The sequence below is a fragment of the Allobosea sp. UNC402CLCol genome, assembly GCF_000745475.1.
Lineage (GTDB): Bacteria > Pseudomonadota > Alphaproteobacteria > Rhizobiales > Beijerinckiaceae > Allobosea > Allobosea spartocytisi.
Genome location: NZ_JQJJ01000001.1, coordinates 56,449 through 111,612 on the forward strand (window position 1 = coordinate 56,449; position 55,164 = coordinate 111,612).

Sequence of the window (55,164 nt, forward strand, 5' to 3'; positions counted from 1 at the left end):
AGCCCGCGCCGGTCGGCACCGATCAGCACCGGCCGCATCAGCCTCGCGCCGTAATTGCGGCGCTTCGGGATCAATTCGACATGCAGGATGTCGCCATCCGCCAGCGGATCGGCGGTCATGACGCCATGCAGGAATTCATGATCGCCGACGCCCGGCAGGATCGGCCCCGTCTCGCCGGTATCGGCGCCGTTCTCCAGGAAGGAGGCCGCCGCGATCGCCGCCGCCGCGCTTGGCGAAAGCTCGGGTCGGGCCTGCGCGGCGATGGCGGCCATCGCCTTGTCGGCAATGCCGGCGGCTTCCGCGATCAGGGCGATCTCGGCCGGCGACTTCACCGCTCGGAGCAGGTCGCTCGCCCGCGGCAGATCGATGAAGCGCACATCCGGCAACAGCGCCGCGAAGCGGTCCCGCGTCGCGGCCGTGAAACCATAGGAGGCGTGGTCGGCGCCGATGCGGGCCTTCGCGAAGCCGCGACGGCGGAGCTCCTCGGCCATCACGGCCTGCGGCTCGGCCGTGTCCGGAAAGCCGACGACATCGGAAAACCAGCAGGCGTCGCGGCAAGGGCCGGCATCGAGCTCGCGCAGCACGAACCAGGGCTCGCCCTGGCGGGGCAGGAAGGCGGCGCGATACATCGTCTCCGAGACGGTGTAGCCGGTCAGCCATGCCAGGAACTCGGCATGGTCGACCAGCAGAAGCTCCGCGCCGGCCTCCGCCATCGCCGCGCGGGCCTTGGCCACCCGCGCGGCGAATTCCTCGCGCGGGAAGAGCGGGCTCACGCGACTTCGCAGATGTCGAGGATGGTCAGCATGTAGATGCGGACCATGTCGAGGAAATCACGGATCTCGACACGTTCGTCGGGCATGGTGTTGTAGCGCCCGCCCGGCCCGCAGACGATGCCCTCCATGCCGGCCTCGGCATAGAGATGGCCGGCATCGGTGCCGAAGAAGCCCGGCGGCTTGATCGCGCCCGTCGGCTGCTTCTCGCCGCGCACCGCCTCATAGGCCGCGTTGACGGTCCTGACGATGCGGGCGTCCTTGGCGACTTCGAAGGCCGGCATCGACTGATGCCCTTCCTTCTTCTCGATGCGGATCGACGTCTTCAGCCCCGGAAAGCGCTGTTCCAGCGCGGTAAGCTCGCGCTGCATGTCGCCGAGCGCACCTTCCTGCGTCTGGCCAGGCGCATAGCGGCCGGAGCCCTTGAGCTTGCAATAATCCGCCACCTGCGGCGCCCGCCACTCGTGCAGCTCCTTGCCGAGCGCGCCATGGACGACGCCGACATGGACGCGGTTGATCGATTCATGCTCGGGCGACGGTGCGCCCGAGAACGTCATGGCGTTCAGGCGCGGGATCAGGTCGCAGGCGGCCATGATCGCGTCGACCGCCTGCTCGCGCTTGGAGAGGTGGCGGGTATTGCCGGTGAGCTCGATCACGAAGGAGAAGGCGCAGGCATGCATGGTCACGGCCTGCACGTCGGTCGGCTCGCTGTTGACGAAATAGTCGGCGCGGATGCCGTTGCGGATCGCCGCGACCGTGCCGACGCCGCCCTGCAATTCGCCGACGACATAGGTCAGGATCACGTCGCCCTTCAGCTTCACCCCGGCATCGAGCAGCGTCTTGACCGCGCAGTAGGAGGCGGCGTCGCCCGCCTTCATGTTGGAGACGCCGATGCCGTAGATGAACTCGTCATCGACGAGGCCGCCCCAGGGATCGACGGTCCAGCCCTCGGTCGCCGGGTTGGTGTCGAGATGGCCGTTGAACAGCAGGCTCTTGCCCCCGCCCGTGCCCTTCCAGCGGCCGATGGCGTTGGCGCGGCGCCCCTCGTCGAAGGGCTGCTCTTCCGCCTCGATGCCCATCGCCTTCATCTGGCCGACGACGTGGCGGACCAGCGCCTTCTCGCCCTCGGTCTCCGAATAGCTCTTGTGCTTCGCCCAGTCCGAGAGGAGCGCGAGGCAGGCCTTCTCGTCGAGCGAATGGATCAGGTCGCGCGGGTTCATGGATGTGGCCTCTGATGTCAGGCAGCAGCCGTGGCCGGGGCAGGCACGGCTTCGAGCAGGGATTGGGTGTAGGGATGGAGGGGCCCGGTCGAGAGCGTCGCGATATCGATGAGATCGACGAGGTCGCCGCGGTACATCACCGCGATCCGATGGGCGATCTGGCGCACCAGATTGAGATCATGGGTGATGAAGAGATAGGCCGTGCCGAAGCGCTTCTGCAGGTCGACCAGCAATTCGACCACGGAGGCCTGCACGGAGACGTCGAGCGCCGAGGTGATCTCGTCGCAGATCACGAGCTTCGGCTTCGAGGCGAAGGCGCGCGCGATGGCGACGCGCTGCTTCTCGCCGCCGGAGAGCTGGTGCGGGTAGCGCTCGGCGTAAGCTGCCGGCAGCCGGACCTGCTCCAGCAATTCACCGATCTTCGCGCCGTCCCGCCTCGCCCCCGGCTCGCCATAGAGCGCGAGCGGCCGCGACAGGATCTCGCGGATGCGCTGGCGCGGATTGAGCGAGGAATCCGGGTGCTGGAAGATGATCTGGACGTCGCGGCGATAGGCCCGGTCCATGTCGGAGAGACCGGTGATGCGGCGGCCGGCGAAGCGGATCTCTCCCTCGAAACGGTTCAGGCCCGTCATCGCCTTGGCGAGCGTCGACTTGCCCGAGCCGGACTCCCCGACGATGCCGAGGATCTCGCCTGGCATCACCGAGAGGCTGACCTCGCGATTGCCGGTAAACTGCGTATTCGTCCGGCCGAGCAGGCTGCCGAGGAAGGGCTTGCGGCCATAGAGCACGCTGACCTTCTCGACCTCGACCAGCGGCTTGCCGGCTTCAGGAGCCTGCGTCTCGACCAGCCGATGGTCCGGCCGCGGCACGGCGGCGAGCAGCTTCTTCGTATAGGCGTCCTGCGGCCGGGCGAAGACCTCACTGAGCGCGCCCTGCTCGACGATCCTGCCGCGATGGATCACCGCGACCTTGGTGGCGATCTGCGAGACCAGCGCGAGGTCGTGCGAGATGTAGAGCGAGGCGACGCCGGTCTCGGCCTGCAATTCCTTGAACAGGTCGAGGATCTGCCGGGCGGTGATGACGTCGAGCGCGGTCGTCGGCTCGTCGAAAATGATGCATTCCGGCTGGCAGGCGAAGGCGGTGGCGATGACGACGCGCTGCTTCTCGCCGCCGGAAGCTTCGTGCGGATAGCGCCGCATCATCTGCCGGGGCACCTTGAGGCCGACATGGGCGAGGCGCTCCTCGCCCTCGGCCCAGGCCTGCTTCCGCGTCAGACCGCGATGGCGCACCAGCACTTCAGCCAGTTGCTCGCCGAGCGGCAGTGTCGGGTTGAGCGAGGTGCTCGGGTCCTGGAAGACCATGCCGATGCGCTTGCCGCGGATCGCATCGATCTCGGTCTCGGACGCCTTGAGCAGGTCTTGGCCCGTCAGGGCGACGCTGCCCGCCTCGCGCGCGCTCTGCGGTAGATAGCGCATGATCGCCCAGGCGAGCGAGGTCTTGCCGGAGCCGGATTCGCCGACGAGGCCGAGCACCTCGCCCTTGGCGACCGACAGGGATACGTCGTCGAGGGCGCGGGTGAAGCCGGCCGGCGTCGCGTAGTCGAGGCCGTAGCCGGCGATGTCGAGAATCGCACCCATCGCTCAGCTCCTCGGGTTCAGCGCGTCGCGCAGCCCGTCGCCGAGCAGGTTGAAGCCGATCGCGACCAGCGCGACGGCAAGGCTCGGCCACAGGATCATCCAGGCGCTCAGATGCATGAAGCGGCGCGCCTCCGAGACCATCAGCCCCCATTCGGAAGCCGGCGGCTGCGCCCCCAGCCCGAGGAAGGAGAGCGTCGCGAACAGCATCACCGCGAAGGCGACGCGGATGGTCATCTCGACGATGATCGGCGCCACCACATTCGGCAGCATCTCGCGCCCGACGATGAAGGCCGCGCTCTCGCCGCGCGCGATGGCGGCATTGACATAGTCCTGCTTGCGCACGGAAAGCGCGACCGAACGCGTCACCCGCGCCATGCCCGGCGCGAAGGCGAGCGCGATGGCGAGCAGCGCGTTGAGGCTGCTCTTGCCGAGCAGGTTCACGATCAGCAGCGCCAGCAGCAGGCTTGGGATCGACATGATCGCGTCGACGGTGCGCATGATCGCCTCGTCGCTGCGCCCGCCGAGAAAGGCCGAGACGGTGCCGATGACGGCGCCGACGAGCGTACCGAGCGCCGTCGCCAGAATGGCCAGGACGACGGTGGCGCGGGCGCCGTGCAGAAGCCGGCTCAGGATGTCGCGGCCGTACTGGTCGGTGCCGAGCCAGAACTGCGCGCTCGGCGGCTTGTAGCGCATCAGCGGCGCCATCTTCTCGGGATCGTAGGGCGCGAACCACGGCCCGACGATCACGACGAGCAGGATCAGGCCGACGATGACGAGGCCGAGCGCGCCCTGCGGCGAGCGCAGCATGCGCTTGAGGATCTCAATCATACTGGATCCTCCGGTCGAGCCAGGCGTAAGCGATGTCGGCGAGGAAATTGGCGACGGCATAGGTCGTCGCCATGATCAGCGCGCCGGCCTGGATCGAGGGCAGGTCGCGCGCCTGGATCGCCACGATGAGCTGGCGCCCGATCCCCGGCAGGGCGAAGATCTCCTCGACCACGATGACGCCGCCGAGCAGGTAGCCGACATCGAGCGCGACGATGGTGATGGTCGGCAGCAGCGCGTTGCGCAAAGCATGCTTGAAAAGCACCTGCCGCTTCGAGAGGCCCTTCAGCCGGGCGGCGCGGATGTAGTCGGAATGCAGCACGTCGACGAGCTCGGAGCGCACCATGCGCGAGACATGGGCGATCAGGATCATCGACACCGTCAGCACCGGCAGGACGAGATGCTTAAGCCCGCGCAGCGGGTCTTCGGTCAGCGGCACATAGCCGGTCGCTGGCAGCCATTGCAGCCAATCGGCCAGCACCAGAACGACCAGCGTCGCCGTGACGAATTCCGGCAAGGAGACGCCGATATAGGAGAGGAAGCTGACGCCGAGATCGGCCGCCCGGCCGCGGCGCACCGCCGCGACGATGCCGAGCGGGATCGCGACCGCCAGCATCAGCACGATCGAGAACAGGGCGAGCAGCAGCGAGCGGCCGAGCGCCTCGATCATCGCCGGTGCGACCGGCTGGCCGGTGCGCATCGAGACGCCGAAATCGCCGCGCACGACCCCGCCGAGCCAGTGCAGATACTGCATCCAGATGGGGTCGTTCAGCCCCATCTTGAGACGTAGCGCCGCCAGCGCGTCCGGCGTCGCGTTCTCGCCCAGCATCATGACGGCGGCATCGGCCGGCAGGATCTGGGTGATCGCGAAGACGATCAGCGACACGACGAGAAGCGTGTAGCCGATCAGCAGGATCCGCTTGAGGATATAGGCCGGCGACACGTCCGCTGCCCGTTTCCGCTCAGCCGCGCTTCGGCGCGTTGGCGCCGAGCGAGACGAAATCGAGCCGGTAGACCGAGCCGCGCGGATGGAGCTCATAGCCCTCCACCCAATCGCGCTGCCCCGCCAGCAGATCGAAGAAGGCCGGGATAATCGAGGGCACCTCCTCATACATCAGCTTCTGCGCCTCGGCGTAGAGCGCGCGGCGCTTGGCGTCGTCGACCGTGGTGCGGGCCTCGGAGACCAGCTTGTCGAAAGCGGCGTTGTTCCAGCGCGTCTCGTTCCAGGCGGCGTTGGAGGTGTAGAGCAGCGAGAAGATGGCGTCGGCCGTCGCCTGCATGTTGTAGAAGCCGACATAGAAGGAGCCCTTCTTCCAGACCTGGTCGAGATAGGTCGCGTGCGGCATGGTCTCGACCTTGATGTCGAAGCCGGCGGGCTTGGCCATCTCGCGCAGCGCGACGGCGAGCTGCGTGCGCTGGCCCGGCCGGTCGGAGGCGATCAGCGTCGCTTCGAGCCCCTTGGGGTAGCCGGCTTCGGCGAGCAGTGCCTTGGCCTTGGCGATATCAGCCTTCTTGGCCGGCAAGTCGGCATGGAAGCGATAGGCGGGGTTGAGCGGCGTGTCGTTGCCGGGCGAGCCGAAGCCTTCGGTCACGAAGTCGACCATCGCGGCGCGGTCGACGGTGAGCGCCAGGGCCTGGCGCACGCGGACATCGTTGAAGGGCTTCTGGTCGCAGCCGAAATTGACGTTGCAGAACTGGCCGGAGGCCAGGCGCAGCGCCTTGACGCCGGAGGCCTTCTGCAGCCGGCCGAACTCGGTCGGCGGCGTGGTGCCGAGCAGGTCGGTGTCGCCGGAGATCAGAGCGGAAGCCTCGGCGCTGACATCCGGGAAGACCAGGACCTCGATCTTGTCGAGATAGGGGCGGGCCTTGTCGTAATAGGCGTCGTTGCGGGTGACGACGACCTGTCGCTCCGGCTCGAAGGAGACGAGCTTGAACGGGCCGGTGCCGATCGCCTGGCGGTCGAGCTTTTCAAGGCCGCCCTTGATGACGGCGGCGGGAACGATCTTGGCGTTGAGATAGGCCAGCGTCACCGGCAGGTCGGCGAAGGGCGCCGAGAGCGTGAAGACGACCGTCGTCTCGTCCTTGGCGGCGACCTTCGCGACAGGCCCGATATTCTGGCGGGCGGGCGAAGCCGTCTTCGGGTCGAGGATCGCCTCGAAGGTCGCGACCACGTCGGCGGCCGTGCAAGGCGAGCCGCCATGGAAGGTCAGGCCCTTGCGGAGCACGAAGGTCCATTCGGTGAGATCGGCCGAATTCGTCCAGGACTCCGCGAGGTCGGGCTCCGCGCTCATATCGACCTTCAGCCGCGTCAGGCTCGAATAGAGCAATTCGGCGACGAGATATTCCGGGTTCACGCGGGTGACGAGCGGGTTCAGCTTGGAGACCGCCTGGTCGACGCTGACGCGCAGCGTGCCGCCGCGGCGCGGCGTCTGCGCGAAGGCCGGGACGCCGGACATCGCAAGGCCGCTCAGAGCGGCGGAAGCGGCGAGGAAATCGCGACGATGGATGCTCGGCATGGAACGCTCCTTCAGCTCAGGGACGGGCTCAGATCGGGATTGATGTCGGGCCGGAAATCGGCGGCGAGGTAATTCAGCACGGCCTGCGCCAGCGAGACGATGTCGCCGCTGGTGGTGTGCTCGCCCGGCGCATGGATATTGCGGGAGGGCCGGCCGAGGCCGCCGAGCAGGACTTCCCTGTGCCCGGTGGCGCGCTGGACCCAACCGAAATCGGAGGCGCTGGCAGCGCCCCAGCGGCGGAACTCCTCCGGCGCATAGCCGAAGCCGGAGCCGACCGCCGCCTGCCAGCGCGGCCAGTGCGGCCCGCCCGGATCGTCCGTCGGAGCGAGATGGCCGACGAGGGCCGTCTCGACGTTCAGCCCGGGGACCGAGGCGACGGCGCGCCTGATGGTCTCCTCGATCTCGGCCAAGGCGGCCTCGAAGGATTCTTCCGGCGCGTAGCGGCGGTTCAGCGTCATCTCGACAAGGGCGGGAACCTGGCCGCCTGAGGTGCCGCCCTTGATCGTGGCGACGTTGAGCTGTCCCGTGAGCGGCGGCTTGCCGGGCGGCGGCGGCAGAGCCGATGCGCGCGAGGCGATGCGTGCCTTCAGAGCGGCGAGTGCATTGAGCAGGGGCAGCGCTCCGTCCATCGCGTTGTGCCCGAGCCCGCGGCGGTTACCCTCGCCCGCATGAACGGCCTCGCCATGGATTCGCACCAGCAGGTTGAACAGCCCGAAGCAGCCGGCCCAGATCCGCGCCTCGGCGCTGCCGTTGAAGTTGACGATGTGGCCTTCGAGCCGGCCCTGCTCGGCGAGATAGCGGATGCCGGGATAGAGCCCGCCTTCCTCGTCGGTGCAAAGCAGCAGCATCGGGTCGTAGGCGAGCGGGACGCTGCAGGCTTCGGCCGCCCGCAGGGCCAGCAGCACCGCGGCGACGCAGCCCTTCATGTCGGCGGCGCCGAGGCCGATCAGGCACTCGCCCTCGCGCTCCATCCGCAGCGGATCGGTCTTCCAGCCGGCCGCGGCCGGCACGGTGTCGACGTGGAAATAAAGGCCGCAGACCGGCCGCCCGCTGGCGCGGCGGGCGATCAGATTGGTGCGCGGGCCGGCGGCCGGGCCGTGCGGAACCCGCCACAGCGCTTCCGGCACGGTGACGCGCTCGGTCGCGAAGCCGAGCGGCGCGACGAGCTCTTCCATCAGCGCGGCGAAGTCGTCATAGCCGAGGCCCGGCGGGAAGGAGGTGTCGACCGCGATCATCCGGCCGAGGTCCGCGATGGCGCCCTCGGCATGGGCCGAAATCCAGTCGCCGGCCTGAGCCAGCGCCGACGCATCCTGCCGCGGGGAGGTGGTCCCTGACATGCCTCAGCTCCGCCACGCCGCGCTTGTCCAGCGCTGGCACGATCTGCGATGGAACCACTGAAACGCCGCAGTTGGCTGCGCCATTTGCGGATCCTCTTCTTTCATATAAACTATATAGAAATAGGACCGAACGGCATGCCTTCTGTCAATGCCAAAAAACCGACGCGTGCTGCCGCCGGAACAGGCAACGGCGCCGATGGGCCGCCGATCCTGCCCAATTTCGGTGCCGGCGAGGCCGCTCCGCTCTATGAGCGCGTCAAGAGGCACATGTCGGAGGCCATCCTCGTCGGCGAATGGCCGCCCGGTATGGTGCTGCCCAACGAGACCGCATTGGCCCAGGGCTTCGGCATCGCTGTCGGCACGGTCCGCCGGGCGATGAGCGATCTGGTGGCGGAGGGCCTGCTCACGCGCCGCCGCAAGACCGGAACGGTCGTGACAGGGCGCACGCCTCATCACAGCCTGCGCTTCTTCTTCCAGTATTTCCGCCTGCACCGCGCCGATGGCAGCCTCGTGCGCTCGACGAGCCAGTTCCTGAGTATCGAGGCGCAGCCGGCGACGGAGGCGCAGGCCGAGGCGCTGCGGATCAGGACCGGCGGCGTGCTCAAGATCCATCGCATCCGTCAGGTCGATGGCCGCCCCGTGATGCATGACAAGCTGGTGATGGCGGAGGAAAGGCTGCCTGGCTTGCCGCGCGATCCTGCCGAGCTGCCGCCGCTGCTCTATCTCCATCTGGTGGAGCGCTACGGCATCCGGATTTCCGCCGTCCGCGAGCAGATCACGGCCGATCTCGCCAGCGACGAGGATATTGCGCTGCTCCAGCTCGGCGGCAGAGAGGCGATCCTGACCATCGACGAGGTCGCCTACGACCAGGCGGGCGTGCCCACCATCCTCGGCTGGCATCGCGCCACGACGGCTGCCCATATCTATGTCAATGAGGTGCGATAGGCGCGCGGTTCTGGCCCATTTGGAACGGGCGTGCAGCGCGGACTTTGACACCAACCCAATTTGTCCGGTTTGCTGACCGGCCGGCGAGCACCGGCATCGCTCTCGGATCAAGACGATTTCGCGTGACCTCGTGCCGCCGCAGCCTGTGAACACCAGCCCATGAAGATCCGGCAGATCGAGATATTCCGCTCCGTGATGGCGGGCGGGTCGACCATCGCCGCCGCCGCGACGCTCGGCCTGTCGCAATCGGCGGTCAGCCGCCAGCTCGCGCAGCTCGAGGAGGAGCTAGGCTTCGAGCTTTTCGAGCGCAGCAAGGGGCGCCTGCTGCCCCGGCCGGAAGCCTTCGCCCTGATGGACGAGGTCGGCGAATTGACCTCTCTCGTCGCGCGATTGAAGCGCTATACCGAGGATCTGCGGGCGGGCACCGTCGGCCAGCGCTTCCTCAAGGTGGCGGTGCCGCATTCCTTCATCGCGACGCTGATGCCGGAGGTGATCGAGACCTATCTGTCGCAGCGTCGCGACGCCTCGATCGAGCTGATCGGCGGCCATTACGACGCTATCGAGCAGATGATCCTGGCGCGCGTCGCCGATATCGGCTTCGTCGGCCTGCCGCCGCGCGACAAGGGCTTCGATGCCCGCGAGATCGTGCGCTCCGAATCCGTCTGCATCATGCCGGCGGGCCATCCGCTGGCCGCGAGGGCGAGCCTGACGCCGCGCGACCTGTCCGGGCATGGCATCATCATGCTCGGCCGCCAGCGGCCGGCGCGTCTCGCCTTCGAGCGGCAGTTGCGGCGAGCGGGCGTCTTCCCGATCGTGCGCATCGAGGTCCATTCGGTCGAGGCCACCTGCGGGCTGGTCGCGCGCGGGCTCGGAGTCGCCGTGGTGCCCGAGCTGATCGCCGGGCTCTATCGACATCTGCCGATCGAGCAGCGTCCCTTCAGCCCGTGCATCCACGGCGCCTACGGCATCGTCACCCTCAAGGGCGCGCCGATGTCGCGCTCTGCCGAAGCCTTCATCGAGATCCTGAAGAGCCGGCTGGAGGCGGAGGCGACGGCATAGCCCGATGCGCTTTGCGCATACGGTTGCGCGCGTTTCCGGCGCCGCCCATGGTCGCCGGGACACGTGAACGGCGATCACGCCGCCGTGCCGGACGCCGGGAGCCTTCGATGACCGTCTTCGTCATCCGACGATTGATGCAGAGCATTCTGGTGCTGGCCGCGACGGCCGTCATCGTCTTCATCGGCGTCTACGCCATCGGCGATCCGGCGGAGATGCTGATCGCGCCCGATGCGACCGCGGCCGAGCGGGCGCAGGTCGAGGCCTCGCTCGGCCTCGACAAGCCGCTCCCCGTCCAGTTCCTCGCCTTCCTGGGCAATGCGCTGCACGGCGACCTAGGCCGCTCCTTCGTGTTCAACCAGCCCTCGATCTCGCTGATCCTGGAACGCCTGCCGGCGACGCTGGAGCTCGCTCTGGTCGCGATCCTGATCGCGCTGGTGCTCGGCATTCCGCTCGGCCTGATCGCGGGCCTGAAGCCGCGCTCCGTCACCGACGAGACGATCATGACCGGGTCGATCCTCGGCTTCAGCCTGCCGAATTTCTGGCAGGGCATGATGCTGGTGATGATCTTCTCGGTCTGGCTGGGCTGGCTGCCCTCGAGCGGGCGCGGCCCGACCGGGCACATCTTCGGCATCGAGACCAGTTTCGCCTCCTGGGAAGGCATCCGCCACCTCATCCTGCCGGCGATCAATCTCGCCCTGTTCAAGCTGGCGCTCGTCATCCGTCTGACGCGGACCGGCGTGCGTGAGACCATGCCGCTCGATTTCGTGAAATTCGCCCGGGCCAAGGGCCTCACCGAGCGCCGGGTCGTGCTGGTGCATGTGCTGAAGACGATCATGATCCCGCTCGTCACGGTGATCGGCATGGAGATCGGCTCGCTGATTGCCTTCGGCGTCGTCACCGAGACGATCTTTGCCTGGCCCGGCATCGGCAAGCTCCTGATCGACTCGATCATGCGGCTCGACCGCCCGGTGGTGGTGGCTTACCTGCTCGTCGTCGTCAGCCTCTTCATCCTGCTGAACTTTGCGGTCGACGTGCTCTATTCCATCCTCGATCCGCGCATCCGGCTGGGGCGGAACTGATGGCTCTCGCGAAACCTGCCCTGTTCGCGGCGCTGCGCCCCGATGCCGACAGCCTGCTTGCCCGCTCGCTGGCGGGCATCCTGAAGAGCCCGAAGGCGACGATTGCCGCCTTCGTCTGCATCGCGCTCATCCTGACCGCCCTGTTCGGCCCGGCCCTTGCGCCGCAGGACCCTTACGATCTGTCGACGCTCGACATCCTGGATTCCAAGCTGCCTCCTGGCTCGGAGAGCATGACCGGTTCCGTCTACTGGTTCGGCACCGACGTGCAGGGCCGCGACATGCTCTCGGCGATGATCTACGGCCTGCGGACCTCGCTTCTCGTCGGTGTCCTCGCCGGTCTCGTGGCGCTGCTTGTCGGCACCGTGCTCGGCCTCTCGGCCGCCTATTTCGGCGGGCGCATCGACAGCCTGATCATGCGGCTGGTCGATTTGATGCTGGGCTTTCCGACGCTGCTCGTCGCGCTGATGCTGCTCGCCATTCTCGGGCAGGGGGTCGGCAAGGTCATCTTCGCCCTGGTGCTGGTGCAATGGGCGATGTTCGCGCGCGCCGTTCGCGCTGCGGCGCTGGTCGAGAAGGGCAAGGACTATATCGAGGCGGCGCGCATGCTGGGCCTGTCGCGGCCGCGCATGCTCTTCGGCCATCTCCTGCCGAACTGCCTCTCGCCGCTGATCGTCATCGGCACGCTCCAGGTCGCGAATGCGATCTCGGCCGAGGCGACTTTGTCCTTCCTCGGCATCGGCCTGCCGATCACGCAGCCCTCTCTCGGGCTGCTGATCGCCAATGGCTATCAGGTGCTGCTCTCCGGCCAGTACTGGATCAGCGTCTATCCCGGGCTTTTGCTGCTCATCCTCGTCTTCAGCATCAATATCGTCGGCGACCGCCTGCGCGAAGTGCTGAACCCCCGTCTGGCGGAGCGCTGAGCCATGACGCCGGTACTCGTCGTCGACAATCTCGAAACCCGGTTCGGCAGCGGTGCCGGCCTGGTCCGCGCCGTGGACGGCGTCTCCTTCAGCATCGATCGTGGCGAGATCCTCGGCCTCGTCGGCGAATCCGGCTCGGGCAAGTCGATCACCGGCTTCTCGATCCTCGGCCTGATCGAGCCGCCCGGCCGGGTCGCGGGCGGGCGCATCCTGTTCCAGGGCGAGGATCTGGTCGGGTTGCCGAGCGAGAGGCTGCGGCGCCTGCGCGGCAAGAAGATCGCGATGATCTTCCAGGACCCGATGATGACGCTCAATCCCGTGCTCTCCATCGAGACGCAGATGGTCGAGGCGGTGCTCGCCCATGACGCGGTCTCGTGGAAGGAAGCGCGCGAGCGGGCTCGCGACACGCTCGGCCTCGTCGGCATTCCCTCTCCGGAGGAGCGGCTGAAGGCCTATCCGCACCAGTTCTCCGGCGGCATGCGCCAGCGCGTCGCCATCGCCATCGCGCTGCTCCACCGGCCCGACCTCATCATCGCCGACGAGCCGACGACGGCACTCGACGTCACCATCCAGAGCCAGATCCTGTTCGAGGTGCGCCGGCTGGCGACGGAGTTCGGCATGGCGCTGATCTGGATCAGCCATGATCTCGGCGTCGTCGCCAGCCTCGCCGACCGTATCGCGGTGATGTATGCCGGCCGCATCGTCGAAACCGGCTTTACCGACGACGTGCTCGACCGGCCGGCCCATCCTTATACGCGCGGCCTGATGGATGCCTTGCCTGCCAATGCGGCGCGGGGCGAGAAGCTGCGCCCGATCCCCGGCCTGTCTCCCTCTCCGCTGGCACGGCCGGGCGGATGCGCCTTCCGCACCCGCTGCTTCGCCGCGACGGAGATCTGCCAGCAGGAACCCGTGTTGCAAGGCGGCGATCACAGCTTCCGGTGCCACCATCCGCTGCCGGCCGGAGTTGCCGCATGAGCGAGGTGCTGATCGAAGGGCGCGGTCTGGTTCGGCGCTTCTCCCGTGGCCTGGATGCGGCGGAGAAGCTCGCCAGGGCTCTCGGTGCCAACGTCTCCGAGGAGGTCGTCCATGCCGTGGAGGGCGTCGACATCGCCATCCGGCAAGGCGAGGTGCTTGGCCTCGTCGGCGAGTCCGGCTGCGGCAAGTCCACGCTCGGCCGGTTGCTGGCAGGGCTCCTGCCACTCACCGAGGGCAGCCTGCTCTGGCAGGGCAAGGACGTCGCCTCGCTGTCGCGCAGCGAGGCTCTGGAGATGCGCCTGGCCGTCCAGGTGATCTTCCAGGACCCGATGTCCTCGCTCAATCCGCGCAAGCGTGTCATCGATCTCGTCGGCGAGGCGCCGCGCGTCCACGGCCTCATCCGGCGCGGCGAGGTCGACGACTATGTCGCCGAACTGCTTGAGAAGGTCGGCCTCGACCCTTCCTACCGCAAGCGCTACCCGCATCAGTTCTCCGGCGGCCAGCGCCAGCGCATCGGCATCGCCCGGGCGCTCGCGGTGAAGCCGCGGATGATCGTCTGCGACGAATCGGTCTCCGCCCTTGACGTCTCGATCCAGGCGCAGGTCATCAACCTGTTCATGGATCTGCGCGAAGAGCTCGGCCTGACCTACCTCTTCATCAGCCATGATCTCAGCGTCGTGAAGCACGTCAGCGACCGGGTTGCGATCATGTATCTCGGCCGCGTGGTCGAGACCGCGCCGGCCGAGGCCTTCTTCGCCGCGCCGAACCACCCCTATGCGACGGCGCTGCTGCGCGAACTGCCCTCGGTCAAGGAGCGGCGGCGCAGCTTCACCCCGATCCGGGGCGAGATTCCCTCGCCGCTGCATCCACCACCCGGCTGCACCTTCCACCCCCGCTGCCCGCGCGTCTTCGCGCCTTGCGCCGAGGCCCGGCCGCTGCTGAAGCCGGTCGCCGAACGGCATCTCAGCGCCTGCCATCTCAACGACGCCCCGGCCGTGCCGCTGCCGGCCGGTGGCGCCTGAAGAGGAGAGTTCGATGACCCGCAAGCACCGCCTCGCCGCGCTCCTCCCGCTGCTGGCAAGCCTCGCCTCGCCGGGATCGGCGTGGGCCACCGACCTCGTCATCGGCACGGCGAGCGAACCCTCCGCGATGGACCCGCTGTTTTCCCGCACCGGGCCCAACCAGAACATCGCGATGCAGATCTTCGATCGGCTCGTCGAGACGGATGCGCATCTGGGCATGCATCCCAGCCTCGCCGAGAGCTGGGCGACGCTCGATCCGACGACCTGGCGGGTTACCCTGCGCAAGGACGCCCGCTTCCAGGACGGCAAGCCGGTCACGGCCGACGATGTCGTGTTCTCGCTGGAGCGCGCCCGCAACGTCCCCAACAGCCCGGCGCCCTTCTCCAACAACGTCTCGGGCGTGGCTTCGGTCAGGGCTCTCGATGCGACGACGCTGGAGGTGAAGACCGATGTCCCGACGCCCGACCTGATGGAGCGGATCGGCTTCGTCTACATCCTCGAAAGGGCCGCCGCCGAGGGCAAGAGCCTGCAGGACTACAACAAGGGCGAGGGGCTGGTCGGTTCCGGCCCCTACAGGTTCAAGGAATGGGTGCCGGGGGACCGCGTGGTCCTCACGCGCAATGACGGCTATTGGGGGCAAAAACCCGCCTTCGAGACGGTCACGATCCGGTTCATCGCCAATGACGCCGCCCGCGTCGCGGCCTTGCGCTCAGGCGCGGTCGACCTGATCGACGGCGTCCCGCCCGCCGATCTGCCGGTGCTGGAGAAGACGGCGGGCTTGAAGGTGCATGCCATCCCCTCGGCCCGGCTGATCTATCTGGCCCTCGACACGGCGCGTGAGGAAAGCCCCTTCGTCACCGACAAGGAGGGCAAGCCGCTGAAGCCCAATCCGCTCAGGGATCTCAGGGCGCGGCAGGCACTGGCCAAGCTGATCAACGTGCCGGCGATCGTCGAGCGCCTGCTCAACGGGGCAGGCGTCCCGGCCGGCCAGCTCGTGCCGGACGGCGTGGCAGGGTTCGATCCCGCGCTCCAGCCCGTCGCCTACGACCTCGCCGGGGCCAAGGCGCTGCTGCAGCAGGCCGGGCTGAAGGACGGTTTCGGCATCACCATCCATTCCTCGAACGACCGCTTCGCCGGGGACAAGGACATCGCCCAGGCGATCGGCCAGATGTTCGCGCGCGGCGGCATCAAGGTGAACGGCGTCGTGACGCAGCCCTACAACGTCTATGCCGGTGCCGCGAGCCGGCAGAGCTTCTCCGCCTTCATCTTCTCCTTCGGCACGACGACGCCGACCGCCGGCCCCGGCCTGCGCAACCTGTTCATGACCGCCGATCCCAAGGCCGGAACCGGCGGTTTCAACCGCGCGCGCTATTCCAATCCGGGCTTCGACAAGGCGCTGGCGGAAGCGCTGACGCAGTTCGACGAGGGCAAGCGGATCGCCGCGATCCAGGCCGCGACGAAGATGGTCTTCGCCGAGCTGCCGGTGGTCCCGCTCTACTGGCAGAAGATCGCCTGGGCCTCGAAGGCCAACATCACCTATGAGCCGAACATGGCCGAGGACACCTCGGCGGCGCGCGCGGGACTGGCGAAATGAGCACCTTGTCGATGAAGGGCGGTGCTTCGGCCGCTTCCGAACGCTCGCCTGCGGCGGAGGCTGCCGGCGATGTCGTGACGCTGAAGGACGTGATGGTGACGATGCGGGACGGCATCCGGCTCGCCACCGACATCCATCTTCCGGCGCGGGACGGCCGCGCTCTCCCAGGTCCTTTTCCCGTCGTGATGGAGCGCACGCCCTATGGTAAGGCCGAGCGCTCGCGCGCCGAGATCGGCCGCGGCGAGGCCAGCCCGATGGCGCGCTCCGACGTGGCCGCCCATTTCGTCCGGGCCGGCTATGCGGTGGTCTATCAGGATTGTCGCGGCCGCTACGGCTCGGAGGGCGAGTTCGTCAAATACGTCTCCGATGCCGAGGATGGCTACGACACCTGCGCCTGGCTCGTCGCGCAACCCTGGTGCAACGGCAAAATCGGCACGATGGGCCTGTCCTATGCCGCCCATACCCAGGCGGCGCTGGCCTCGCTGACGCCGCCCGGCCTTACCTGCATGATCCTCGATTCCGGCGGCTTCTCGAACGCCTTCCTCTGCGGCATCCGGCAGGGTGGTGCCTTCGAGCTCAAGCAGGCGACCTGGGCCTATAACCGGGCGCAGGAAAGCCCGGACGCGCTCGCCGACCCCGTCGTCGCCGCCGGCCTCGCGGCCGAGGACCTGCATGCCTGGTTCCGCGTGATGCCATGGAGCGAGGGGCGCTCGCCGGTGCGCTGGGTGCCCGAATACGAGACCTATCTGCTCGACCAGTGGCGCGCCGGGACCTTCGGCCCCGAATGGAAGCGGCCGGGGCTGTGGCTTGAAGGCTTCTACGACGCGGTTCCCGACATCCCGATCATGCTGATGTCGAGCTGGTACGACGTCTATGTGAAGACCACTTTCGACAATTTCGCCGGCTTGAGCGCAGCGGGCCGCCGCCACGTCAACGTCATCATGGGCCCCGGCCTGCACGGGAACCGCCAATCCACCTTTGCCGGCGACGTATCCTTCGGCGAGGCCGCGCCCTTCGACGGCAATGTCGGCACGAGCTGGCTCGATTTCCGCCGGCGCTGGTTCGATCGCTGGCTCAGGGACGAACCCAACGGCCTCGAGGCCGATCCCACCTTGCGCCTGTTCCTGATGGGCGGCGGCTCCGGCGAGAAGGACGCCGAGGGGCGGCTCGTGCAGGGCGGCCGCTGGATCGAGGCTTCGGCCTGGCCGCTGCTGGGCACGCAGCTGCAGGATTGGTATCTCCACGGCAATGGCGTGCTGTCGCAAGAGCAGCCGGCTCACGACGCCCCGCCCCTGAGCTATGATTTCGACCCGGCCGATCCGGTGCCGACCATCGGCGGCGCGCTGACGAGCGGCCAGCCGATCTTCGAGGGCGGCGGTTTCGACCAGCGCGAGGGGCCGCGCTTCTTCGGCTCGCGCGCTGCCGGCATGCCGCTGATCGCGCGCCGCGACGTGCTCGCTTTCGAGAGCTTGCCTCTGGAGCAGGACATGGCCGTGATCGGGCCTATCACGGTCGAGCTCTGGGTCGCCTCCGACGCGCCCGATACCGACTTCACCGCCAAGCTGGTCGACATGCATCCGCCCTCCGCGGACTACCCCACCGGCTTCGCGCTCAACCTGACGGACGGCATCTTCCGCTGCCGCTATCGCAACTCCTGGGAGAAGCCGGAGCCGATCGAAACGGAGGTTCCGTTCCGCATCACCATCGAGCCTTTCGCCACGGCGGCGCTGTTCAAGGCCGGGCATCGGATCAGGCTCGACATCTCCTCCTCGAACTTCCCGAAATTCGACGTCAATCCCAACACCTTCGATCCGGAAGGGCGGGGGCGCCGGCGGCGGATCGCCTGCAACACGGTCTTCTGCGACGGGCAGCGTGCCTCGCGGATCATCCTTCCGATCGTGCCGGTATCCTCGTTGCGCGGCCTGTCGAGCATCGCGCGGTGATGGGGAGCATGTTCGAGCGGCGCAGCCTCGGGCTTGCCTGACGAAATTCAGTCGGCCCGCCAATTGAGTTCGACGGCGCTGCGCCCGACCGTGCGGTTGTAGCGGATGGCGGCCTGGATCGTCTCCTCGATGCCGGGGCGGTCGGAGCTGCGCGGGCAACCCGTCGTCTCATGCGGCAGGCCTTGCTGCGTCAGCCAGCCTTCCCAGGCGCGCTCCAGGGCGTCGAGGCTCCGCCCTGTCTGGAAGGGCTGCGACAGGTAGAAGCGCTGCTCCCGATCCGAGCCGGCATAGCAGTAGCGCCAATCGGCTGCCCAGGCCGCCTGCGACGGCAGCAGGATGGCCAGCAGAACAAAAACGGCTCTCGCCGCGCCCCTGCGGCCATGCCCGGCTCTTTCGAACATCTTCGCCATCAGATCGTCCATGCTCATCGCCGTCAGCCCGCAGACCCGCGTGCAGGGCAGGTCTCGTGCCATGTCCCGCAGCCTATCGCGGCAACCGGACGGGCGTAGGCCTATCCGCGGGTTTGGCGGGTCGGGATGCCGATAACGAGGGGCCGGGCGGGAGCGTGGGCGACCTCTCGGGGAACGGAAGCATGGGATCGTGTCGGGCGTGATTCGACATTCCGTGAAGCGAGCATCCCAATTTGAGGCCCGGCGTGGCCAGGTGCGGCGCGATCGAAGACGAGATCGATCCGGTCGATGTCGGCTTCGCCCGATAGCGAACAGTCGGTCCGGCGTTTGCAGCAGCCCTCTGAGATGGCCATATTAGCGTGGCTTACTCGGCAAGATTAACGCGATCTCGACCGTTGCCCTTTGCCCTATAGAGGGCATGATCGGCTCGCTCGATTAAAGACGGGAGGCCTTCATCCTCCCGCGCAATCGCGACGCCAAAACTGGCCGTCGGGTGCGCCTCACCCGCTACGGTATCAAATGCGATTTGTTTAAACGCTGTTCTTATCTCTTCCGCCAATTGGTAGGCAGAGGCGCTCGCGTTCGAAGGCAACAGGATTGCGAATTCTTCACCACCAAGACGCGCCATGATCGCATCGCCGGGCGCCTTCTGCTTGAGAACCTCGGAAAACCTCCGAATGATCAGGTCGCCGCCGCTATGGCCGAATAGATCGTTGATCGATTTGAAGTGGTCGAGATCAGTAAGGATCATGGCAGGCGGGTTGCCGGCCGTCCGCTCGGCTAATGCTCTTAGTGCGCGCGGTTCGAAGCCGCGGCGATTGAACAATCCGGACAGGGTGTCGATCAGTGCATCAGTCTTGATTTCATCCATCACGTCGCTTGCAATAACCGCAAGCACACCAACAGCAGTCATCGCGCAGATAAGAGCATCGGAAATCGAAACGACAAGCCAGTAGGAATCTTCGAACCGCTCGCCGGAGGCCCCTGACGCGATCAGGAAGAGCGGGCGAAGAAGATAGCCTGCGCAAGATACGAGTAACAACCCGAGGAGCACCTGCTCGACCGGCGAGCGGCGCGGCGCCCTCGCGACATCCCACAACATCACGAGGCTGAGCAGGGCCAGCCCAGAATTGAGGACGATGACGCGGGCGAGCAGGTTCGGTTCGATGAACTGATAATAGTAGAGCGGTCCGAGCGTGATCGCAGCGATAGCAAGGAGAGCGCCGTAGCGAGGCTGTCGTAAGCGCCGATTGGACAAGCCGATAGAGAGCAGCATGATCGCGAACAGGAGGAAGATGTTCGCCGAATATCGCAAAACCGGATTTTCAAGGGAGAAGGCAAAGTAGAAAATGCCGAAGCACAGCGACCGAATCCCATAGGATAGGCCGAGCACCCCTATATATTTCAGGGCGCGATTGTTTCGCCATATCGTTAGCAGTGCGATACAGAATATCGCAGCCATACTCGTGTTCAGCAAACCTATGACATTGTAATAGTTCATAGATCCAATCAGAAACGAAAATCCGGAACCCGGCTCGCGTGATCGGAGAGGTTGCCATGATCCCGGTAAAGGCGAAGTGAACGTCATCCCAAAGTGAACGACCGCTATCGAGTGCAGCACCGAGGGCGTTGCGGGCCTTCACGTCGGGAGGATTGGCCGTCCCGAGGGAAAACCGGATGTCCTGTGCCTTCGGGGAAATCGTCTTTTCAACGACCCTCTCACCGAGCGGAATCGCCGTTGGAGCCCGCTGACTGACAACGGGAAGCGCCTATCCGGAGATTGGAGATGCCCCGGCTTTCAGCTCTGCCAGCGCGGCGGCATGCCCGAGAAAGGCAACGAAGCCGTCCACGGTGTTGCTGTAGCTCTCGAAGGTGCTGGGCTTCCGGCCAGTCGCCTGCGCTTCCTTCCACCAATCCGCAAGGATGCCTGTCAGGCTGGTCTTGCCGGCTGGCTTGGTAGTTTTAGGCTCCTCCGTTGGTTTCCATTCGGGGAACCGGGAAGCCCTCGGGGCGGGGCTATAGTCGCCCTCGGCATGCCGCTTGAGTTGCGCGGCGGCTTGCTCGGATGCTTCGCTGATGGCGACAAGGAGCCGCCCTCGGGGGCCGCTTCGATGTTGAGGCCATGTCGGGCCAGCAACTTATCCACCTCCGGACCAAGCCACTGCTCCAGCTTGCCAGCGTCGCGAGCCCCGCTCGATCCTAAGCCAGTGCTCCCGAACGGAAGGACTGCCGGGCTCGTCGGATAGTTCGGTTGTCAGCTCCAGATAGAAGACGCCGGCAAGGGCGATGACTTGCCTCTGTGCAGGGTTTCAGCCGGCAAGCGGAGCGCTCCCCAGTGCTTCTCGACCTCGGCCGCGATATTCGCGTGAAGAGCGCGGGCCTCGGTAGGGTCCTTTGTCCGGAGCGAACGAAGAGCCTCGCGTTTCCCAACGGTCGCCCGCAGGTCCTTTGGGACGACCCTGCGAAACCAATAGACGCCTGTTTTGGGATGCTTGAACGGCCGGGCCATTGCTAGGACCATGTGGATCACCCGGTTGTATAACTCGGGCGTCCACTAAGCCATTGATATCAGCTAAGGTGCTGACAAACCACCACTCTGGTAGATGAGTGGTGCCCAGGAGAGGACTCGAACCTCCACGCCCTTGCGAGCGCCAGCACCTGAAGCTGGTGCGTCTACCAATTCCGCCACCTGGGCAACGGCGGCTCGTTTACGGGGGGCTGATCGCGCTGTCAACGGCATCCGAAAAGAATTGTGTCGGCTTCGTCATGCGGCTGTTGAAAATCGCCGGTCCGCTGGGACCCGGCACCCGCCGGAAAGCCGGCTTTCCCGGCTCTAGGCCCGCGATGGACCATGCATCCGCATGCCGGCATGGCCGTTCTGCGCTGCATCGCCGCAAAAGGGATTTCCACTTTCGCGGAACATGATCTAGGAGGGCAGAAGCATTCTAAACGGAGCTTTCCCGATGGCCCTTCAAGCCCCGGCTCAGCAACTCGTCACGGTCTTCGGCGGCTCCGGCTTCGTCGGGCGCCATGTGGTGCGTGCCCTGGTCAAGCGCGGCTACCGGGTGCGCGTCGCCGTGCGCCGGCCCGATCTCGCAGGCTTCCTGCAGCCGCTCGGCACGGTCGGCCAGATCCATGCCGTGCAGGCCAATCTGCGCTATCCCGCCTCGGTCGCCGCGGCGGTCAAGGGTGCGGATGCGGTCGTCAACCTCGTCGGCATCATGAACGAGCGCGGCCGGCAGAGCTTCGCTGCCGTCCAGGCCAACGGCGCGCGCACTGTGGCGCAGGCCTGCGCTGCGGCGGGGATCGACCGGCTGGTGCAGATCTCGGCGCTCGGCGCCGCTGCCGAATCGCGCTCGGCCTATGCTCGCACCAAGGCGGAAGGCGAGAGCGCCGTGCGCCATATCGTGCCGCGCGCGGTCATCCTGCGGCCCTCCGTGATGTTCGGCCCCGAGGACGATTTCTTCAATCGTTTCGCCTCCATGGCGCGGATGATGCCGGTCCTGCCGCTGGTCGGGGACGGCAGCGCCAAGCTCCAGCCGGCTTTCGTCGGCGATGTCGCCGAGGTCGTGGCGCGTGGGGTCGACGGTGCGCTGGAGCCCGGCCGGACTTATGAGCTCGGCGGGCCGGAGGTGATGAGCCTGCGCGAGCTCGTCGAGGATGTCTGCAAGGTCATCGGCCGCAAGCGCCTGATCCTGCCCTTGCCGCTGCCGTTGGCCGGAATCATGGCGCGGGTGCTGGAAGTGGTGGATACGCTGACGCTTGGGCTGCTGCCGAACGAGCTCAAGCTGACCCGCGACCAGGTGACGCTGCTCGGCAGCGACAATGTCGTCTCCGCGGCTGCGAAGGCGGAGGGGCGCGATTTCGCCGGCCTCGGCATCGCGCCGGTTTCGGTCGAGGTCGAGGTGCCGTCCTATCTCTGGCGCTTCCGCAAGACCGGCCAGTTCGACACGGCACGGGCGAGCTGATCGCGGCTCCCTGATTCGGGCGAGGAAGGCGATGCCGTTCGATCTCGTCATCTATGATTGCGACGGCACGCTGATCGACAGCGAGACGGTCTATAGCGAGGTCAGTCTCGCCTTGTGTCACGAGATCGGGCTGACGAGCTGGACGCTCGATGACTACGACACGCAGATGGTCGGCATTCCGCTCGCTGACGGCTTCAAGGTGATCGAGGCGGCGCTCGGCCGGCCGCTTCCCGCCGATTTCGAAGGCCGCGTCGAGGATGGCGTCGCCGCCCGTCTCGAACAGGAGTTGCGGGCGCTGCCCGGCGTGCACAGCGCTTTGGAGCGTCTCGTCGGGCGCCGCTGCGTTGCCTCCTCGACCAGCCTCGAGCCCTTGCGGCGCAACCTGGCGCTGGCCGGGCTGATCGAGCTGTTCGACCCGCATGTCTTCTCGGCCTCGCAGGTCGCGCGCGGCAAGCCGGCGCCGGACGTCTTCCTCTTCGCCGCCGCGGAGATGGGCGCAGAGCCGGCCCATTGCCTGGTGCTGGAGGATTCGGTCCCCGGCGTGCAGGCGGCGCGCGCGGCGGGAATGCGGGTCGCCGGCTTCACCGGCACGGCACGCGACAAGGCGGCGATGCGCGAGCGCCTGCTGGCGGCCGGTGCCGCCATCATCGTGGACAGCTATGCGGATTGGCCAGGAGCGGTGGCTTCGCTCGCGGCCTGAACGGCCTTTTCAGCCCTCATTCTGAGGAGCCGCGCAGCGGCGTCTCGAAGGATGTTCGAAACGGCCTTTCGGCACTCTCCTCAGAGCATGCTCGGCAGCACGCGGTCCGGCGGCTTGTGGCCGTCCATGAAGGTCTTGATGTTGACGATGACCTTCTCGCCCATATCGGCGCGGCCTTCATGGGTGGCCGAGCCCATATGCGGGAGGACCACGACCTTGTGCTGGCGCGCGAGCTTGAGCAGGCGCGGATTGATCGCGGGCTCCTGCTCGAACACGTCGAGCCCGGCGCCGGCAAGCTCGCCGGCTTCCAGCATCCGGGCGAGCGCCGTCTCGTCGACGATCTCGCCGCGCGCGGTGTTCACCAGAATGGCGTCGGGCTTCATCAGCTTGAGCCGCCGGGCCGAGAGCAGGTGATAGGTCGCTGGCGTATGCGGGCAGTTGACCGAGACGACGTCCATCCGCGCCAGCATCTGGTCGAGCGAATCCCAATAGGTCGCGCCGAGCTTCTCCTCGATGCGGGCGTCGACCCGGCGGCGGTTATGGTAGTGGATCGACAGGCCGAAGGCGGCGGCGCGCTTCGCCACGGCCTGGCCGATCCGGCCCATGCCGACGATGCCGAGCCGCTTGCCGGTGATCCGCCGGCCGAGCATCCAGGTCGGCGACCAGCCGGCCCAATCGTCTTCGGGGATGACGCGAGCGCCTTCCGCGATGCGCCGCGCCACAGCGAGGATCAGCGCGATCGTCATGTCGGCGGTGTCGTCGGTGAGGACGCCCGGCGTATTGGTGACGGTGATGCCGCGCTGCACGGCGCTGGCGACGTCGATATTGTCGACGCCGTTGCCGAAATTGGCGATGAGCCTGAGCTGGTCGCCGGCCTGCGCGATCACGGCGGCGTCGATCTTGTCGGTCACGGTCGGCACCAGCACATCGGCGGTCTTCACCGCCTCGACCAGGGCGGCCTGCGACATCGGCTTGTCGTCGATGTTGAGCTGGGCGTCGAACAATTCGCGCATCCGGGTTTCCACCACGGCCGGCAGCTTCCGGGTCACCACGACCAGCGGCTTCTTCTTCGACATGGTGACTCCCCTTCCTGGCACGCCGGATTGACCGCTTCTCCTCAACCCACCGTTAACCGTGGTGGCTCAGGAATGGAGCGATCGTGCAGCCCGGCTCCTGTTTGTCTAGGCGGCGCGATGGCGGATGACAACTTGACCCTTCGCCTGAGAGCGGAGCGGGTCGCGTGGGAGAGCAGCCGATGCTGAGCTTGCGGATGGGATGCCTTGCCGTGGCGGGCTTTTTCATCGCCGCGATGGCAACGGGCGCGCAGGCTCAGGACATGCAGGCCGGTTCGGTGACGGGCCTGCCCGTGCCGCGCTATGTCAGCCTGAAGTCGGACCGGGTGAATCTGCGCGAAGGGCCGTCGAAGGAGCATCGCACGCGCTGGGTCTATCAGCGGGCCGGCTTGCCCGTGGAGGTCACGGCGGAATTCGAGACCTGGCGGCGCGTCCGCGATTCCGACGGAACCGAAGGCTGGGTGCTGCACAGCCTACTTTCGGGGCGCCGGACGGCGCTGGTCGCGCCCTGGTCGCGGAACAAGGCGGAGCTGTTTCCGATGCGCAGCGCACCCGATGCCGACGCCACGGTCGTCGCCGAATTGCAGCCCGGGGTGGTGATTGGCGTCACCTCATGCGTCCGCGCCTGGTGCCGCGTCAGCATCCGTAACGTCACGGGCTATCTGCCGCAGGAACGGCTCTGGGGCGTTTATCCCAACGAAAACGTCGACTGAGGCCATCAGCCGCATCGTTTCGGGCGGGCATCGGCCGGAATGCGCATCAGAAAGCCGGAAAGGGCGGCGCCTCAGTCGCCGATCTTGCGCAGCCGCACGACCACGTCGACATGGGAAATCTCGTAGCCCTCCGGCGGGATGGGCAAGGTGGCGACGTCGATCTCCCGCGCGGGGATGTCGATGACGCGGTTCTCGCCCTCGACCACGAAATGATGGTGGTCATGGATCGCCGTGTCGAAATAGGTCTTGTTGCCGTCGATGACGAGCTCGCGCAGCAGCCCGGCTTCGGTGAACTGGCGCAGCGTGTTGTAGATCGTCGCCAGCGAGACCGGGATGCGTTCCTTCGCCGCCTCCTCATGCAGCATCTCGGCGCTGATATGCCGGTCGCCCTTGGCGAAAAGCACCCAGCCGAGCGAGACGCGCTGCCGTGTCGGCCGCAGGCCCACGCGGCGCAGCTTGTGGCGGACGTCATGGAACGGGCAACCCTGCCGCACGGTCGATCCATAGGCCTCGTCGCGGGAAACCTGGTCGCTCATGCCTCTGCTCTGCCCTTCTTGCTGCAACGGGCGTCCTGCGCTCCGCATCATCTGCATTCGATTGGAAATGTAGGACTTCGAACGAGGGCTCGCAAGCGCGGGCTCATGCCAGCATGCTGACAATCGCGCGGGTTGAGCTGCCCCGAGGGGATCAGCGTGCCATGTGGGTGAATGTGCCTGCGCCCTTTCGTTCCCGGCGTCGGGCATGTTAGGCACGCAGGCGATATCCACCGGTCGAATGCGGCCGAGACAAGGCAACGGAGCGGGAATGCAGCGTCAATCGTCTTTCAGCTACGAGGAGATCCTCGCTTGTGGCCGCGGGGAACTGTTCGGGCCGGGCAATGCGCAACTCCCGCTGCCGCCGATGCTGATGTTCGACCGTATCACAGAGATCACCGAAGAGGGCGGCGCCCACGGCAAGGGCGGTGTCCGCGCCGAGTTCGACATCAAGCCGGACCTCTGGTTCTTCGACTGCCACTTCAAGGGCGATCCGGTGATGCCGGGTTGCCTCGGCCTCGACGCGCTCTGGCAGCTCACCGGCTTCTTCCTCGGCTGGCTCGGCCTGCCGGGGCGGGGCAGGGCGCTCGGCGTCGGCGAGGTCAAGTTCGCCGATCAGGTGCTGCCGAGCGTCAAGCGCGTGGTCTACGGCGTCGACTTCAAGCGCGTCTTCAAGTCGAAGCTCGTCCTCGGCATCGCCGATGGCTGGCTGGAAGCCGATGGCAAGCGCATCTACACTGTCAGCGACATGCGCGTCGGGCTGTTCAAGCCCGAAGCGGCCTGAGGAAAAACGCAGCCCGACCTTGCGTCCGGCGGCCTTACGGTCCATTTGCGCGATTGAGAATCCTGAGCGGCGAGGCCTGCCTCGCCGTGGGTGGAGAGCTGGAGTGAAGCGAGCATGAGACGCGTCGTCGTCACCGGGATGGGCATCGTCTCGTCCATCGGCAACAACACGCAGGAGGTCCTGGCCTCGCTGCACGAGGCGAAATCGGGCATCGCCTTCGCCCAGGACTTTGCCGAGCATGGCTTCCGCAGTCAGGTCGCCGGGGCCCCGTCTCTCGATCCCGCGACGGTGCTCGATCGGCGCGCCATGCGCTTCCATGGCGGTGGCTCGGCCTGGAACCAGGTGGCGATGGAGCAGGCGATCGTCGATGCCGGCCTGGAGCCCGCCGAGATCAGCAACGAGCGCACCGGCATCATCATGGGCTCGGGCGGCCCCTCCACGCGCGCGCTGATCGACGCCTATGACAAGGCGCGCGAGAGCGGCTCGTCGAAGAAGGTCGGTCCCTTCGCGGTGCCCAAGGGCATGTCCTCGACCGCCTCGGCCACGCTCGCGACCTGGTTCAAGATCAAGGGCGTCAACTATTCGATCTCCTCGGCCTGCGCGACCTCCAATCACTGCATCGGCAACGCCTATGAGCTGATCCAGTGGGGCAAGCAGGATGTGATCTTCGCCGGCGGCTGCGAGGAGCTGGACTGGACGCTCTCCGTCCTGTTCGACGCCATGGGCGCGATGTCCTCCGACTTCAATGCGACTCCGGCTCGCGCCTCGCGGGCCTATGATGTGGCGCGCGACGGCTTCGTCATCGCCGGCGGCGCCGGCGTCGTCGTGCTGGAGGAGCTGGAGCACGCCAGGGCCCGCGGCGCCAAGATCTATGGCGAGATCGTCGGCTATGGCGCGACCTCGGACGGCTATGACATGGTCGCTCCCTCGGGCGAGGGCGCGGAGCGCTGCATGCGCATGGCGCTCCAGGGCGTCAACGCGAAGGTCGACTACATCAATCCGCACGGCACCTCGACCCCGGTCGGCGACGCCAAGGAGATCGAGGCGATCCGTGCGGTCTTCGGCGCCGGCGACAAAAGCCCGCCGATCTCGGCGACGAAGTCGCTCACCGGTCATTCGCTCGGCGCCACCGGCGTGCAGGAGGCGATCTACTCGCTGCTGATGCTCAACAACGACTTCATCTGCGAGAGCGCCCATATCGACGAGCTCGACCCCGCCTTCGCCGACATGCCGATCGTGCGCAAGCGCATCGACAATGCCGGCCTCGGCTGCGTGCTCTCCAACTCCTTCGGCTTCGGCGGCACCAACGCCACCATCGTCATGAAGCGCCTGGAGGCGTGAGGGCGCCATGCTCCCCCTGATGCAGAACAAGCGCGGCCTCGTCATGGGGGTCGCCAATCAGAACTCGATTGCCTGGGGCATCGCCAAGACCCTCCACGCCCATGGCGCCGAACTCGCTTTCACCTATCAGGGCGAGGCGCTGGGCAAGCGTGTGAAGCCGCTGGCGCAGAGCATCGGCTCGGACCTCGTCATCCCCTGCGATGTCGAGGACATCGCCTCGGTCGATGCGACCTTCGCCAAGCTCGATGAGGCCTGGGGCGGCGATCCCGAGCGGAATACGCTCGATTTCCTCGTCCACGCCATCGGCTTCTCCGACAAGAACGAGCTCAAGGGCCTCTATGCCGACACCAGCCGCGAGAATTTCTCGCGCACCATGGTGATCTCCTGCTTCTCCTTCACCGAGGCGACGAAGCGGGCGGCGGAGCGCATGCCGCATGGCGGCAGCATCATCACGCTGACCTATGGCGGCTCGATGCGCCTCATGCCGAACTACAACGTCATGGGCGTCGCCAAGGCGGCGCTGGAGGCGAGCGTGCGCTACCTCGCCGGCGACTACGGCCCGCGCGGCATCCGCGTCAACGCGCTCTCACCCGGGCCCGTCCGTACGCTTGCCGGCGCCGGCATCTCCGATGCGCGCGCCATGCTGTCCTGGCAGAGGGCGAATTCGCCGCTGCGCAAATCGGTGACGCTCGACGAGATTGGCGGCTCTGCGCTGTATTATCTCTCCGACCTCTCCGGCGGCGTGACCGGCGACGTCCATCATGTCGACGCCGGCTATCACATCACCTCCATGCCGGCGCTCGAGAGCTTGCGCGCGGCCGATCAGGGCGAGGCCTGAGGCGAGGCGCAAAGGCGAGGCTGTCGATGCGGCGGGAGGCCATCTATCGGCGCTGGCTCGAGAACGAGAGATTGCTGTTGCTCTGGCCGCATCCCGCGACCTATCAAATCCTGCCGAAGAGAGCCCTCGAGCCTGAACAGGTCGAGGATCTACGCCGTTTCCTTTCGCAGCAGGCCGGAACCTGAGCTCGCGGGCGAGGTTTCCGGTTTTTGAACGGAGGTTGCCATGCCGATCGTCAGGTATGAAGTCGTCGAGCACGATGGTGGCTGGGCCTATAAGGTTGGCGACGTTTTGTCGGAAACCTTTCGCTCGCATGAGGCCGCGCTGAAGGCGGCCACCTCGGCCGCGGCTCGCCAGACGCTCGCCGGCAACACGGACGGGATCGTCTATCAGGACGGGGACGGCCGGTGGCACGAGGAACTGGCGGATGGCCGCGACCGGCCTTCGACGCAGGTCGTCGACGAAAGCTGAGCCGTCGCTGCGGCGCTCAGCGCGAGGTGAAGAAGGTCAGCAGCACCTTGTTCTTCTCGCCGAGCAGGCAGAGGAAGCGGCGCGGCTTGTCCGAGCGGTCGGTCCGCAGATAGGCCTCGGCCATGACGATGCGCGTCACCGGGATCGCCTCGATCTTCGATTCCGACACGGCGACGGTGGCGCCGTCCTCGTCGATATAGATGTCCTTGATATCCGGTTCCTTCGCGGAGACCGCCTGCAGGGCCGCGCTCTTGCAGGTCGCGATCTCCGGCGTTGCCGGCTTGCTGCCGGGCGGCACTTCCTGCGCCGAAACAGGTACGGCGGCCAGCAGCGTGGCGAGAACGGCAAGCGGAGCGAAACGGTTCATGCAGAGGCACTCACGATGAAAGGTGAGTGCTGAACGCGCGAACAGGGCCGCGGTTCATAAAGCGTGCCCGGCACGCGCTGTCGCGTGTGCCGGGCGATGGTGGAGTTCGGCCGCCTTACAGCCCCAGCTTCTTCTTGCGCTGGCCGAGCGTGCGCAGGCGCAGCGCGTTGAGCTTGATGAAGCCGGCCGCATCGCGATGGTCGTAGGCGACCGCGCCCTCCTCGAAGGTGACGAGGTCCTGGTCGTAGAGCGAATACGGACTGGAGCGGCCGATGACATGGACGCCGCCCTTGTAGAGCTTGAGGCGGACCTCGCCGGCGACGAACTCCTGGCTCTTGTCGATCAGCGCCTGCAGCATCTCGCGCTCGGGCGAGTACCAGAAGCCGTTATAGATCAGCTCGGCATATTTCGGCATGATCTCGTCCTTGAGATGCGCCGCGCCGCGGTCGAGCGTGATCGACTCGATCGCGCGATGGGCGACATGCAGGATCGTGCCGCCGGGCGTCTCGTACATGCCGCGCGACTTCATGCCGACGAAGCGGTTCTCGACGAGGTCGAGCCGGCCGATGCCATTGTCGCGGCCGAGGTCGTTGAGCTTGGCGAGCAGCGTCGCCGGGGAGAGCTTCTGGCCGTCGATGGAGACCGCGTCGCCCTTCTCGAAGCCGATGGTGATGACGGTCGGCTTGTCCGGCGCCTCTTCCGGCGAGATCGTGCGCGAGAACACATAGTCCGGCACTTCCTCGTTCGGGTCCTCGAGCACGCGGCCTTCCGAGGAGGCGTGCAGCAGGTTGGCGTCGACGGAGAAGGGCGCCTCGCCGCGCTTGTTCTTGGCAATCGGGATCTGGTGCTGCTCGGCGAAGGCGATGAGCTGCTCGCGCGAGCGCAAATCCCATTCGCGCCAGGGCGCGATCACGGCGATGTCGGGCTTCAGCGCATAGGCGGTCAGCTCGAAGCGGACCTGGTCGTTGCCCTTGCCGGTGGCGCCATGGGAGACGGCGTCGGCGCCGACCTTCTCGGCGATCTCGATCAGGCGCTTGGCGATCAGCGGCCGTGCAATCGAGGTTCCCAGCAGATAGACGCCCTCATAGAGCGCATTCGCCCGGAACATCGGGAAGACGAAGTCGCGCACGAATTCCTCGCGCAGATCCTCGATGAAGATGTTCTCGGGCTTGATGCCGAGCAGCAGCGCCTTGTCGCGCGCCGGGCCCAGCTCCTCGCCCTGGCCGAGATCGGCGGTGAAGGTCACGACCTCGCATCGATAGGTGGTCTGCAGCCATTTGAGGATGATCGAGGTGTCGAGACCGCCGGAATAGGCGAGAACGACCTTCTTCACGCTGCTGTCAGCCATCTGTGTCACATTCCTGCTAGAGCATTTTCGAGCGGAGTGGGTATCGATCCGCGTGAAGAAAATGCGACAAAACAACGACCTAGAGCATTTTCGCGTTTCGAAGAAGCGCGGAAATGTTCCGGCGGCCGCTCGGGCCGCGTTTCGGACGCAATGGCGCACTATCGCAGCCATCGGAGCGACGCAATCGGAACCTTCTGATCGATCTCGCGTCGTTCCGTGATGGATCGGTGCCGCCAGGCGCCGATGGGTATCGCCGCGCGCGCTTTCGCGGTGCTTGCAGTCGTATCTCGAAGGGCGCAGGCTCGCTCGGGCGCGACACGACATGACCACCTAATTCGGAGGCTGAATGCCGAATCGTCCCGTTCTGGACTTCTGGTATGAGTTCGCGTCGCCCTATTCCTGCCTGAGCGCCCTGAGAATCGAGCAATTGGCCGAAAATGCCGGCGTCGAGCTGCGCTGGCGCCCCTTCCTGCTGGGCCCGATCTTCGCGGCCCAGGGCTGGACCACCTCGCCCTTCGCGCTCTATCCGAGCAAGGGTCGCTATATGTGGCGCGACACGGCCAGGCGCGCCGGCCGGCAGGGCATCACGATGGTCAAGCCTGAGAATTTTCCGCAGAATTCGCTGACCGCGGCCCGGCTGGCTCTCGCCGGGCGGGATGGTGGCTGGACGCCGGCCTTCTCCAAGGCCCTCTTCCGGGCCCAGTTCTGCGAAGGCCGCAACATCGCCGAGGAGGCCGTGCTCAGCGCCGCCTTGAAGGAGGCGGGCGGCGACCCTGGCAGCGCGATATCCCTCTCGCGCAGCGAAGAGGTGAAGGGCCGCCTGCGCGCGGAGATCGAGTACGCCAAGTCGATCGGCATTTTCGGCGCGCCCTTCTTCGTCACGGGGGACAACGAGCTGTTCTGGGGTGACGACCGCCTCGAGGAAGCGCTCGACTGGGCTCGCGATGGCCGCTGAGGCTGCGGGCCTCACGCGCCGCGGCGCATTCGTCGCGGCAGCAGGTCTCCTCTTCGCCCCCGCGGCCTTGGCGCGGCCGCGCCTGCCGGGAGACGAGCCGCGCTATGATGCGCGTGAGCTCGGAGCGGTGCCGAACGAGCAGGCGATCGGGCGCCGCTACTGGACTCCGGGGCTGAATGACGGTTTCGTGCCGCAGGGGCTCACGGTTTTCCGCGACGAGATCCTCGTCGCCGCCTACCGGAGCGAGACGCTGGAGCAGGATAATGGTCCGGCCCGCGTCTTCCGCCTCGCGCGCAGGGACGGACGCCTCCTCGGCAGCTTCGCCTTGCCGGCCACCTACGGCCATCCCGGCGGCCTCGCGGTGCTCGGGGAGACCGTCTTCGTCGCCAATTCCGGGCGGCTGCTGTCGCTCGATTTTGCGCGTTCCTGCGACACCGGCGAATGCGTCCCGCTCGGCGAAAGGCTGATCGACAAGACGATGGGGCCGTCCTTTCTGGCCGCGTCCGGCGGGATGCTCTGGTTCGGAGCCTTTCGCCGCACGGGCGCGCCCAGCCTCTACGCCGTGCCGGCGGAGCGCCTCCTGCCCGGCGACGAAAAGCCCGTGGAGCCGGGGGATGCGACGCTGACCCTGCCGCTGCCGCAGATCGTGCAGGGCGCCACCTTCGATCGGAAGGGCGACCTCTGGCTCTCGCAGAGCGCCGGAAACAGGCCGGCTTTTCTCTCGCGTCTCGATCCGAAGACCGGCGCGGTGCTGGCGCGCTATCCGGCCCCCGGCGGCATCGAGGATCTGGGCTGCGCTCCCGATGGCAAGCTCTGGGCGGTGAGCGAAGCGGGCTCGAAGCGCTGGAGTCGCTGGGACACCTTCTACCCGCTCGTCTTCGAGATCGATCCGGGCAAGCTTACCGCCTGATCAGCCCGCTGCGGGCCCCTGCGGCGGGCGCGACCACGGCCCGCGCGCGACGCTCTCCTCGACCATGGTCGGCAGGTCCTGGCGCTCGGCGAGCTTCGGCGGGTGCGGCGGCATCGCCGGCATGCGCCCGCCTGCGGTCTCGATCAGCGCCTGCACGCGCTTGGTGACGGAGGGGTGGGTCGAGAACAGATCGGCGAAATCGTCCGGATCGTTCTCGAAGCACATGTCCATGACGCCGGAGGGCACGCCGTCGATATCGGCCCGGCCCGAGATCTTGAGCAGGGCCGAGATCATCGCGTCGGGGTTTTTGGTCAATTCCACCGCCCCGGCATCGGCGAGATATTCCCGCGAGCGCGACAGCGAGAGCCGGATCAGGATGGCCAGGAACCAGGAGATCGCGATCACCGCGACGCCGACGAGGATGGCGAGCCCGTTGCCCTTCTTGGAATCGTCCGACGACATCCTGATCCGGCTGCGGCCGAAGCCGCGGAAGATCATCTCGCCGACGAAGGAGATCACGCCGGCGATCACCACGGCGACGACCATCAGCCGGACGTCGCCATTGCGGATATGCGTGAGCTCATGCGCCAGCACGGCCTCGACCTCCCGGTCGTCGAGCTGCGCCAGCAGGCCGCTGGTGACGGTCACGGTGAACTGCTTGTCGTTGACGCCGCTGGCGAAGGCGTTGAGGGCATCGCTCTGCATGATCGCGAGCCTGGGCATCGGCAGGCCACGCGAGATGCAGAGATTCTCGAGCATCCGGTAGAGCTTGGGGTTCTCTGCCTGGGTGATGCCCTGCGAGCCGGTCACCGCCCCGATCAGCGCGACGTTCATGCGAAAGCCAATGAAGACCCACAGGATCGTCGCCAGCGTGACGAACGGAAACCACGACAGGAATATCTGGTTGGCTTCCGAGAAGGCGCTGCGGCCATAGGGCACGCCGCCATAGCCATAGGCGACGAGCAGCAGCCCCCAGGTCGTGAGATAGACCAGCAGGAAGAGCCCGGCGATCAGGAAATTGGACCTGATCCGGTTGTTGCGCTGATGGGTGTAGAGCCCGAAGGCCTGCGCCATCGCTGCCGCTCCCTAAAGCATGTCGCGCGAAAGTGCGCAGCGGTTTTGTGAAAACGACATGCGAAACACCAAAGACCTGAGACGCAGGAGCGAATCCGCATAGCGCGCGACGCGCTTCGGGCCGTAAGCGCCGGCCTTCCGTCAGAACTTCACGCTGGGGGCGACCTCGATCTGGGCCCGGGTCTCCGGGCCGACATCGAAGAACTCGCGCTGGGTGAAGCCCATCTGCGGCGCGAAGAGCACGGCGGGGAAGGCCTGGATCGCGGCGTTGAACTCGCCGACCGCATTGTTGAAGAAGCGCCGCGCCGCCGCGAGCTTGTCCTCGACATTGCCGAGATCGACCTGGAGCTGCTGGAAATTGGCTGATGCCTTGAGGTCGGGATAGGCCTCGCCCAGCGCCAGCAGCCGCCCGACGGCGCCGGAGAGCTGCTGCTCGGCAGCCGCCTTGTCATGGACGCTGCTCGCGCCCTGCGCCGCGTTGCGGGCGGCGATCACGGCATCGAGCGTCGATTTCTCGTGGGTTGCGTAGCCCTTCACCGTCTCGACGAGGTTCGGGATCAGGTCGTGCCGCTGCTTGAGCTGGACGTCGATGTCGGCGAAGGCCTGGTTGACGCGCTGCCGCATCGCGACGAGCCCGTTATAGGTCATCACCGCATAGATCGCGAGGACGACGATCAGCCCCAGAATGATCCAGCCCATGAAGCGTTCTCCCCAAGCCCGTGCCCTGTCGGCGCCAGACTGGCACGAAACCCGCTGCGCGCGAAACCCGCGCCCTTCATCTTGATCTTGACGCCGCGTGACCTGTGTGACGGCGCTGCTTGGCGATCATGGAAAGCGTTGCGCGGCCGCTCTCGCCCGGTGGCCCTTGCTCTCGCGCGGAGCTTGCATTAAATCCGGCGTGTCCGAAGGGTCGTGATCGATCATGAGCCGGGGGCGGTCAGCGAGACCGGCTCCCGTTTTGTGTTGGGAGCGCCCCTCAGGATACGGATCGAACCGGCGGCCCGGTGCCCACCGGCTCTCAGGAGCCGGAAGCCTTCGAAGAGGAGGCGCCGCAGGCGACGATCCGGTGTGCAGCACCAGCCAGGGGCCCATGCCGGACATCCGCGGGATACGCGGCCGGCTTCCAGGAGATTACATGTCAGCAGTTGAAAGCTACAGCGCGGGTCGCGAGGATTTCGCCGCCCTGCTCGAAGAGTCCTTCTCGCGCAACGAAGCGATGGAAGGCTCCGTCATCAAGGGCAAGGTCGTCGCCATCGAGAAGGATATGGCGATCATCGATGTCGGCCTGAAGACGGAAGGGCGCGTCGCGCTCAAGGAATTCAACGGCCCCGGCCGTGATCAGGACATCAAGGTCGGCGACGAGGTCGAGGTCTATCTGGACCGGATCGAGAACGCGCTCGGCGAAGCCGTCATCTCGCGCGACAAGGCTCGCCGCGAAGAGAGCTGGGTCAAGCTCGAGAAGGCCTTCGAGGCTCGCGAGAAGGTCTCCGGCATGATCTTCAACACCGTCAAGGGCGGCTACACCGTCGACCTCGACGGCGCCGTGGCCTTCCTGCCGCGCTCGCAGGTCGACATCCGTCCGATCCGCGACGTCGGCCCGCTGATGGGCCAGCCGCAGCCCTTCGAGATCCTCAAGATGGATCGCCGCCGCGGCAACATCGTCGTGTCGCGCCGCACCGTCCTCGAAGAGACCCGCGCCGAGGCTCGTTCCGAGCTCGTCGCCTCGCTCGAAGAGGGCCAGGTCATCGACGGCGTCGTCAAGAACATCACCGAATACGGTGCGTTCGTTGACCTCGGCGGCATCGACGGCCTGCTGCACGTCACCGACATGGCGTGGCGCCGCGTGAACCATCCGTCGGAGGTCGTGACCATCGGCCAGACGGTCAAGGTCAAGATCATCAAGATCAACCAGGACACGCACCGCATCTCGCTCGGCATCAAGCAGCTGCTGGCCGATCCGTGGGACGGCATCGCCGAGCGTTATCCGGTCGGTACGCGGCTCAAGGGTCGCGTCACCAACATCACGGACTACGGCGCGTTCGTCGAAGTGGAGCCGGGCATCGAAGGCCTGATCCACGTCTCCGAGATGTCCTGGACCAAGAAGAACGTCCACCCCGGCAAGATCGTCTCGACCTCGCAGGAAGTCGACGTCGCGATCCTCGAGGTCGATCCGGTCAAGCGCCGCATCTCGCTCGGCCTCAAGCAGACGCTCCGCAACCCGTGGGAAGTCTTCGCCGAGCAGCACCCGGCCGGTTCGACGGTCGAGGGCGAGGTCAAGAACAAGACCGAGTTCGGTCTGTTCCTCGGCCTGGAAGGCGACATCGACGGCATGATCCACCTCTCGGATCTCGACTGGAACCGTCCGGGCGAGCAGGTCATCGAGGAATACAAGAAGGGCGACGTCCTGCAGGCCGTCGTTCTCGATGTGGACGTCGAAAAGGAGCGCATCTCGCTCGGCCTGAAGCAGCTCGGCGGCGATCCCTTCGTGGATGCCGGCGAGTTCAAGAAGGGCCAGATCGTCACCTGCGAGGTGGTCGAGGTGAAGGAGTCCGGTCTCGACGTGAAGATCGCCGACACCGACATGATGACCTTCATCAAGCGGGCCGAGCTGGCGCGTGACCGTTCCGAGCAGCGCCCCGAGCGCTTCGCGGCCGGCGAGCGCATCGACGCCCGCGTCGTGCTCTTCGACAAGAAGGCCCGCAAGATCCAGGTCTCGATCAAGGCCCTGGAGATGGCCGAGGAGAAGGAGGCGATGGCGCAGTACGGCTCCGCCGACTCCGGCGCCTCGCTCGGCGACATCCTGGGCGCGGCCCTCAAGAAGGCCACGACCACCGACAAGAAGTGAGGTTTCGGCCGCTTCGGCGGCCGGACATCCAAGACAGCCCGCGCGGAGCAATCCGCGCGGGCTTTTGTTTCGGCTCGACCCGTCATTCTCGGGCGGAGCCCGCGGGTCCGACCTTCGGTCGGCCCAAGGATCAACGACGCGCAGACCCGGAAATCTCGTGACCAGAATTCACTGGTTTCCGGGATGGTCGGGTCAAGCCCGACCATGACGCCACAAAAGGATCTCGCCATGACCCCCGCCGCCATCGGCATCGATTTCGGCACCACCAACAGCGTCGTCGCGCTGGCTGGCGCCGACGGCTCGGTCGTGACGCGTTCCTTCGCCACGAAGCAGGGCGCGGTCGATGCCTATCGCTCGGCGCTGATGTTCTGGCGCGAGGGGCGGCCGCCGCAGTCCCGCATCACCCATGTCAGCGGCCCCGACGCCCTCGACATGGCGCTCGGCATGACCAGCGAGCACCGCTTCCTGCAATCGCTCAAGACGCATCTTTCCAGCCGCGCCTTCCAGGAGACGCGGCTCTTCGGCAAGCTCTACCAGCTTGAAGACCTGATCGGCGTCTTCCTCGGCGATCTGACGGAAGGGCTTGAGGATGCTTCGTCGCTGCCCCTGGTCTCGGGCCGCCCCGTCGTCTTCGCCGGCGAGCGGCCGGACGAGGAGCTGGCGCTCGGGCGCCTGAAAGGCTCCTACGGCAAGGCCGGCATGGATCAGGTCGATTTCGCCTATGAGCCGCTGGGCGCCGCCTATTGGTATGCGCGCGATCTGAAGACGCCGCAGACCATGCTGGTCGCCGATTTCGGCGGCGGCACCAGCGACTTCTCGGTGATGCGCTTCGAGCCCGGCGAGCGCGCGGGGCTGGAAGCCATCCCGCTCTCCCATGCCGGTGTCGGCGTCGCCGGCGACACCTTCGACTACCGGATCATCGAGCACGCCGTCTCGCCGGCGCTCGGCAAGGGCACGCAGTACCGCTCCTTCGACAAGCTGCTGCCGGTTCCGGCGCATTACCACGCCGCCTTCGCGCAATGGCACAAGCTCTCTCTGATGAAGAGCCGGGAGACCATGGCCGAACTCAACGCGCTGATCCGCGAGGCGGTCGAGCCCGGCAAGCTCGAGGACCTGCTGACCGTGATCGAATACGACCTCGGCTACGAGCTCTATCGCGCCGTCTCGGCTGCGAAGATCGCGCTCTCGGAGCAGGATGAGACGGTGCTGCGCTTCAATCAGGTGGGCGTGACCATCGAAAGCCCGATCCGCCGGAGCGATTTCGAGCGCTGGATCGCGGAGGATGTCGGCGCGATCGAGGCGGCGCTCGACCGGGCTCTGGCCGAGGCCGGCATCGCGGCAGGGCGGATCGAGGCCGTCTTCATGACCGGCGGCACCTCGCATGTGCCGGCGGTGCGGCAGCTCTTCGACCGGCGCTTCGGCGCCGAGAAGGTCCATATCGGCGATGCCTTCCGCTCGGTCGCGAGTGGGCTCGCGCTGCTCGCTCTCGACCGGGCGCGCGCCTCGGTCGCGGCGTAACGCCTTGCCCGTCCAGCGTGACGGGGCTACATCACGGGCCCGCAGCCGACAGGAGTTTCCCGATGGCGTCCGATGCCGATCTGCTTGCCGACCGCCGCAGCCTCAGGCGTAAGCTGACGCTCTGGCGCGTGCTGGCGGTGCTCGGGGTGATCGCGGCTGCGGTGATCGGCGGCCTCGCCTGGCGCGGCGACGGCGCGACCTCGCTGTCGAGCGCCCATATCGCCCGCATCTCCATCTCCGGCTTCATCTCGGGGGATCGCCGCACGCTCGACCTGATCAAGTCGGTCGGCGAGAGCAACGCTGTCTCGGGCGTCGTGCTCGACATCAACAGCCCGGGCGGCACCACCTCCGGCGCCGAGGCGCTGCACATCGCGCTGCGCGAGCTCGCGGCCAAGAAGCCGATGGTGACGGTCGTGGGCGGCCTTGCCGCCTCCGGTGGCTATATCGCCGCCATGAGCACCGACCACATCGTCGCGCGCGAGACCTCGCTCGTCGGCTCGATCGGCGTGCTCTTCCAGTATCCCAATGTCAGCCAGCTTCTGGGCACGGTCGGCGTCAAGGTCGAGGAGATCAAGTCGAGCCCGCTGAAGGCCGCGCCGAACGGCTTCGAGCCGACCTCGCCTGAGGCTCGCGCCGCCCTGCAGAGCGTGGTCGACGACAATTATCGCTGGTTCAAGCAGATGGTGCATGACCGGCGCAGCCTCAATGATACGCAGCTCGGCACGGCCTCCGATGGACGCGTCTTTTCCGGCCGGCAGGCGCTGGGCCTGAAGCTGATCGACGAGCTCGGCGGCGAGCGCGAGGGCATCGCCTGGCTTGAGCGCGAGAAGAAGGTCGCCAAGGATCTGAAGGTGCGCGACTGGCGCCCGCGCAGCAGCTCGTCGAGCTTCGGGTTGTGGAGCCTCGCAGAGGTGGCGGCGCGTCTCGCCGGCTTCGACGGGCTGGCGGCGACGATTGCGCGGGCGGCGGATCAGCCCGTTGGCTTGCGGCTTGACGAGCCTCTGGCGCTCTGGCAGCCTGCGGCTGAAAAGTGATGTTGATACAGATGGTTATATTCCAGCGATGATTAAATCGGAACTCGTCCAGCGGATTGCCGACCGCAACACACATCTCTATCAGCGCGACATCGAGAACATCGTCTCGGCCATCCTGGACGAGGTCGTGAAGGCGCTGGAGCGTGGGGACCGGGTGGAGCTGCGCGGCTTTGGCGCCTTTTCCCGCAAGGCGCGCTCGGCCCGCATCGGCCGCAACCCGCGCACCGGGGATGCCGTCGAGGTCGAGGAGAAATTCGTGCCCGTCTTCAAGACGGGCAAGGAGCTGCGCCTGCGCCTGAACGGCAAGGCGTGAGCCCCGAGCGTCTTTGAGCGGAGCGGACGCCGGCTCGCTTGAAGACAATGCGATAAAGCAAGGCGCTAGAGGTGTTCGGTGTTTCCGGGAAATGCCGGATGGCACTGGCGCCGCCGGCCGCTCCGGCGGCACCGTCACGGAGACGCTGATGAAAGCCTTCTTCAAGGCGTTGGTTCTGGTGCCGGTCGCATTGCTGATCGTGCTGTTTTCGGTCGCTAACCGTGGGGCCGTGCGCGTTTCGTTCGACCCGCTCAGCCGCGATCTGCCGGCGCTCTCCTATGATGTGCCGCTCTTCGCCGTGGTGCTGGCGGCGATCTTCCTCGGCGTTCTCGTCGGGGGGCTCGCCTCCTGGCTCGCCCAGGGCAAGCACCGCAAGGCCGCGCGCCGTGGCCGCCGCGAGGTCGAGGCGCTGCGCTCCGAGACGCAGGCGCTGCGCTCGGCCGTGCCGGATTCGGCGCTGCCCGCCCTCACAGACGGACGGAACTGAGCATCGGACCGAAAAGTGGAATCCATTTTTCGGAAAAATCCGATGCGAAAACAAAGAGCTAGATCGTCACTTTGCGTCCGATAGGACGCACGGCGATCGAGGGATCGGCCCGAAAAATCGCCTGCGGTTTTCGGGAAAAGCCGAGGCGGCAGGCCATTTCGCAAGCGAAGCGGATACCGGTTCGCGTCCAGACAAAGCGGTAAAGTAAAGAGTTCTCGATGCGCCTTTTCGATGTGGCCGAAATCGACGCGGCCCTGAGCTATCCCGCCCTGATCGACATTCTGGACGACGCCTTCCGCAGCGAGGTCATCGCTCCCAAGCGCGGGCAATATGCGATCGAGCGGCCCGGCGAGGACGACGCCATCCTGCTGACCATGCCGGCCTGGAGCGGTCCGGCGGCTGAAAAGCCTTATATCGGCACGAAGATCCTCTCGGTCTTCTTCGGCAACGGCAAGCGCAACCTGCCGGGCGTCCTTGGCGCGTATCTTCTGATGGACGGCACGACGGGGCGCCCGCTCGCGGTGATGGACGGAAACCGGCTGACGCTCTGGCGCACTGCGGGAGCCTCTGCTTTGGCCTCGCGCTACATGTCGAACCCGGAGGCCAGCCATATGGTGATGGTCGGTGCCGGCGCGCTCGCCCCCTTCATCATCAAGGCGCATCGCTCGGTGCGGCCCCTCACCGACATCGCGATCTGGGCGCGGCGGCCGGAGGCGGCCGAGGCCGTAGTCGCCGAACTCGCGAAGGACGGAATCGAGGCCCGCGCCACGACCGATCTCGAAGGCGAGGTCCGCACCGCCGATATCATCTCCTGCGCCACCAACGCGACCGAGCCGCTGATCCATGGCGACTGGCTCAAGCGCGAGGCTCATCTCGACCTGATCGGCGGCTTCACCATGCAGATGCGCGAGGCCGATGCCGATGCGCTGCAGCGCGCCCGCGTCGTCGTCGATTCCGCCAAGGCGATCGAGGAGGGCGGCGACGTCGCCGTCGCGATCGCCGAAGGCAGCTACAGCGCCGACAAGGTCGCCGGCACCTTGGCCGATCTCTGCCATGGGCGCGTTCAGGGCAGCGTCGAGGGCGGCGGCATCACGCTGTTCAAATCGGTCGGCGTCGCGCTCGAGGATCTGGCGGCGGCGGTGGCCGTCTGGGAGCATGGCGCCGATCGGAGTTGATCGGCGCCGTTCAAAGGCCTCAGACGTGGACGGGAGCGCCGCCGATGGCGCCGAGCAGCCACAGGATCAGCACGACGACCAGAACGAGGCCGACGACGCCGCCGAGCCCGGCCGGGCCATAGCTGCGATGCCCGTAATAGCCGCCCCCGCCAAGCAGCAGGATCAGCACCAGAACGATCAGAAGCGTGGACATGAGGTTTTCCTTGTCGTTTGCGCCCGACAGGCGCGTTCGACGGGGAAAACCCGGGTCATGACGCAACTGTTCCGTTCTATTCGGCCTTGATCCCGGCCTCCTGGATCAGGTCGCCCCATTTCTTGAGCTCGGCTTGCAGGAAGGCGGCGAGCTCGGCCGGCGTCCAGCCGCCCGGCTCGGCGGCGAGCGCGTCCATCTTGGCGCGCAGCGCGGGGTCGGCGAGGCCGGCCTTGGTATCGGCCTGGATCTTGTCGATGATCGCCTGGGGCGTCTTCGCTGGCGCGAACAGCGCGAACCAGGACGAGACGTCGAAGCCCGGCACCGTCTCGCCGATCGGCGGATATTCCGGCGCCGTCGGGGCGCGCTTGGCGGTGGTGACGCCGAGCCCGCGAATGGCGCCGCCCTTGGCCTGCGGCAGGGCCGAGGTGATGTTGTCGAAGATCAGGTCGACGCGGCCGCCCATCAGGTCCTGGATCGCCTGGGAGGAGCCGCGATAGGGCACATGCACCATCTTCGTGCCGGTGAGCTTCTGGAACAGCTCGCCCGAGAGATGCAGCGAGGTGCCGACGCCGGAGGAGGCATAGGTCAGCTTGCCGGGATTGGCCTTGGCATAGGCGACGAGCTCGGCGACGTTCCTGACCGGCAGGTCGTTGCGCACCACGAGCAGGTTCGGCACCAGCGCCACCATGGTGATCGGCGCGAGATCCCTGACCGGGTCGTAGTTGACCTTGGCATAGAGGTAGCGGTTCGTGGCGAGCCCGACCGAGGCGATCAGCAGCGTGTCGCCGTTCGGCTCGGCCTTGGCGACGGCCTCGATCCCGATATTGCTGCCGGCGCCGGGACGGTTCTCGACGACGACCACATTGCCCCAGCTCTGGCTGAGCTTGTCGGCCGCGAGCCGCCCGAGCACGTCGGTCGCCCCGCCGGGCGTGAAGGGCACGACAAGCTTGACCTGCCGCCCTTGCGGCCAGGGTTGCTGGGCAAGCCCGGCGCCGGACGCCAGCAGTGCGGCGCCGGTGCCGGCCAGCAGGGCGCGGCGGTCTATGAGCTCTGGCATGGGGTCCTCCGGTTGCGGCTGGCGGTTGCCCCGCCTTTTGCCACTAGGCTGCCTGCCGCATCCGCTCTTGTCCATCCGGCGGCTTGACCGCCAGGGGCAGTGCCGCTGATTCTGTGCCGATGCGTCACGCCAAACGAATCGCCGCCCTCCTCACCGTCATGGCGGGCCTCGTGCCCTTCGCGGCCAGGGCCCAGTCCACCGCCGATCAGGAGGCGAAGACGCGCGCGGCCAACATCGCCGCCTGGCCGGATGCCGCCCGTTCGCTCTTCGGCCAGAAGGCGACCCCGGCGCATCTGCCGCCGCGCGCCATCGGCTCCTATGCCCGCGGTTGTCTTGCCGGTGGCGCCGCGCTGCCTCTCGACGGGCCGAGCTGGCAGGTGATGCGGCTCAACCGCAACCGCAACTGGGGGCATCCCGCCCTGATCGACTATCTCGAGAAGCTGGCCCGCGACGTGCCGCGCATCACCGGCTGGTCCGGGCTTCTGGTCGGCGACATGTCGCAGCCGCGCGGCGGGCCGATGCTGACCGGCCATGCCTCGCATCAGATCGGCCTCGATGCCGATATCTGGCTGACGCCGATGCCGAAGAGCAGGCTCGACGGGGAGCAGCGCGAGAACATGCCGGCGGTCAACATGGCCCGGGCCGATTGGCGTGATGTCGATCCGCGTGCCTGGACGCCGGCCCATACGCGCCTGATCAAGGCGGTGGCCTCGGAGCCGAGGGTGGAGCGCGTCTTCGTCAATCCGGCCCTGAAGGTGGCTCTTTGCCGCGAGGCGGGCGCCGACAAAAGCTGGCTCGACAAGGTCCGGCCGATCTGGGGCCACAACTACCATTTCCATATCCGGCTGGCCTGTCCGGCCGGCATGGCGAGCTGCGTGCCGCAGGAGCCGCCGAATTTCGGCGATGGCTGTGGCGCCGAGCTCACCGGCTGGGTCGAACGCCAGCGCGAGGCGATCTTCAATCCGCCGAAGCCAAAGCCTGGCCCGAAGCCGAAACCCAAGCCGCCGATGTCGCTCGATGCCCTGCCGCCGGAATGCCGTCAGGTTCTGGCGGCGCCCTGAATTCGCGTTCCCCGAGGAACGACGGGTCATCCCGGACGCAGCGAAGCGAAGATCCGGGAGCCATGCCAGAATTTTTCCGGTAGGCGCTCCTGCATGGATCCCGGGTCAAGCCCGGGATGACCGCGCATTTCCGTGGCAACTCGACATTCTTTCCCAGGTCAGCGCCGCGTCGTGCGCCCTGAGCTGTAGGCGAAGGGGTCATGCTCCGGCGTGATCGGCTGCGCCTCTTCCGAGCCCTGCTGGTCGACGACGCCGGAACCTCCGCCATCGCCGAGCACGACCTCCTCCGACGGCTCGACCGCGCCGGGCAGGGTGAGTGGCCCGCGCGCCTCGCTGGGCAAAGGCTGCGGCTGGAAGCGCGCGCCGCCCTGCTGCCGGCGTGCGTCGTAGTCCTGGAGGAACCGCATCTGGGCGTCGAGGCTGTGGTCCTGGCCCTGGCCGTTATTGGCGACCGGATAGCCGCCCTGCACGGCGCCGGGCGGGCGCAGGCCATCGTTCGGGCGGCGCAGCGCCGGCCCGCCGGCATAGGCGGTGGCGGCGGGAGCGCCGTCCCGCTGGGGCGCCGGTGCGCTTTGCGCCGAGGAATAGGTCCGGGCCGGGTCCGGCGGCGGCAGGTTGTAGTTCGGCGTGTATTTGATGATCGGCTTGCAGATGTGCCGGCCCTTGGAATGGCGGGCGAGGTCGATATGGATGTGGTCGTAATGCATCGGATCGGCGCCCGGCCCGAGGACCGTGCCGAAATAGGTGCAGGCGCCGACGAAGACCTCGCGCAGGAAGTTCTGTTCCTCCGGCGAGCCGCGCCAGCCTTCCTTGACCGTGACGACGCGGTTGTCGTTCAGCCGGAAGGAGAACACGTCGACGGCATTGCCATAGGCATGCTCCGAGGTGGCCGTCGTATAGGTGCCGTTGTTCATGGAGCGGCAGGAATAGGAACCGGCGCGGATCTCGATCACCTGCGCGCCGAAGATGTTCATAGCGGCCGGCTGCACGACCTCGGCGAACCACTGGTCGGTCGTCGCCACGACCGGGCAGGCGAGCAGGGCCGGGCTCTTCAGGGCGACGCTGCCGTTCTGCAGGGCGGTGACCTTGAGCGGCTGCTGCATGCCGCAGACGCCCGGCCCGTCGATCGCCTTGCCGCGCAGGCTGACATAGCTCGAGAGCTGCACCTGGCCGGAGCTCATGCAGGTGGCTTCCGCCTGATCGCGCCAGGGAGCGCGCTGCGGTTTCTGGAACTTGCCGCAGCCGGCCAGCCCGGCGGCGCCGGCCAGACCAACTGCGATGAGGGCGAGTTTTACGCGTCGCATGACCATTCAAATGCGAAGCGTTTGGTGAACGGTTTCTCAACCGACTGCGCCCCGGCCGCCACAGCCGGATTAACTTTGGCGGAGTGGTGAATGCCGACTTAATCCGGCGTTTCCCGCGTTAACGGATGCCGATTGCGCTGCAGCCGGCCCGGTGCGTCGTTCAGTCCGAGGTCAATGCGGAAGAGTCCGGAGAAGAGCGCTGCAACGACTTGGGAAGCCTTTCCGGGCGCCGGTTGCGCGACTGCCGGCATCAGAAATATCCCCAAATCTATTCAAGGATTTAACGCAAGTTTAAGCATGATCTAGCCTTCGCCACCATGCCGCCACGGTGCCGCCCCCTTGCGGCCGCTGCCAGTTCTGGTAGCTTCTGCGACAGGTCAATGACACAGGAGGGTGTGATGACTGTCACGCTGCGTCTCGACCGGTTGATCATGGGTGCGGCCTTCGTTTTCATGATGGCAATCGTTCTGGGAGCGTTCTGACACAAGGGTCAGTCTCGAAGTCGCTAGGACCACAAGAGCCATAAACGATGACGCCGCCGGGAGATGTCCCGGCGGCGTTTCTGTTTCGCGAGATCGCTCGCTTGAAAGATCGCTCCTGCGCCGGATCGCTGGCGTGAAAGGCTCAGCTTTCGGGGCAGGGTGTTTCCGTCACTTGCCAGGACATCAGGTTGGTCACGCGGCTGCAGGCCGCGATGCGCGGGCCCTGCGAGGTGCGGATGCAGGAGGACGAACCCTCCGCGATCTTGCGGCCGTTGTTCCAGCAGAAGCAGAGCGGCTCGGGTGCCTGGGCGAGGCGCGGGCCGTCGAGTGGAATGGCCGGTTCTCCCGCGGCGGCGGCTTCGGTGATCAGCAGCAGGACGGCCAGCGCCAGGAGCCAGCTCAACAGGCGATGTCGGTGAGGCCTCGGTTCATGTCCGAACATGGCGCTCTTTCCTTCGTCCGCGGAGGACGATGCGACACCTTACCACAGGTCAGTGATCACGACGAATGATTATGCACCGATTTGAAATAGTGAGATCTTTCAGCCGGTTAACAAGCATCCATCTTGCGGCGCGCGCGTTCCTCTCCCATATTGAGCGCCGTCGAGCCCATGGAGGCTCCGGGAGGAACAATGTCTTTGATCTCGCTCGCCCGTCGCGGACGTGCCGTCGCCCTGGTTGTTGGAGCCCTTATGTTGGTGCCGCTGGTTGCCGAGGCGCGCCCCGGTGGCGGCCGCAGCTCGGGCAGCCGCGGGATGTTCTCGAACAGCGCCCCGGCCCCGACCAATACGATTCCCGGCGGCGCGCAGTCCTTCCAGCGCAGCGCGGCCCCTTCGCCGTCCGTCGCCAACCCCGGCATGGGCGCCGGCGCTGCTGCCGCGCAGGCGGCCCGTCCGTCCTTCGCCCGCAACATGATGATGGGCATCGGCGCCGGCCTGCTCGGCGCCGGCCTGTTCGGAATGCTCAGCGGCTCGGGCTTCTTCGGCGGTCTGGCCTCGCTTGCGGGCATCCTCGGTTTCTTGCTGCAGATCGGCCTGATCGCCGGCATCATCATGCTGGCCATCCGCTTCTTCCGCCGCCGGTCCGAGCCGCAGCTCGCTGGCGCTGGCGCTGGCGCGCCCTATGGCCGCGAGGCCTATGGCGCGCAGCCTGACGCGGCCCAGACTGCTGCCGCCCGCATGGGCGGCTTCGGCGGTGGCGCGGCCCAGCCGGCCACCACGCCGATCCAGCTTGAGGGCGCCGATTTCAGCGCCTTCGAGCGCCTGCTCGGCGAGGTCAACGCCGCCTATTCGAACGAGGACGAGGCCGGCCTGCGCCAGCGCGTCACCCCGGAGATGTTCGGCTATTTCGACGAGGATCTGACCGAGAACGTCCGCCGCGGCGTGGTCGACCGGGTCTCCGACGTCAAGCTGCTGCAGGGTGACCTGTCCGAGGCCTGGCGCGAGGGCAGCACCGACTACGCCACCGTCTCGATGCGCTTCAGCCTGGTCAACGCTCTCTATGACCGCAAGAGCGGCCGCGTCGTCGACGGCAATGCGACCGCGCCGCAGGAGGTCAAGGAGTTCTGGACCTTCCTGCGCGAGCGTGGCGGTGAGTGGAAGCTCTCCGCGATCCAGCAGGCGGCCTGAACCTCCGCAATCCTGCAACAAAATCGCATCACGGCCGGGGCAACCCGGCCGTTTTCGCATGCGCCCGGCCATGCGCGGTTTCGGGTGTCGCGCCGCGACGAACCGGCTTATAGCGATAATCGTCCCGCCTTGGTCGTCTTGCGTTAGTCGTCCTGCCTTGCCGCTTCCGTCCGGAAGCCCTTTCGGAGCCTGCCCCATGAGTGACATGCGTCTCGTCGTCGTCGGCGCCGCCGGGCGCATGGGGCGCATGCTGATCAAGGCCATCGATCAGGCTGAGGGATGCCGCCTGGTCGCTGCCGTCGAACGTCCGGGCTCGCCGGCCCTGGGCGCCGATGCCGGTCCGCTCGCCGGACTGCCGCCGCTGGGCGTGACCGTGACGGGCGATCCCGCTGCCGCTTTCGCGCAGGGCGATGCCGTGTTCGATTTCACCTCGCCGGAGGCGACCGTCGCCTTCGCGCGCCTCGCGGCCGATGCCGGCATCCTGCATGTGGTCGGCACGACCGGGCTGGAGCCGGCGCATCTTGCGGCGCTGGCGGAGACGGCGCGGCGTATCCCGATCATCCGCTCCGGCAATATGAGTCTCGGCGTCAATCTGCTGGCGGCGCTGGTCCGGAAGGTCGCCGCGACGCTTGGCACCGACTGGGACATCGAGATCGTCGAGATGCACCATCGCATGAAGGTCGATGCGCCCTCCGGCACGGCCGTGCTGCTGGGCGAGGCGGCCGCGGCCGGCCGCGCCGTCGACCTCGCCGAGCAGCGTGTCGCAGCCCGCGATGGCATCACCGGCGCCCGCGACCCTGGCACGATCGGCTTTGCCGCGCTGCGCGGCGGCACCGTTGTCGGCGATCACAAGGTCATCTTCGCCGGAGCGGGCGAGCGGCTGGAACTCGCCCATGTCGCGGAGGATCGCAGCCTCTTTGCCCAGGGCGCGATCAGGGCGGCGCTCTGGGGCCGGGGCAGGGCGCCCGGCCTCTATTCCATGGCCGATGTCCTCGGCCTCGACACGCTGTAGCTCGTGACCCGGAATCGGCCATGACGCGGATCGCCGTCGCCCCGGGCGTCGTCCACTGGCCGGGCCGGCTCTCGGCCGCGGAGCAGGGCGCTCTGCTGGCCGAATTGCGTGCGGTGGTCAGGCAGGCGCCCCTCTTCCAGCCGCGCATGCCGAAGACCGGCAAGCCGTTTTCGGTCAGGATGACGAATTGCGGCCCGCTCGGCTGGGTTTCCGACGAGAGGGGCTATCGCTACCAGCCGCTCCATCCCGAGACGAAGGAGCCTTGGCCGCTGCTGCCGGCACCGCTGCTGGCGCTGTGGGAGGAGCTTTCCGGCTATCCCCATCCGCCCGAGGCCTGCCTCGTCAACTATTATGCGGCCGGCGCGAAGATGGGCCTGCATCAGGACCGCGACGAGCAGGATTTCGACGCGCCGGTGCTCTCGATCTCGCTCGGCGATGCCGCACTCTTCCGCATCGGCGGGACGACGCGCGGTGGCAAGACGGCTTCCCTCAAGCTCGCCTCCGGCGATGTGCTGGTTTTCGGTGGCGCGGCGCGGCTCGCCTATCACGGCATCGACCGCGTCCTGTCGGGCTCCTCGACCTTGCTGGCCGAGGGAGGGCGCCTCAACCTGACGCTGCGGCGCGTGACGAAGCCGGATTGAAGATGATCGGACCCCGTCCTTCGAGACGCCGCTTCGCGGCTTCTCGGGGGGAGGACTGCACATCGCAAACGGGATTTATTCGCTCGTGCCGCCCGGCAGCTTCGGGAAGGACCAGCCGAGCAGCAGCGAGCCGGCCCTGAGCCCGAAGCCCATCGTCAGCCCGCCGAGAGCCACGGCATAGGCGGGCAGGCCAAGGCCATGGAGCAAGGCGGTCGCCGTCGCGCCGGCCGTGGCGGCGGTGACATAGAATTCCCGGCTCCACAGCACCATCGGCCTATCGCCGGCGAGGATGTCGCGCAGGATGCCGCCGAAGGTCGCGGTCATGGCACCGAGCGCGATGGCGGACAGGACCGGCGCGCCGGCTTCGAGCCCGATCAGGGTCCCGCTGACGGCGAACATCGAGAGGCCGGCGGCGTCGCTCCAGAGCAGCAGCTTGCGCCCGCTCCAGCCCTCGAGAATGCCGGGGCGCAGATAGGCCAGCGCCCAGGCGCCGATCGCCACCACGGTGCAGATGATCACGCTGGTCGGATCGTGCACCCAGCGCGCGCTATGGCCGAGCAGCAGCTCCCGCAGCGTGCCGCCGCCGACGCCGGTGACGGTCGCGAGCAGGATGAAGCCTAAGGGGTCCATGCCCTTGCGGGCGGCGACGAGGGCTCCGGTCAGCGCGAAGATGGCGACGCCGGCGCCCTCGAACATCGATCAGTGACTCGTGGGCTTGTCGCCGCCCTGCTCGGCCTTGGGGCCGCCGGCCGAGATGCCGACGAGGGCAGGGCGCAGCACGCGCTCGCCGATCTTGTAGCCGACCTGGACCACCTTGGAGACCATGCCCTTGGGCGTGGCCGGATCGGGCGCCTCGAACATCGCCTGATGCAGGTGCGGGTCGAACTTCTCGCCCAGCGGGTCGATCTTGCGCACGCCGTGACGCTCCAGCGTCTTCAGCAGCTCGCGCTCGGTCAGCTCGACGCCGTCATAGAGTGCCTTGAGCGTGGCGTCGGCGGCGTCGCGCGCAGTGTCCGGCACGCTCTCGAGCGCCCGGCGCAGATTGTCCGAGGAGCCGAGCATGTCGCGGGCGAAGCTCGTCGCCGCATAGGCCTTCGCATCGGCGATCTCGCGCTCGGTGCGACGGCGCAGGTTCTCCATCTCGGCGAGCGTGCGCAGCAGCTTGTCCTTGAGGTCGTCGCGCTCGTTCTGGAGCGCCGCGATCTGGGCCTCGTTGCCCCCTTCGGTGGCCTGAGCCTGCTCGGGAGCGTCGGTCGCGGCTTCGAGGTTCGGGTCTTCCGTCGCAGGGTTGCGCGTCATTGCCTGTTCCAATTCCCATCCATCAATCTGGCTGGCCGTGCCGCCCGTCGCCGGGCCTGGCGGGTTTCCCCGGAAACGCGGCCGCGTTCGAGGCCGATATCGGGCTTATGGCGGCCCAAATCAAGCGCGCGCCGGGACTTTCGTCCTGGCCGACGCCGCCTTGCCCCCCTCGAACTCGAACACGTCCAGCAAGGTCTTGCGGATCGCGAGCTGGCGCGCGGTCGAGACGATCTTCGCATTGGTCAGGTCGGTGACGTAGAAAACGTCGACCGCCTTCTCGCCGAAGGTCGCGATATGGGCGGAGGCGATGTTGAGGTTGAGCTTCCCGATCGCGGTGGTGAGGTCATAGAGCAGGCCCGGCCGGTCAAGCCCGGAGACCTCCAGCACCGTGTGGCGGCTGGACAGCACGTTGTCGATGACGATCTCCGGCGCGAGCTGGAAGGTCTGGCCGCGTGGCGGCGGCGCGCGGCGCTGCGCGACGAGATCGGCGATCTTGATCTCGCCCTTCAAGGCCCGTTCGATCGCCGCCGCGATCCGCCCGGCCCGGCGCAACTCGTCGTCGTCGCGGTCGAAGGCGCGCGAGACGGAGATGGTGTCGAGCGCGAGCCCGTCCGTGGTGGTGAAGATCTGCGCGTCGACGATGTTGCCGCCGGCCGCAGCGCAGGCGCCGGTGACGATGGCCAGAAGGCGCGGATGGTCGGGCGCGAGCACGGTGAGCTCGGTCACGCCGCGGAACTGGTCGGTCTCGACCACGGTCGCGGTGGTGCGGCCGGCCTTCTCCGCCTCGCTCAGGAAGCGTGCGTGCTTCTCCTGGTCGGCGAGATCGACCTTGATCCAGTAGGGCGGGTAGTGGCGCGCGATATAGGCCTCGCGCTCCTCCTCGCTCCAGTCGGAGAGCCGCTGGCGCAACTCGTCCTGCTTGCGGCCGACACGGGCCTTGCGCTCGACCGCCGAATGCCCGCCGGTGAGGACGAGCTCGGTCTCGTAATAGAGCGTGCGCAGGAGCTGGCCCTTCCAGCCGTTCCAGACGCCGGGACCGACCGCCTTGATGTCGGCGACGGTGAGGATGAGCAGGAGCTTCAGCCGTTCCAGCGTCTGCACCGTGGCCGCGAAGCTCTCGATCGTCTTCGGGTCGCCGAGGTCGCGGCTCTGCGCCACCGTCGACATGTCGAGATGGTGCTCGACCAGCCAGGCGACGGTCTCGGTCTGGCCCGGCGTCAGCCCGAGGCGCGGGCCGAGCTTGCGGGCGATGCGCGTGCCGGCGAGCGAATGGTCCTCCGGCCGGCCCTTGGCGATGTCGTGCAGGAACAGGGCGACATAGAGCGCCCGCCGGTTGGCGACCGTCGGCATGATCTCGTTCGCGAGCGGGTGCTCGGCCTCGAGCGTGCCGGAATCGATCTCGGCCAGCACGCCGATGGCGCGGATCAGGTGTTCGTCCACCGTGTAGTGGTGGTACATGTTGAACTGCATCATCGCCACCACCCGGCCGAAATCCGGGACGAAGCGGCCGAGCAGCCCGGACTCGTTCATGCGCCGCAGCACCACCTCCGGCGAGCGCCGCGCGGTGAGGATTTCCAGGAAGATGCGGTTGGCCTCGGGGTCGTGGCGCAGCCCGGAGGTGATCAGCCTGAGCGACTGCGTCACCAGCCGGCTCGTATCGGGATGGATGGCGAGGTCCTCGCGGCTGGCGATCTGGTAGAGCCGGAGCAGGTTGACCGGGTCGCGCTCGAAGGCGCTGTCGTCGATGACGGCGAGGCGCTGGCCCTTCAGGGTGAAATCGGTGTGGCCAAGCGCGCGCACGCGCTTGCGCTTGGTGAAGGAGCCGAGCAGGCGCGAGAGCGTTGCGCGCGGCTTCTGCTGGCGCGCCTCCAGCGCGGCGCAGACGATGGCGGTGAGGTCGCCGACATCCTTGGCGACGAGGAAATAGGCCTTCATGAAGCGCTCGACCGGTGCCTGGCCGCTGCGGCCGGCATAGCCGATGGCCGCGGCCACCTGCCGCTGCAGGTCGAAGGAGAGCCGCTCCTCCGCCCGTCCGGTGATGAAGTGCAGCCAGCAGCGCACGCGCCAGAGGAACTCCTCCGAGCGCTCGAACATCTGCAATTCCTGCGTGTCGAACAGGCCCGCCGCGACGAGCTCGCGCACATCCTTCACGCGGTAGGCGTATTTCGCGATCCAGAACAGCGTGTTGAGGTCGCGCAAGCCGCCCTTGCCATCCTTGACGTTGGGCTCGACCAGATAGCGCGAGGTGCCGGCGCGCTGCACCCGCGTCTCGCGCTCGGCGAGCTTCGCCTCGGTGAAGGCCGCGGCCGTGCCCTCGACCACCTCGGCGTCGAAGCGCCGGACCATCTCGTCGAACAGCGCCCTGTCGCCGCTGAGGAAGCGCGCTTCCAGCAGCGCCGTGCGGATGGTCATGTCGGCACGCGCTTCGCGGATGCAGTCGTCGACCGAGCGGACCGAATGGCCGGTCTTTAGCTTCAGGTCCCAGAGCGGGTAGAGCATGGACTCGACCACGCTCTCGCCCCAGGCGGTCTGCTTGTGCGGGAACAGGAAGAGCAGGTCGACATCCGAGCCCGGCGCCAGCGTGCCGCGACCATAGCCGCCGACGGCGGCGACCGCGATGCGCTCGGATTGCGAGGGGTTGTCGGCCGGATAGAAATAGCCCGTCGCCGCCTTGTGCAGCGCGATGACGACCGCATCCATCACCGCGGACAGCCGGTGCGCGCAGGCGAGCCCGCTGCGCGGCCCTTCGAGAATGGCGCGGGCCGAGGCGTGGCCGTCGTCGAGGAGCTGGCGCAGCGCGCCGACGAGGAGCTGGCGCTTTTCGGCCTTGTCGCGCCGACGTGCCGAAGCCAGCAGGCGGGTGACGCCGGCCTCGGGATCCTGCAGCATCTCGGGAAGCGGAAGGGCGGGCTTGTCGTGGGCGGCTGACACGGCAGCAGGGTCTCGCTGTGAAGCCTGTTCCTATCATGACGGCGCGCCACGCAGGAACGCTTAAAATACACGTGGATTTCCGTGAATTTAACGGAAGGACATGCGGGTCCGTGTTGTTTGACATACAGAACGATCGGACCTAAGAAGCGGATACGCGCCGATTTGAGCCATCAGCTTGCGGGCGCGAAACAAGTGCAGCTAAAGCGTTGGGAGGGGCGATGAGCGCCCGATCCCTCGCATCGTCGACAAAAGAGGGATCATCCGATGACCAGCATCACCCGCCGTCTTGCGCTCGCGGCCCTGGCGGTCGCCGCGCTCGCCACTTCCGCCTTGGCCCAGCCCAAGGAGATCCGCCTGGATTACGCGACCTATAACCCCGTGAGCCTCGTGCTCAAGGAGCGCGGGACGCTGGAAAAGGCGCTGGAGGCCGACGGCATCAAGGTCCGCTGGGTCTTCTCGGCCGGCTCCAACAAGGCGCTCGAATTCCTCAATGCCGGCTCGATCGATTTCGGCTCGACCGCCGGCGCCGCCGCGCTGATCGGCAAGATCAACGGCAACCCGATCAAGTCGATCTATGTCTATTCGCGGCCGGAATGGACCGCCCTCGTCACCGGCGCCAAGAGCGAGATCACCAAGGTCGCCGACCTCAAGGGCAAGCGCGTCGCGGTCACGCGCGGCACCGATCCTCACATCTTCCTTGTCCGGGCGCTGGCCGATGCCAAGCTGACCGAGAAGGACGTCAAGCTCGTGCTGCTCCAGCACGCCGATGGCCGCCTCGCGCTGGAGCGCGGCGATGTCGATGCCTGGGCCGGGCTCGACCCGCTGATGGCGGCCGCCGAGGTCGAGAGCGGCGCCAAGCTGTTCTACCGCAAGCCCGAGGACAACACCTGGGGCATCCTCAATACCCGCGAGGCCTTCGCCGCGGAGAACCCGGCGCTCGTGCGCAAGGTCATCGCCGCCTATGAGGAGGCGCGCCGCTACGCGCTTGCCAACCCCGTCGAGCTCAAGAAGATCCTGGTCGATTACACCAAGCTCTCCGAGCCGGTGATCGAGCGCCAGCTGACTCGCACGGAGCTCACCCATTCCGCTATCGGGCAGGCACAGATCGACAGCATTACCGCGGCCGGCATCGCGCTGAAGGAGGCCGGCGTCCTGCCGGCCACTGCCGATGTGAAGGCGGCAGTCGACTCCTTGATCGATCGCGGCTTCCTCGCGACCAATTGAGGCGCGGCCCGGCCCGATGAGCGCGGTGGAGGCCGAAGCGGCGGAGACGGTCCGGCAGGAGCGGCAGGGCGGCCCGAAGCCGCGCCGTCCCAACCTCTCTTTGCTCGGCTTCGTGCTGCCGGTGCTGCTGGCCCTGCTCTGGGAAGGGTTGGTGGCGGCCGGCATCGCCAATGGCCGTCTGATGCCGCCACCCAGCGTCATCGGCCGCACGCTCCGGGATCTGGCCACCTCCGGCGAGCTCCTGACCCATGCGACGGCAACGCTCTCGCGCGTTGCGGCGGGTTTCGGGCTCGGGGCGCTGGCGGGAACGGTTCTGGGCGCGCTGACCGGCGCCCTGCCGGTGGCGCGCCGCCTACTCGATCCGACCTTGCAGGCGCTCAGGGCCATCCCCTCCATCGCCTGGGTGCCGCTCTTCATCCTCTGGCTCGGCATCTTCGAGGCCTCGAAGGTCGCGCTGATCGCGGTCGGCGTCTTCTTCCCGGTCTATCTCGGCGTCGCCGCCGCGATCCAGGGCATCGACCGCAAGATCGTCGAGGTCGGCCGAGTCTTTCGGCTCTCGCGCCTCGCCATGGTCAGGCGCGTCCTGCTGCCGGCGATCCTGCCGGACTGGATCACTGCGCTGCGCTCGGGCCTCGGCCTCGGCTTCATGTTCGTGGTCGCGGCCGAGATCATGGGGGCGAGCGAGGGGCTGGGCTATCTGCTCGTGGACGGCCAGCAGCTCGGCCGCCCCGACACCATCATCGCGGCCATCATCAGCTTCGCCGTGCTCGGCAAGCTGGCTGACGGCCTCCTCGTCGCCATCACGCGGCCCTTCCTCGCCTGGCAGGATACGGCGCGCGACAAGCTCTGAAGGCTTAACCCCGTGCTGAGTTTCGACCGGCTGTCCAAAACCTATGCCGACGGCACCCATGCCCTCTCGGCGATCGACCTCGAAGTCGGGCGCGGCGAGATCGTCGCTTTGCTCGGCGGCTCGGGCTGCGGCAAGACGACCTTGCTGCGACTCGTCGCGGGGCTCGACACGCCGAGCGGCGGCGCGATCCGGCTCAATGGCGAGACCGTCGCCGCGCCGCGCGCCGATGTCGGCGTCATCTTCCAGGAGCCGCGGCTCTTCCCCTGGCTCAGCGTCGCGGAGAATGTCGGCTTCGGCCTGTCGCATCTCTCCGCCTTCGAGCGGGAAGGGCTGGTGACCAATGCGCTGGTCCGCGTCGGCCTCGCCGGCCATGAGAAGCGTTGGCCGCGCGAGCTCTCCGGCGGCCAGCAGCAGCGCGTCGCCATCGCCCGCGCCCTCGTCACCCGGCCGAAGCTGCTGCTGATGGACGAGCCCTTCTCGGCCCTCGACGCGACAACGCGGGCAAGCCTGCACGGGCATCTGCTGGCACTCTGGCAGGAGAGCCGGCCGACCGTCCTGATGGTCACGCATGATGTCGAGGAGGCGGTGACGCTCGCCGACCGCATCGTGGTGATGCAGCCGCATCCCGGCCGGCTCTTCGACGAGCTCGACAACCCGCTCGCCCGGCCGCGTGATCGGCTTTCTCCGGCCTTCGAGGCGACGAAGCGGGAGGCGTTGCGCGCGCTCGACCGCTCGCTGCGCCACGAGGCGCCGCATCAGGAGAAGGCAGCTGAGACCGCCGGCA

Annotated in this window: 53 protein-coding genes and 1 tRNA gene (2 of these 54 cut by a window edge); 30 read left to right on the forward strand and 24 right to left on the reverse strand. The window is 67.2% G+C overall.

All coding sequences use genetic code 11. The features are described from left to right. The 7 genes in view from GY40_RS00275 to GY40_RS00305 are tightly spaced (at most 19 nt apart) and all read right to left on the reverse strand, a layout consistent with a single transcriptional unit that may run on beyond the window. Nucleotides 1-773: the 5' portion of a M24 family metallopeptidase gene (locus tag GY40_RS00275; RefSeq protein ID WP_038357695.1), read on the reverse strand. It extends 364 nt beyond the left edge of the window; only the first 773 of its 1,137 coding nucleotides appear in the window; its start codon is at nt 771-773; its stop codon lies beyond the left edge, outside the window. Next, on the reverse strand, nt 770-1,990 hold the full coding sequence (locus GY40_RS00280) for a M20 family metallopeptidase (RefSeq protein ID WP_038357696.1): 1,221 nt from the start codon (nt 1,988-1,990) through the stop codon (nt 770-772). The genes GY40_RS00275 and GY40_RS00280 overlap by 4 nt, the downstream gene beginning before the upstream one ends. Nucleotides 1,991-2,007: 17 nt before the next feature. Further along, nucleotides 2,008-3,627: a dipeptide ABC transporter ATP-binding protein gene (locus GY40_RS00285; protein WP_038357697.1), complete on the reverse strand. Its 1,620-nt coding sequence runs from the start codon at nt 3,625-3,627 to the stop codon at nt 2,008-2,010. 3 nt (nt 3,628-3,630) lie between these two features. Continuing rightward, nucleotides 3,631-4,455: an ABC transporter permease gene (locus tag GY40_RS00290; protein ID WP_038357698.1), complete on the reverse strand. Its 825-nt coding sequence runs from the start codon at nt 4,453-4,455 to the stop codon at nt 3,631-3,633. Next, nucleotides 4,448-5,395, reverse strand: a complete 948-nt coding sequence (locus GY40_RS00295) for an ABC transporter permease (protein WP_038357702.1) — start codon at nt 5,393-5,395, stop codon at nt 4,448-4,450. Before GY40_RS00295 ends, GY40_RS00290 begins: the two co-directional genes overlap by 8 nt. Before the next feature lie 19 nt (nt 5,396-5,414). Beyond that, entirely contained in the window at nt 5,415-6,968 is a 1,554-nt protein-coding gene (locus GY40_RS00300; protein ID WP_038357704.1) for an ABC transporter substrate-binding protein, read from the reverse strand. 11 nt (nt 6,969-6,979) lie between these two features. Further along, nucleotides 6,980-8,305, reverse strand: a complete 1,326-nt coding sequence (locus GY40_RS00305; protein WP_038357706.1) for a M20 family metallopeptidase — start codon at nt 8,303-8,305, stop codon at nt 6,980-6,982. Nucleotides 8,306-8,440: 135 nt separating this feature from the next. Here GY40_RS00305 and GY40_RS00310 point away from each other — a divergent pair, with 135 nt between their 5' ends. The 8 genes from GY40_RS00310 to GY40_RS00345 all read left to right on the forward strand — a co-directional run bounded on the left by GY40_RS00310 (nt 8,441) and on the right by GY40_RS00345 (nt 17,842). Next, nucleotides 8,441-9,250: a GntR family transcriptional regulator gene (locus tag GY40_RS00310; protein WP_081925032.1), complete on the forward strand. Its 810-nt coding sequence runs from the start codon at nt 8,441-8,443 to the stop codon at nt 9,248-9,250. Between the two features lie 159 nt (nt 9,251-9,409). After that, nucleotides 9,410-10,309: a LysR substrate-binding domain-containing protein gene (locus GY40_RS00315; protein WP_038357708.1), complete on the forward strand. Its 900-nt coding sequence runs from the start codon at nt 9,410-9,412 to the stop codon at nt 10,307-10,309. 107 nt (nt 10,310-10,416) lie between these two features. Beyond that, nucleotides 10,417-11,388: an ABC transporter permease gene (locus GY40_RS00320; protein WP_038357710.1), complete on the forward strand. Its 972-nt coding sequence runs from the start codon at nt 10,417-10,419 to the stop codon at nt 11,386-11,388. After that, nucleotides 11,388-12,308 carry an ABC transporter permease gene (locus GY40_RS00325; RefSeq protein ID WP_051987373.1) on the forward strand — a complete coding sequence of 307 codons (921 nt, stop codon included), beginning with the start codon at nt 11,388-11,390 and terminating at the stop codon, nt 12,306-12,308. Before GY40_RS00320 ends, GY40_RS00325 begins: the two co-directional genes overlap by 1 nt. Nucleotides 12,309-12,311: 3 nt before the next feature. Further along, nucleotides 12,312-13,283 (forward strand): ABC transporter ATP-binding protein, encoded by a 972-nt coding sequence (locus GY40_RS00330; RefSeq protein WP_038357712.1) that lies wholly within the window; start codon nt 12,312-12,314, stop codon nt 13,281-13,283. Then, the gene (locus GY40_RS00335) at nt 13,280-14,305 is read left to right on the forward strand and encodes an ABC transporter ATP-binding protein (RefSeq protein WP_038357713.1); all 1,026 of its coding nucleotides are present in this window, start codon (nt 13,280-13,282) and stop codon (nt 14,303-14,305) included. Before GY40_RS00330 ends, GY40_RS00335 begins: the two co-directional genes overlap by 4 nt. A 13-nt stretch (nt 14,306-14,318) precedes the next feature. Beyond that, nucleotides 14,319-15,899 carry an ABC transporter substrate-binding protein gene (locus GY40_RS00340; protein ID WP_038357714.1) on the forward strand — a complete coding sequence of 527 codons (1,581 nt, stop codon included), beginning with the start codon at nt 14,319-14,321 and terminating at the stop codon, nt 15,897-15,899. Next, nucleotides 15,896-17,842 (forward strand): CocE/NonD family hydrolase, encoded by a 1,947-nt coding sequence (locus tag GY40_RS00345; RefSeq protein WP_248311049.1) that lies wholly within the window; start codon nt 15,896-15,898, stop codon nt 17,840-17,842. The genes GY40_RS00340 and GY40_RS00345 overlap by 4 nt, the downstream gene beginning before the upstream one ends. A gap of 47 nt (nt 17,843-17,889) precedes the next feature. Here the strand turns inward: GY40_RS00345 and GY40_RS00350 are convergent, their stop codons facing one another. The 4 genes from GY40_RS00350 to GY40_RS00360 all read right to left on the reverse strand — a co-directional run bounded on the left by GY40_RS00350 (nt 17,890) and on the right by GY40_RS00360 (nt 20,947). After that, on the reverse strand, nt 17,890-18,315 hold the full coding sequence (locus GY40_RS00350) for a hypothetical protein (RefSeq protein WP_156115823.1): 426 nt from the start codon (nt 18,313-18,315) through the stop codon (nt 17,890-17,892). 301 nt (nt 18,316-18,616) lie between these two features. After that, nucleotides 18,617-19,753, reverse strand: coding sequence for a GGDEF domain-containing protein (locus GY40_RS00355; RefSeq protein WP_038357718.1), 1,137 nt, complete (start codon nt 19,751-19,753; stop codon nt 18,617-18,619). Between the two features lie 753 nt (nt 19,754-20,506). Next, complete coding sequence (locus GY40_RS28535) at nt 20,507-20,773, reverse strand: DUF6538 domain-containing protein (RefSeq protein WP_349236394.1); 267 nt, start codon at nt 20,771-20,773, stop codon at nt 20,507-20,509. Between the two features lie 87 nt (nt 20,774-20,860). Further along, nucleotides 20,861-20,947, reverse strand: a tRNA-Leu gene (locus GY40_RS00360). Nucleotides 20,948-21,215: 268 nt separating this feature from the next. Here GY40_RS00360 and GY40_RS00365 point away from each other — a divergent pair. Continuing rightward, a complete protein-coding gene (locus tag GY40_RS00365) occupies nt 21,216-22,220 on the forward strand; it encodes a complex I NDUFA9 subunit family protein (RefSeq protein WP_038357720.1) in 1,005 nt (334 codons plus the stop codon). 31 nt (nt 22,221-22,251) lie between these two features. Then, on the forward strand, nt 22,252-22,920 hold the full coding sequence (locus GY40_RS00370; RefSeq protein ID WP_038357722.1) for an HAD family hydrolase: 669 nt from the start codon (nt 22,252-22,254) through the stop codon (nt 22,918-22,920). 80 nt (nt 22,921-23,000) lie between these two features. Here GY40_RS00370 and GY40_RS00375 read toward each other — a convergent pair whose 3' ends face one another. After that, nucleotides 23,001-23,996, reverse strand: a complete 996-nt coding sequence (locus GY40_RS00375; RefSeq protein WP_038357724.1) for a 2-hydroxyacid dehydrogenase — start codon at nt 23,994-23,996, stop codon at nt 23,001-23,003. A 233-nt stretch (nt 23,997-24,229) separates the two neighbouring features. Here GY40_RS00375 and GY40_RS00380 point away from each other — a divergent pair, with 233 nt between their 5' ends. After that, nucleotides 24,230-24,706 (forward strand): SH3 domain-containing protein, encoded by a 477-nt coding sequence (locus GY40_RS00380; protein ID WP_248311053.1) that lies wholly within the window; start codon nt 24,230-24,232, stop codon nt 24,704-24,706. Between the two features lie 71 nt (nt 24,707-24,777). Here the strand turns inward: GY40_RS00380 and irrA are convergent, their stop codons facing one another. Continuing rightward, complete coding sequence (gene irrA / locus GY40_RS00385; protein WP_197062677.1) at nt 24,778-25,242, reverse strand: iron response transcriptional regulator IrrA; 465 nt, start codon at nt 25,240-25,242, stop codon at nt 24,778-24,780. Nucleotides 25,243-25,510: 268 nt separating this feature from the next. Between irrA and fabA the strand changes: the two genes are divergently transcribed. The 4 genes from fabA to GY40_RS00405 all read left to right on the forward strand — a co-directional run bounded on the left by fabA (nt 25,511) and on the right by GY40_RS00405 (nt 28,673). Next, nucleotides 25,511-26,023, forward strand: a complete 513-nt coding sequence (gene fabA / locus GY40_RS00390) for a 3-hydroxyacyl-[acyl-carrier-protein] dehydratase FabA (protein ID WP_038357728.1) — start codon at nt 25,511-25,513, stop codon at nt 26,021-26,023. Between the two features lie 114 nt (nt 26,024-26,137). Next, nucleotides 26,138-27,364, forward strand: a complete 1,227-nt coding sequence (fabB, locus tag GY40_RS00395) for a beta-ketoacyl-ACP synthase I (RefSeq protein WP_038357730.1) — start codon at nt 26,138-26,140, stop codon at nt 27,362-27,364. Nucleotides 27,365-27,371: 7 nt separating this feature from the next. Continuing rightward, a complete protein-coding gene (gene fabI, locus GY40_RS00400) occupies nt 27,372-28,202 on the forward strand; it encodes an enoyl-ACP reductase FabI (RefSeq protein ID WP_038357732.1) in 831 nt (276 codons plus the stop codon). Nucleotides 28,203-28,427: 225 nt separating this feature from the next. Continuing rightward, entirely contained in the window at nt 28,428-28,673 is a 246-nt protein-coding gene (locus tag GY40_RS00405; RefSeq protein WP_038357734.1) for a DUF2188 domain-containing protein, read from the forward strand. 16 nt (nt 28,674-28,689) lie between these two features. On the opposite strand, the gene GY40_RS00410 is transcribed toward GY40_RS00405, so the two are convergent. Both GY40_RS00410 and GY40_RS00415 read right to left on the reverse strand, forming a co-directional pair. After that, nucleotides 28,690-29,040, reverse strand: coding sequence for a hypothetical protein (locus GY40_RS00410; protein ID WP_051987374.1), 351 nt, complete (start codon nt 29,038-29,040; stop codon nt 28,690-28,692). Nucleotides 29,041-29,155: 115 nt separating this feature from the next. Beyond that, nucleotides 29,156-30,388 carry an argininosuccinate synthase gene (locus GY40_RS00415; RefSeq protein ID WP_038357736.1) on the reverse strand — a complete coding sequence of 411 codons (1,233 nt, stop codon included), beginning with the start codon at nt 30,386-30,388 and terminating at the stop codon, nt 29,156-29,158. Between the two features lie 346 nt (nt 30,389-30,734). Here GY40_RS00415 and GY40_RS00420 point away from each other — a divergent pair, with 346 nt between their 5' ends. Further along, entirely contained in the window at nt 30,735-31,343 is a 609-nt protein-coding gene (locus GY40_RS00420; protein ID WP_038357738.1) for a 2-hydroxychromene-2-carboxylate isomerase, read from the forward strand. Further along, a complete protein-coding gene (locus tag GY40_RS00425; protein WP_038357739.1) occupies nt 31,333-32,253 on the forward strand; it encodes an NHL repeat-containing protein in 921 nt (306 codons plus the stop codon). The genes GY40_RS00420 and GY40_RS00425 overlap by 11 nt, the downstream gene beginning before the upstream one ends. Here GY40_RS00425 and GY40_RS00430 read toward each other — a convergent pair whose 3' ends face one another. Together GY40_RS00430 and GY40_RS00435 are read right to left on the reverse strand one after the other, a co-directional pair. Continuing rightward, entirely contained in the window at nt 32,254-33,327 is a 1,074-nt protein-coding gene (locus GY40_RS00430) for a M48 family metallopeptidase (protein ID WP_038357740.1), read from the reverse strand. It lies immediately after the preceding gene. Nucleotides 33,328-33,468: 141 nt separating this feature from the next. Beyond that, nucleotides 33,469-34,026 carry a LemA family protein gene (locus GY40_RS00435; RefSeq protein WP_038357742.1) on the reverse strand — a complete coding sequence of 186 codons (558 nt, stop codon included), beginning with the start codon at nt 34,024-34,026 and terminating at the stop codon, nt 33,469-33,471. 436 nt (nt 34,027-34,462) lie between these two features. Here GY40_RS00435 and rpsA point away from each other — a divergent pair, with 436 nt between their 5' ends. From rpsA to GY40_RS00465, 6 genes are all read left to right on the forward strand, one after another. After that, on the forward strand, nt 34,463-36,172 hold the full coding sequence (gene rpsA, locus GY40_RS00440) for a 30S ribosomal protein S1 (protein ID WP_038357744.1): 1,710 nt from the start codon (nt 34,463-34,465) through the stop codon (nt 36,170-36,172). A 228-nt stretch (nt 36,173-36,400) separates the two neighbouring features. Then, nucleotides 36,401-37,690, forward strand: coding sequence for an Hsp70 family protein (locus GY40_RS00445; protein ID WP_038357745.1), 1,290 nt, complete (start codon nt 36,401-36,403; stop codon nt 37,688-37,690). Between the two features lie 62 nt (nt 37,691-37,752). Next, the gene (gene sppA / locus GY40_RS00450) at nt 37,753-38,724 is read left to right on the forward strand and encodes a signal peptide peptidase SppA (RefSeq protein ID WP_038357746.1); all 972 of its coding nucleotides are present in this window, start codon (nt 37,753-37,755) and stop codon (nt 38,722-38,724) included. 28 nt (nt 38,725-38,752) lie between these two features. Further along, nucleotides 38,753-39,037, forward strand: a complete 285-nt coding sequence (gene ihfB / locus GY40_RS00455) for an integration host factor subunit beta (protein ID WP_038357749.1) — start codon at nt 38,753-38,755, stop codon at nt 39,035-39,037. A gap of 91 nt (nt 39,038-39,128) precedes the next feature. Next, the gene (locus tag GY40_RS00460; protein ID WP_248311050.1) at nt 39,129-39,524 is read left to right on the forward strand and encodes a LapA family protein; all 396 of its coding nucleotides are present in this window, start codon (nt 39,129-39,131) and stop codon (nt 39,522-39,524) included. Between the two features lie 218 nt (nt 39,525-39,742). After that, a complete protein-coding gene (locus GY40_RS00465; protein ID WP_038357751.1) occupies nt 39,743-40,699 on the forward strand; it encodes a bifunctional Delta(1)-pyrroline-2-carboxylate/Delta(1)-piperideine-2-carboxylate reductase in 957 nt (318 codons plus the stop codon). A gap of 19 nt (nt 40,700-40,718) precedes the next feature. Here GY40_RS00465 and GY40_RS26850 read toward each other — a convergent pair whose 3' ends face one another. Together GY40_RS26850 and GY40_RS00470 are read right to left on the reverse strand one after the other, a co-directional pair. Beyond that, complete coding sequence (locus tag GY40_RS26850) at nt 40,719-40,892, reverse strand: DUF3309 family protein (protein WP_081925034.1); 174 nt, start codon at nt 40,890-40,892, stop codon at nt 40,719-40,721. A 76-nt stretch (nt 40,893-40,968) separates the two neighbouring features. Then, nucleotides 40,969-41,949, reverse strand: a complete 981-nt coding sequence (locus GY40_RS00470) for a Bug family tripartite tricarboxylate transporter substrate binding protein (RefSeq protein ID WP_051987375.1) — start codon at nt 41,947-41,949, stop codon at nt 40,969-40,971. A 119-nt stretch (nt 41,950-42,068) separates the two neighbouring features. Between GY40_RS00470 and mepA the strand changes: the two genes are divergently transcribed. Continuing rightward, a complete protein-coding gene (gene mepA / locus GY40_RS00475) occupies nt 42,069-43,010 on the forward strand; it encodes a penicillin-insensitive murein endopeptidase (protein ID WP_038357753.1) in 942 nt (313 codons plus the stop codon). A 158-nt stretch (nt 43,011-43,168) separates the two neighbouring features. On the opposite strand, the gene GY40_RS26330 is transcribed toward mepA, so the two are convergent. Continuing rightward, nucleotides 43,169-44,314 carry an extensin-like domain-containing protein gene (locus GY40_RS26330; RefSeq protein ID WP_156115824.1) on the reverse strand — a complete coding sequence of 382 codons (1,146 nt, stop codon included), beginning with the start codon at nt 44,312-44,314 and terminating at the stop codon, nt 43,169-43,171. A gap of 624 nt (nt 44,315-44,938) precedes the next feature. Further along, nucleotides 44,939-45,199, reverse strand: a complete 261-nt coding sequence (locus tag GY40_RS00485; RefSeq protein ID WP_038357755.1) for a hypothetical protein — start codon at nt 45,197-45,199, stop codon at nt 44,939-44,941. Nucleotides 45,200-45,487: 288 nt separating this feature from the next. On the opposite strand from GY40_RS00485, the gene GY40_RS00490 reads away from it, so the two are divergent. The 3 genes from GY40_RS00490 to GY40_RS00500 all read left to right on the forward strand — a co-directional run bounded on the left by GY40_RS00490 (nt 45,488) and on the right by GY40_RS00500 (nt 48,076). Further along, the gene (locus GY40_RS00490) at nt 45,488-46,423 is read left to right on the forward strand and encodes a Tim44 domain-containing protein (protein WP_248311051.1); all 936 of its coding nucleotides are present in this window, start codon (nt 45,488-45,490) and stop codon (nt 46,421-46,423) included. A gap of 205 nt (nt 46,424-46,628) precedes the next feature. Then, nucleotides 46,629-47,435 carry a 4-hydroxy-tetrahydrodipicolinate reductase gene (dapB, locus tag GY40_RS00495; RefSeq protein WP_038357759.1) on the forward strand — a complete coding sequence of 269 codons (807 nt, stop codon included), beginning with the start codon at nt 46,629-46,631 and terminating at the stop codon, nt 47,433-47,435. 20 nt (nt 47,436-47,455) lie between these two features. Next, nucleotides 47,456-48,076, forward strand: a complete 621-nt coding sequence (locus GY40_RS00500; protein ID WP_038357761.1) for an alpha-ketoglutarate-dependent dioxygenase AlkB family protein — start codon at nt 47,456-47,458, stop codon at nt 48,074-48,076. 75 nt (nt 48,077-48,151) lie between these two features. Here the strand turns inward: GY40_RS00500 and GY40_RS00505 are convergent, their stop codons facing one another. From GY40_RS00505 to GY40_RS00515, 3 genes are all read right to left on the reverse strand, one after another. Then, complete coding sequence (locus GY40_RS00505) at nt 48,152-48,772, reverse strand: trimeric intracellular cation channel family protein (RefSeq protein WP_038357762.1); 621 nt, start codon at nt 48,770-48,772, stop codon at nt 48,152-48,154. Nucleotides 48,773-48,775: 3 nt separating this feature from the next. Next, complete coding sequence (gene grpE, locus GY40_RS00510) at nt 48,776-49,375, reverse strand: nucleotide exchange factor GrpE (RefSeq protein ID WP_038357764.1); 600 nt, start codon at nt 49,373-49,375, stop codon at nt 48,776-48,778. 120 nt (nt 49,376-49,495) lie between these two features. Beyond that, entirely contained in the window at nt 49,496-52,264 is a 2,769-nt protein-coding gene (locus tag GY40_RS00515) for a [protein-PII] uridylyltransferase (RefSeq protein WP_051987383.1), read from the reverse strand. 306 nt (nt 52,265-52,570) lie between these two features. On the opposite strand from GY40_RS00515, the gene GY40_RS00520 reads away from it, so the two are divergent. The 3 genes in view from GY40_RS00520 to GY40_RS00530 are tightly spaced (at most 16 nt apart) and all read left to right on the forward strand, a layout consistent with a single transcriptional unit that may run on beyond the window. Next, nucleotides 52,571-53,530 (forward strand): aliphatic sulfonate ABC transporter substrate-binding protein, encoded by a 960-nt coding sequence (locus GY40_RS00520; RefSeq protein WP_038357766.1) that lies wholly within the window; start codon nt 52,571-52,573, stop codon nt 53,528-53,530. Between the two features lie 16 nt (nt 53,531-53,546). Next, nucleotides 53,547-54,380: an ABC transporter permease gene (locus tag GY40_RS00525; protein WP_051987377.1), complete on the forward strand. Its 834-nt coding sequence runs from the start codon at nt 53,547-53,549 to the stop codon at nt 54,378-54,380. 12 nt (nt 54,381-54,392) lie between these two features. Continuing rightward, a protein-coding gene (locus GY40_RS00530; protein ID WP_038357768.1) for an ABC transporter ATP-binding protein crosses the window boundary here: on the forward strand, nt 54,393-55,164 show its 5' portion. It continues 11 nt past the right edge of the window; only the first 772 of its 783 coding nucleotides appear in the window; its start codon is at nt 54,393-54,395; its stop codon lies off the right edge, out of view.

Bases quoted from the DNA above. Each gene is read 5' to 3' on its own strand.
- GY40_RS00280 (WP_038357696.1), bottom strand. From the start codon at position 1,990: ATGAACCCGCGCGACCTGATCCATTCGCTCGACGAGAAGGCCTGCCTC.
- GY40_RS00285 (WP_038357697.1), bottom strand. From the start codon at position 3,627: ATGGGTGCGATTCTCGACATCGCCGGCTACGGCCTCGACTACGCGACG.
- GY40_RS00290 (WP_038357698.1), bottom strand. From the start codon at position 4,455: ATGATTGAGATCCTCAAGCGCATGCTGCGCTCGCCGCAGGGCGCGCTC.
- GY40_RS00300 (WP_038357704.1), bottom strand. From the start codon at position 6,968: ATGCCGAGCATCCATCGTCGCGATTTCCTCGCCGCTTCCGCCGCTCTG.
- GY40_RS00305 (WP_038357706.1), bottom strand. From the start codon at position 8,305: ATGTCAGGGACCACCTCCCCGCGGCAGGATGCGTCGGCGCTGGCTCAG.
- GY40_RS00310 (WP_081925032.1), top strand. From the start codon at position 8,441: ATGCCTTCTGTCAATGCCAAAAAACCGACGCGTGCTGCCGCCGGAACA.
- GY40_RS00315 (WP_038357708.1), top strand. From the start codon at position 9,410: ATGAAGATCCGGCAGATCGAGATATTCCGCTCCGTGATGGCGGGCGGG.
- GY40_RS00320 (WP_038357710.1), top strand. From the start codon at position 10,417: ATGACCGTCTTCGTCATCCGACGATTGATGCAGAGCATTCTGGTGCTG.
- GY40_RS00325 (WP_051987373.1), top strand. From the start codon at position 11,388: ATGGCTCTCGCGAAACCTGCCCTGTTCGCGGCGCTGCGCCCCGATGCC.
- GY40_RS00330 (WP_038357712.1), top strand. From the start codon at position 12,312: ATGACGCCGGTACTCGTCGTCGACAATCTCGAAACCCGGTTCGGCAGC.
- GY40_RS00335 (WP_038357713.1), top strand. From the start codon at position 13,280: ATGAGCGAGGTGCTGATCGAAGGGCGCGGTCTGGTTCGGCGCTTCTCC.
- GY40_RS00340 (WP_038357714.1), top strand. From the start codon at position 14,319: ATGACCCGCAAGCACCGCCTCGCCGCGCTCCTCCCGCTGCTGGCAAGC.
- GY40_RS00345 (WP_248311049.1), top strand. From the start codon at position 15,896: ATGAGCACCTTGTCGATGAAGGGCGGTGCTTCGGCCGCTTCCGAACGC.
- GY40_RS00350 (WP_156115823.1), bottom strand. From the start codon at position 18,315: ATGGCACGAGACCTGCCCTGCACGCGGGTCTGCGGGCTGACGGCGATG.
- GY40_RS00355 (WP_038357718.1), bottom strand. From the start codon at position 19,753: ATGAACTATTACAATGTCATAGGTTTGCTGAACACGAGTATGGCTGCG.
- GY40_RS28535 (WP_349236394.1), bottom strand. From the start codon at position 20,773: ATGGTCCTAGCAATGGCCCGGCCGTTCAAGCATCCCAAAACAGGCGTC.
- GY40_RS00365 (WP_038357720.1), top strand. From the start codon at position 21,216: ATGGCCCTTCAAGCCCCGGCTCAGCAACTCGTCACGGTCTTCGGCGGC.
- GY40_RS00370 (WP_038357722.1), top strand. From the start codon at position 22,252: ATGCCGTTCGATCTCGTCATCTATGATTGCGACGGCACGCTGATCGAC.
- GY40_RS00375 (WP_038357724.1), bottom strand. From the start codon at position 23,996: ATGTCGAAGAAGAAGCCGCTGGTCGTGGTGACCCGGAAGCTGCCGGCC.
- GY40_RS00380 (WP_248311053.1), top strand. From the start codon at position 24,230: ATGGCAACGGGCGCGCAGGCTCAGGACATGCAGGCCGGTTCGGTGACG.
- irrA (WP_197062677.1), bottom strand. From the start codon at position 25,242: ATGAGCGACCAGGTTTCCCGCGACGAGGCCTATGGATCGACCGTGCGG.
- fabA (WP_038357728.1), top strand. From the start codon at position 25,511: ATGCAGCGTCAATCGTCTTTCAGCTACGAGGAGATCCTCGCTTGTGGC.
- fabB (WP_038357730.1), top strand. From the start codon at position 26,138: ATGAGACGCGTCGTCGTCACCGGGATGGGCATCGTCTCGTCCATCGGC.
- fabI (WP_038357732.1), top strand. From the start codon at position 27,372: ATGCTCCCCCTGATGCAGAACAAGCGCGGCCTCGTCATGGGGGTCGCC.
- GY40_RS00405 (WP_038357734.1), top strand. From the start codon at position 28,428: ATGCCGATCGTCAGGTATGAAGTCGTCGAGCACGATGGTGGCTGGGCC.
- GY40_RS00410 (WP_051987374.1), bottom strand. From the start codon at position 29,040: ATGAACCGTTTCGCTCCGCTTGCCGTTCTCGCCACGCTGCTGGCCGCC.
- GY40_RS00415 (WP_038357736.1), bottom strand. From the start codon at position 30,388: ATGGCTGACAGCAGCGTGAAGAAGGTCGTTCTCGCCTATTCCGGCGGT.
- GY40_RS00420 (WP_038357738.1), top strand. From the start codon at position 30,735: ATGCCGAATCGTCCCGTTCTGGACTTCTGGTATGAGTTCGCGTCGCCC.
- GY40_RS00425 (WP_038357739.1), top strand. From the start codon at position 31,333: ATGGCCGCTGAGGCTGCGGGCCTCACGCGCCGCGGCGCATTCGTCGCG.
- GY40_RS00430 (WP_038357740.1), bottom strand. From the start codon at position 33,327: ATGGCGCAGGCCTTCGGGCTCTACACCCATCAGCGCAACAACCGGATC.
- GY40_RS00435 (WP_038357742.1), bottom strand. From the start codon at position 34,026: ATGGGCTGGATCATTCTGGGGCTGATCGTCGTCCTCGCGATCTATGCG.
- rpsA (WP_038357744.1), top strand. From the start codon at position 34,463: ATGTCAGCAGTTGAAAGCTACAGCGCGGGTCGCGAGGATTTCGCCGCC.
- GY40_RS00445 (WP_038357745.1), top strand. From the start codon at position 36,401: ATGACCCCCGCCGCCATCGGCATCGATTTCGGCACCACCAACAGCGTC.
- sppA (WP_038357746.1), top strand. From the start codon at position 37,753: ATGGCGTCCGATGCCGATCTGCTTGCCGACCGCCGCAGCCTCAGGCGT.
- ihfB (WP_038357749.1), top strand. From the start codon at position 38,753: ATGATTAAATCGGAACTCGTCCAGCGGATTGCCGACCGCAACACACAT.
- GY40_RS00460 (WP_248311050.1), top strand. From the start codon at position 39,129: ATGCCGGATGGCACTGGCGCCGCCGGCCGCTCCGGCGGCACCGTCACG.
- GY40_RS00465 (WP_038357751.1), top strand. From the start codon at position 39,743: ATGCGCCTTTTCGATGTGGCCGAAATCGACGCGGCCCTGAGCTATCCC.
- GY40_RS26850 (WP_081925034.1), bottom strand. From the start codon at position 40,892: ATGTCCACGCTTCTGATCGTTCTGGTGCTGATCCTGCTGCTTGGCGGG.
- GY40_RS00470 (WP_051987375.1), bottom strand. From the start codon at position 41,949: ATGCCAGAGCTCATAGACCGCCGCGCCCTGCTGGCCGGCACCGGCGCC.
- mepA (WP_038357753.1), top strand. From the start codon at position 42,069: ATGCGTCACGCCAAACGAATCGCCGCCCTCCTCACCGTCATGGCGGGC.
- GY40_RS26330 (WP_156115824.1), bottom strand. From the start codon at position 44,314: ATGCGACGCGTAAAACTCGCCCTCATCGCAGTTGGTCTGGCCGGCGCC.
- GY40_RS00490 (WP_248311051.1), top strand. From the start codon at position 45,488: ATGTTGGTGCCGCTGGTTGCCGAGGCGCGCCCCGGTGGCGGCCGCAGC.
- dapB (WP_038357759.1), top strand. From the start codon at position 46,629: ATGCGTCTCGTCGTCGTCGGCGCCGCCGGGCGCATGGGGCGCATGCTG.
- GY40_RS00500 (WP_038357761.1), top strand. From the start codon at position 47,456: ATGACGCGGATCGCCGTCGCCCCGGGCGTCGTCCACTGGCCGGGCCGG.
- GY40_RS00505 (WP_038357762.1), bottom strand. From the start codon at position 48,772: ATGTTCGAGGGCGCCGGCGTCGCCATCTTCGCGCTGACCGGAGCCCTC.
- grpE (WP_038357764.1), bottom strand. From the start codon at position 49,375: ATGACGCGCAACCCTGCGACGGAAGACCCGAACCTCGAAGCCGCGACC.
- GY40_RS00515 (WP_051987383.1), bottom strand. From the start codon at position 52,264: ATGCTGCAGGATCCCGAGGCCGGCGTCACCCGCCTGCTGGCTTCGGCA.
- GY40_RS00520 (WP_038357766.1), top strand. From the start codon at position 52,571: ATGACCAGCATCACCCGCCGTCTTGCGCTCGCGGCCCTGGCGGTCGCC.
- GY40_RS00525 (WP_051987377.1), top strand. From the start codon at position 53,547: ATGAGCGCGGTGGAGGCCGAAGCGGCGGAGACGGTCCGGCAGGAGCGG.